Here is a 56,737-nt window from a genome sequence, read left to right as displayed (position 1 = left end):
GTGCTGCTCCGGCCGATCGGCGGCCCTGACGTCATGCGACGCCAACTCGCCCGCCTGTTGGAGTTCACCGGCCATCGCTGGATGCACATCCAGGTGCTGCCGAACTCGGCGGGTGAACACGCCAGTCTGGCTGGCTCGTTCAATCTTCTGCGCTTCGACGACGACCCGGACATCGTCTACACAGAGGACCTGATCTCTGGCCACATGACCGCCAACCCCGACACTGTCAGGGAGGCGGCGCTCCGTTACGCTCGCTTGCAGGCCGCGGCCCTCTCCGTGGAGGATTCGGCGGCACTGATCACCCGTGTGATGGAGGAGCGCTATGGAGACCGGTCCCAGCCTGCGGAACGCACAGTGGCGTAAGTCCAGCTACAGCGGCAACACCGGCGGTGACTGCGTCGAGTGCACCGTCACCGGCGGCGCGGCGTGGCGTACGTCCTCGTACAGCGGCAGCACCGGCGGTGAATGCGTCGAGGTGGCCGACGGCTGCCCGACCGGCGCCGTCCCTGTGCGTGACAGCAAGAACCCGTCGGGCGCGGTCGTGATCGTCGGCGCGCCCGCCTGGCAGGCGTTCGTCGACGGCCTGCGGTAGTCCGCCGCCGGCCGGGTAACGCCGGCTGAACCAGCGGCCGGGATGCAGTTCCGGGAGTTGTTGCATGTGGGTTCGGCGAGTGATCGAACTGACCGGGTGGGAGCCGCTCGGGATCTCCGTCGACTGGGCGGCGATCGAAGGAGAGCTGGGGGTGCCGCTGCCGGCGGACTACAAGGAGCTCTACGAGGCGTTCGGCGGCGGCGTCTTCAGTGATTCCGTCTACTTTCTGGGTCGCGACGAGGGCGTCTCCTTCGACTTCCTGACACAGTGGCGGGTCTCCCTGTCGGTCGACCAGGACAGCAAGCTCGGAGACGTCTCCGCCGTCGAGCCCTATGCGATCTACTCGCCGGGCGGCAAGGGGCTCGTTGAGTGGGGCTCCACCGAATGGGCCGACGAGTACTTCTGGCTGATCGATGCCGAGCGGCCGGGCGAGTACCCCGTCCTCGCGCGGGCCCATGGCGTCGGCGGATGGCACCGGTACGACATGTCCACCGCGGAGTTCCTCTACCGCGTCCTTGCCGATGCCGACTTTCCACCTTTCGGGATCGCGCAGTACGCGCTCGACCCGACCTTCGAACCCGGCTCCGGCGACGGTGAGTGACGGCTGCTCTGAAGTAGAGGAAATACGAAGATCCCCGCTGTGGTGCGGTCCTGGACAGCTCCGCCACAGCGGGTTCTTCACCATGAGCACCGCCGGGCCGGACCCCGGCGTGGGTCGGCCGACCGGGCTGGTCAGCTTCCGGCGCAGTAGGCCATCAGCGTGTCGTGGTTGACCTTGTACTGGTCGTAGATCGCCGAGTTGTCGATCTTCAGCAGCGCCTCATCGTTGGCCCGCAGCGCGGAGTAGGTGTAGTTGTGGCTTCCGGTCCACACCAGCTTGCGGTTGGCGACCCCGTCGTACGTTCCCTGGATCAGCAGGTACTTGGAGTGCAGCCCGATCTTGTAGGTGCCGTCGGGGCTGTTCTCGTAGCACTCCACGCGCTTGGTCAGCTTGCCGTAGACGGTGTTCGTCACGGCCGTGCTCATGGAACCGGGCGCGCCATCGGCCGCCAGGTACACCGAGCACCCCGAGTTGACCAGGCTGACCAGCTTCTTGGCGACCTCGTCACGGCTGAAGAGGTTCATGGCCACCCGGATCTGGGTGCCTCCGGAGCAACTGACGTTGTCCAGGATCAGTTTGACGGTGTCGGTGCTCGCGTCGTTGTCCCATGACGTGCCGGACGCCTCGTGGCGGGGGAAGAAGTAGGCCTTGTACGGGCCGGTGGAGCTGGTCGGCGTCGTGTAGTAGTTGTCGGAGCCCGACGAGGAGGACCCGTAGGAGAGCAGGTCGGAGAAGTACGACTGGTAGATGCCGTACAGGCCGGAATCCACGATCGTGGCGGCATTGTTGAAGTAGTCGGTGCGCTGCGAGCCCGTCATGTTGGACGAGGTCTGCACCACCACGTTGCTGGCTCCGCCCACGTTGGAGAACAACCAGAACTTGTTGTGGTTGATCGCCGGGTCGCCGGCGGTGAGCTCCCGGTTTCCGATGCAGCCGCGTCCGCTGGGGCAGGCCATCACCCACGACGGCTGGGTGCGGTCGGTGCCGAGGCCATTGGCCAGTGTCGTGTACTCGCCTCCGGTCATGGTGACGGTGGTGTGGTCCACGATCAGACGGACGTTGACGCCTCGCTGCTTCGCGTTGACCAGCGCCTGGGAGGCCGTGCCGTCGGTGAACGTGTAGACCGAGGCGGTGATCGACTCCCCGGCCGGGGTGGCGTCGATCAGGCTGACGATGTAATCGCGGATCCGGTTCTGGTCGGCAGTGGTGCCTGACGGGTCGTTGAAGACGGCCGAGGTGGTGACCGTCACGGCGGCGTGGGCCGGGCTGGAGGAAATCAGAACGGTTGCGGGGAGGAGGGCAGCCGCCAGGACTTCCCTCCAGATCTTCGTCAGTCGACGCACAACGATCCCTTCACATGGTCGAGGGTGCCTGATGGCTGGCGGGCGTGAGCATAAGTCAGGAACGCTACGTTGTAAGTACCTTCACGCCCAACCGTTGCCGTGAGGGCAGGCGATGCGCTCCAGGGGATGGCCTGCTCGATGCGTCAGAACGCACTCACAGCAGTCGGGCCCGCGCAGCCTCACATCCGGGATCTCAGCACGTCGACCTCACAGCCCGGTGCGAAGGGGTCAAAGCCGTGCTCGACCAGCCAGCGAACCCCCAGCAGGCTTCGCAACGACCACCAGGCGTGGATCACGTCGAGGTCGACATCGGTGCCATAACCGGCGATGACGTCGTCGAGGTGCTCCTCGTGTCCGAGCGTCAAGGTGGCGAGGTCGAACAGGGCATCACCCCGGCCCGCCTCGGACCAGTCGATGATGCCCGTGACCTCGTCGCCGTCGACGAAGACGTGATCGATCTGCAGGTCGCCGTGCGTGAACGCCGGAATCCACGGCCGGAGCGCGGCCTCGGCGACCTGGCGGTTGCGGGTGACCAGGTCGGCGGGCAGGACGCCGTTCGTCACCAGCAACTCGCACTCGCCGTCGAGTTCCGCCACCAACTCGTCGGGACTCCGGCGGCGCCGACCGGCCCAGGGCGGCAACGGCGCTTCGTGCAGCTTCCGGATGGCGGCGCCCGCCGCGGCCCACGCCGCCGGTGACCCGGTCGACGGCCCGCCGAGGCGCCCGAGCGTCGTCCCCGGGAGCGCGGCGACCGCGAGCACGGGCGGCTTGCGCCACAGGACCTTCGGGGTCGGGACCGGCGCGAGGGACATCGCCTCGACCTCGACGTCGATGCGCGCCTGATCGGCGTCCACCTTCAGGAACACATCGCCGACGCGCAGGGTCGCGCGCTCGGAATGGGCGACGACGACTTTGACCTCATCCATGGGCGACCAGTATCCCGGGGATGATCGCCGACGTCGCCGGGTTTACCGCGTGCGATGACGCGGCTGACCGCGGCCCGCTACCCGGCGGCCTCGTGCACGACACCGACCTCTGACCAGGTCAAGCCCACCACTTTTGGCAGGAGTCCTCAGCACGTTCACGCCCACCCGTTGCGCGTCGGCGAGCTCATCGGCCGGGCGGACCTGCCCGGCAAGAAACGGCCCGACCCCGTTGACGGGCTGGTCGCCCTCACCGCGCTTCAGATCGGCGCGGCGATGGTCGCCACCTCCGACCCGGCAGTCATCCAGGCGTACCTGGACCAGCTACCCAGGGCCGATGCCGTGTTCACCGTGCGGGTCTGAGGGGCCTGCAAGGCCTGCTTGAGGACGGCGTGTTCGACCGGTCCACCAGCAACGTCGTGGTCTACGGCTGGAGCAGCAGGTCCCGTTGGTACCACGTGCCCTGCTTACCGCCGAGGTCGTTCGGGCCCGCCGGGCCGATGGGGACGAACCCGGCCTTGGTCAGCACCCTCTGGGACGCGGCGTTCTCGTGGGCGGTGGCGGCCCGCAAGGTGCGCAGACCGTGCCGTGACGCCGCCAGCCGGCACAGCTCCAGGACGGTCGCGGTCGCAACGCCGCGGCCGGCGACGTGCTGGGCGACCCGGTAGCCGAGTCCGGCAGTGCCGTCCTCCAGGTCGTACAGGTTAAACCTGCCGAGTACCGAGCCGTCCTCGGCGACGAGCACGTGGAAGACGCAGATGCCGGCCTCCTGCTCGGCCAGCAAGGCGTCGTACCGCTCGGTGAACCGGTCGAAGAAGTCGTCGCCGCGATCGGGGACCGAGGCAGCGAAATAAGCGCGGTTCGCCAGCTCGAAGGCCAGGACCGCCGGGGCATGACCGGCATGCAGCCGCTTCAGCTCGGGCATCGTGCGACTCTATCCAGGGGTGTCGGCCGGGGCACCCTCTTTTCAGATCAGTTCGACCACGAGTCGCACCGCCTCGGCGTCAGCGCGCGGACATCTCCCACAGCAGCAGCTCCGCCGCGCTCACCCCCACCACCTCCAGGCCCTCCGCGTCCGTGATCCGCGCCGAGTCGCCCGCCCCCAGCGTCTGCCCCGCCAGTCGTACGTCACCCCGGACCACGTGTACGTAGACGTATGCCGCGTCCGGCACCACGGTCCGCTCCCCCGCCGCCAGGTGCCGGACGTGCAGCGTCGCCCCGGCGGCCGGCAGCGCGTACGGGGTGGGGCCGGCTGTGCCGGGGACGTGGTGGTACGACGGGTCGCCGCCCGACTCCAGGGGTGCCAGCCACATCTGGACGAAGGTCAGGGGGGCGGAGCCGTCGTTGCGTTCCACGTGGCGGACGCCCGCCGCCGCGCTCAGGTGCTGGATGCCGCCGGGGCGGACCCGCGTCTCGTGCCTGGTGGAGTCGCGGTGGGTCAGTTCGCCCTCGACCACCCAAGTGACGATCTCGGTGTGGCTGTGGGCGTGCTCGTCGAAGCCGGCGCCGGGGGCGAGGCGCTCCTCGTTGCAGGCGAGCAGCGCGCCGAAGCGCAGGTTGTCGGGGTCGTAGTGCGGGCCGAAGGAGAAGGCGTGGCGGGAGTCGATCCCGGCCTCCAGGTCCCCTCCGGGGTAGCGGTCAGCGGCGCGCCGTACGTCGATCACGGGGCCCACCGTAGACCTCCCCGGAGCCCAGCCGTGACCCGGCTACGCATGCTCCCGTCCCGATAAGGCAGTCTTGTCCCCGTGCCCGAACCCGAATCCCACCATCCCGGACCCGTCGGCCATGGCGCCCATCCGCACGACGCGACCCTGAAGCGGCTGGAGCGGTCCTCCGGCCGGCTCGCCGCGCAGGCGATCGCGCGGATGGACGAGACGCTGCCGTGGTACCGGGCCATGCCCCCGGAGAACCGTTCCTGGATCGGGCTCGTGGCCCAGGCGGGTATCGCCGCGTTCACCGAGTGGTTCCGGTACCCGGACGCGCCGCAGGCGATCTCCACCGATGTCTTCGGGACCGCACCGCGTGAGCTGACCCGGGCCATCACGTTGCGGCAGACCGTGGAGATGGTGCGGACCACCATCGAGGTCATGGAGTCCGCCATCGACGAGGTGGCCGCCCCGGGTGACGAGAGCGTGCTGCGCGAGGCGCTGCTGGTGTACGCCCGTGAGATCGCCTTCGCCACCGCGCAGGTGTACGCCCAGGCCGCCGAGGCACGCGGTGCCTGGGACGCGCGGCTGGAGTCGCTGGTCGTCAACGCCGTACTGAGCGGGGAGGCCGACGAGGGGGCCGTCAGCCGGGCCGCCGCCCTCGGGTGGAACTCGCCCGAGCATGTGTGTGTCGTGCTCGGGACCGCCCCCGACGGGGACAGCGAGCTGACCGTGGAGGCGATTCGGCGGGCCGCGCGGCACGCCAAGTTGCAGGTGCTCACCGGTGTGCTCGGGGACCGGCTGGTCGTGATCGCCGGGGGCAGTTCCAATCCGCTCGCCGTCGCCAGGTCGCTGATCGGGCCGTTCGCCGCGGGTCCGGTGGTCGCCGGGCCCGTCGTACCCGATCTGCTGGCCGCCACCCGGTCCGCGCAGGCCGCCGCCGCGGGGCTGAAGGCGTGCACGGCGTGGCAGGACGCGCCGCGGCCGGTCCTGGCGGACGATCTCCTGCCGGAGCGCGCCATCGCGGGCGATCCGAGTGCCCGTGAGCAGTTGGTGGAGGAGATCTACAGACCGCTGGAGGAGGCCGGCTCCGCGCTGCTGGAGACGCTCAGTGTCTATCTGGAGCAGGCGAGCAGCCTCGAGGGCGCGGCCCGGATGCTCTTCGTTCACCCGAACACCGTGCGCTACCGGCTCCGACGTGTGACTGACGTCACCGGTTGGTCACCCTCGGATGTAAGATCCGCGTTCACGCTGCGGATCGCGCTGATCCTGGGGCGTCTGGCCGATGGAGACCTTCACGTCTAGGTTTTTGTCGGGGGCCCACAAAAGCCCTTCGTGTTCTTCGTCCTTGTCCCCACGGGCGGCCGTGCCCGTCCACAAGAGAGAGTGTGAGAGTGCTCGTACTCGTCGCTCCCGGCCAGGGCGCCCAGACGCCCGGCTTCCTGACCCCCTGGCTCGACCTGCCCGGTGCCGCGGACCGCGTCGCCGCCTGGTCGGACGCCATCGGACTGGACCTGGTCCACTACGGCACCCAGGCCGACGCCGACGCCATCCGTGACACCGCGGTGGCCCAGCCGCTGCTGGTCGCCGCCGGGATCCTGTCCGCCACGGCACTCGGTGCGTACTCGTTCGCCGCTGACGCGGCCGGCTCCGAGATCGTGCCGGGCGCGGTCGCGGGCCACAGCGTCGGTGAGATCACCGCCGCCGCTCTGGCGGGCGTCCTGGACGACACCGCCGCACTGAGCCTGGTACGCAAGCGGGGTCTGGCCATGGCCGACGCCGCCGCGATCACCGAGACCGGCATGTCGGCGCTGCTCGGCGGCGACCCGGAGGTCTCCGTCGCGCACCTGGAGAAGCTGGGTCTGACCCCGGCGAACATCAACGGCGCGGGCCAGGTCGTCGCCGCCGGCACGCTGGAGCAGCTGGCCGCGCTGAACGAGGACAAGCCCGAGGGCGTTCGCAAGGTCGTCGCGCTGAAGGTCGCCGGCGCCTTCCACACCCACCACATGGCTCCCGCCGTCGAGACGCTGGCCAAGGCCGCCGCGGAGCTGGTGCCCGCCGACCCCAAGGTCACCTACGTCTCCAACAGGGACGGCCAGGCCGTCGCCGGCGGCCCGGAGGTGCTGGAGCGGCTGGTCGGCCAGGTTGCCAACCCGGTGCGCTGGGACCTGTGCATGGAGACGTTCAAGGCCCTGGGCGTCACCGCGCTGGTCGAGATCTGCCCGGGCGGCACGCTGACGGGCCTGGCCAAGCGTGCCCTGCCCGGCGTCAAGACGCTCGCTCTGAAGACCCCCGACGACCTCGACGCGGCCCGCGAGCTCATCTCCGAGCACGCCGGTGCCTGACGCCCAAGGAGCCGTACCGAACATGGCGAAGATCAAGCCCAGCAAGGGTGCCCCGTACGCGCGCATCCTCGGTGTCGGCGGCTACCGGCCGACCCGGGTGGTGCCCAACGAGGTGATCCTGGAGAAGATCGACTCGTCCGACGAGTGGATCCGTTCGCGTTCCGGCATCGAGACCCGGCACTGGGCGGGCCCGGAGGAGACGGTGGCCGCGATGGCCATCGAGGCCTCCGGCAAGGCGATCGCCGACGCGGGCATCGATGCCGAGCGGATCGGCGCGGTGGTCGTCTCGACCGTCTCGCACTTCACCCAGACCCCGGCCGTCGCCACCGTGATCGCCGACAAGCTGGGCACGGACAAGGCCGCCGCCTTCGACATCTCGGCGGGCTGCGCGGGCTTCGGCTACGGCCTGACGCTCGCCAAGGGCATGGTGGTGGAAGGTTCCGCCGAGTACGTGCTCGTCATCGGGGTGGAGCGGCTGAGCGACCTGACCGACCTGGAGGACCGCAGCACGGCCTTCCTGTTCGGTGACGGTGCCGGCGCGGTCGTGGTCGGCCCCTCCGCGGAGCCGGCGATCGGCCCGACCGTGTGGGGCTCGGAGGGCGACAAGGCCGAGACCATCAAGCAGACCGTGACCTGGGACCGCTTCCGTCTCGGCGATCTTTCCGAGCTGCCCGTCGACCGCGAGGGCAACATCAAGTTCCCTGCGCTCACGCAGGAGGGCCAGGCGGTATTCCGCTGGGCCGTGTTCGAGATGGCGAAGGTCGCCCAGCAGGCGCTGGACGCGGCCGGAATCACCGCGAACGATCTGGACGTCTTCATCCCGCACCAGGCCAATGTGCGGATCATCGACTCGATGGTGAAGACTCTGAAGCTGCCGGAGCACGTCACGGTTGCCCGTGACATCCGCACCACCGGCAACACCTCGGCCGCCTCGATCCCGCTCGCGATGGAGCGGCTCCTGGCGACCGGCGAGGCGAAGAGCGGCGACACCGCGCTCGTCATCGGATTCGGGGCGGGTCTCGTCTACGCCGCCACGGTCGTTACCCTCCCCTAGGCACTCCGTGCCGGATCTCGCATCCGGTATGGGTCAAACTGCCATAAACCGTCTGGAATATCTAAGAAGGAGCGCCTGACATGGCCGCCACTCAGGAAGAGATCGTCGCCGGTCTCGCCGAGATCGTCAACGAGATCGCCGGGATCCCCACCGAGGACGTCCAGCTGGACAAGTCCTTCACCGACGACCTGGACGTCGACTCGCTGTCCATGGTCGAGGTCGTCGTTGCCGCCGAAGAGCGCTTCGACGTGAAGATCCCGGACGAGGACGTCAAGAACCTCAAGACGGTCGGCGACGCGACCGACTACATCCTCAAGAACCAGGGCTGAGTCACCCCTGAGCCCTAGGCCCTAGGCCTTCAGGCCGCGAGGCCGCGAGGTCGAAAGGCCATCAGGCTGCAAGGCCCCGCCACCCGGCGGTGGCGCCGTAGAATCCCGCATCCGTTGGAGAAAGAATTCCCGTGAGCCCGACCAATCGCACCGTGGTCGTCACCGGTATCGGCGCAACCACACCGCTGGGTGGCGACGCAGCTTCGTTCTGGGAGGCCCTCGTCGCCGGCAAGTCCGGCGTCCGCCTCCTGGAGCAGGAATGGGCGGCGGAGATGCCCGTCCGCATCGCCGCGCAGATCGCCGTCGAGCCGGGCGAGATCATCCCCCGGCCGCAGGCCCGCAAGCTGGACCGGTCCGCGCAGTTCGCGCTGATCGCCGCCCGGGAGGCCTGGAAGGACGCCGGTTTCACCGCCAAGGCCGGTGAGGACTCGTCCGTGAACCCGGACCGTCTGGGTACGGTCATCGCCTCCGGCATCGGCGGCGTGACCACGCTCCTGGAGCAGTACGACATCCTCAAGGAGAAGGGTGTACGCCGCGTCTCCCCGCACACCGTGCCGATGCTGATGCCCAACTCGCCGGCGGCCAACGTCGGCATCGAGCTGGGTGCCCGCGCCGGTGTGCACACTCCGGTCTCCGCCTGCGCCTCGGGCGCGGAGGCGATCGGATACGCCATCGAGATGATCCGCACGGGCCGCGCCGACGTCGTCGTCGCCGGTGGCGCCGAGGCGGCCATCCACGCGCTGCCCATGGCCGCGTTCGGCAACATGATGGCGATGTCGAAGAACAACGACGACCCGCAGGGCGCCTCGCGTCCCTACGACGCCGGCCGTGACGGCTTCGTGCTCGGCGAGGGCGCCGGTGTGATCGTCCTGGAGTCCGAGGAGCACGCGAAGGCCCGCGGCGCCCGGATCTACGTGGAGGCGGTCGGCCAGGGCATCTCCGCGGACAGCCACCACATCACGCAGCCGGAGCCCTCCGGCAACGGCATCGCGCACGCGCTGCAGAACCTGCTGGACAACACCGACCTGAAGCCGGCCGAGGTCGTGCACGTGAACGCGCACGCCACCTCGACGCCGCAGGGCGACGTGGCCGAGATCAAGGCGCTTCGGAAGGTGTTCGGCGACGACGTCGACCACATGGCGATCTCGGCGACCAAGTCGATGACGGGGCACCTGCTGGGTGGTGCCGGTGGTGTGGAGACGGTCGCGTCGATCCTCGCGCTCGTGCACCGGACGGCTCCGCCGACCATCAACGTCGAGAACCTCGACCCCGAGGTCAACGCGGACATCGTGTGCGGCGAGGCCCGGACGCTGCCCGAGGGCCGTATCGCCGTGCTGAACGACTCGTTCGGGTTCGGCGGGCACAACGTGGTGCTGGCGTTCCGCACCATCTGAGAACGTAGGAGGAGGGCCCCCACCGCCGGTGGGGGCCCTCTCTCGTCTTCGTCCTGAAGGTCCTTCACACCACCTGGTGCAGCCAGCGGACGGGGGCGCCTTCGCCCGCGTACCTGAAAGGCTCCAGTTCGTCGTCCCACGGCTTGCCCAGGAGCTTGGCGAGTTCGGCCTCCAGGTCGCTCTCGCCCCGCCGGCTGCGCTGCAGGGCCGCCCGGAGGCGGTCCTCGGGGATGAGGATGTCGCCGTGGATGCCGGTGACGGCGTGGAAGATGCCGAGGTCGGGGGTGCAGCTGTAGCGCTCGCCCTCGGCGGTGGAGCAGGGCTCTGCGGTGACCTCGAAGCGGAGCAGGTGCCAACCACGCAACGCGGAGGCGAGCTTGGAGGCGGTGCCGGCCTCGGCCTGCCAGGAGAACTCCGAGCGCCAGGTGCCGGGGGCCGCGGGCTGCCGGATCCAGTCGAGGCTGACGCGTGTGCCGAGCACCCCGGCGACGGCCCACTCGACGTGCGGGCACAGCGCGCGCGGCGCGGAGTGCACGTACAGAACTCCACGTGTCGTCACCGGAACCTCCGGGCAGAGCGGGACATCTTGCAGACTGGCAGGGCGGCAGTGGCGCGACGGCCGCGTTGATGGCGAGGCTACCTTGCGGGAGCGCGAGGAGTGTGACGTACCGTCGGTCCCGCTGCGAGGAAACCGCCGCCATTCACCCAGGGGGACGCTTGTACGGGGGTGCGCCGTTCCAGCGAGCCCGGCCGGGAACTCCCGGACGTTGTTATGGGAGGAGCACCGTACCGTCGGACGAGGGGATCAGCAGGGATGCGGAAGCGAAGTCACCGTGCACGGGCAGTCCTCGCCGTCGTGACGGCCGCCCTGCTCGGCGCCGCCGGGTGCGAGGCCGGGGGCGGTGCGGCCGCGCCCAAGGGGACCAGGGCCCGCGCCGCCCAGGCCGCCCCGGTGTGGAACCGCAGCCCGCACTCGATCGCCGCGATCGGCGACTCGATCACGCGCGGCTTCGACGCGTGCATGGTCCTCTCCGACTGCCCGGAGGTCTCCTGGGCGACGGGCAGCGACGCCAGGGTCGACAGCCTGGCGGTACGGCTGCTGGGCGTGACGGGGGCGGCGCAGCGCAGCTGGAACTACGCGGCGACCGGCGCCCGGATGTCCGACCTGCCGGAGCAGATGGCCCAGGCGGTGGCCCGCGGCCCGGAGTTGGTCACCGTCATGGTCGGCGCGAACGACGCCTGCCGTTCCTCGGCGTCCGCGATGACCTCGGTGGCCGACTTCCGCGCGGACTTCGAGGAGGCCCTCGGCACGCTGCGCGAAGCGCTGCCGAAGACGCAGGTGTACGTGTCGAGCGTGCCGAACCTGAAGCGGCTGTGGTCCGAGGGCCGGACGAATCAGCTCGGCAAGCAGGTGTGGAAGCTCGGCATCTGCCCGTCGATGCTGGAGAACGCGGACGATCTGACGAGCGCGGCCACCCTGCGCCGGGCCCAGGTGCAGCAGCGGGTGGTGGAGTACAACAAGGTGCTGCGGGAGGTCTGCGCCAAGGACCGCCGCTGCCGTTTCGACGGCAACGCGGTCTACGACTACCGCTTCGGCACCGGCCAGCTCAGCCACTGGGACTGGTTCCACCCCAGCAAGGACGGCCAGGCACGGCTCGCCGCGATCGCGTACCGGACGATCACTGCGCGTGAGCCGGTGGCCTAGGGGTGGCCTGGACCGGTCGCCTAGGGTTTCCCACATGAGGGAACTTTTCGGAACACTTTCCGACGGCACCGAGGTCCACCGCTGGACACTGGATCGTGCTGGGACACGGGCGGAGATCCTGACGTACGGCGGGATCGTGCGGTCCGTGGAGGTCCCGGACCGTCAGGGCCGCCCGGCCAACGTGGTGCTGGGGTTCGCCGGCCTGGACGGCTATCTCGCGCACCCGGGGCCGTACGTCGGCGCCCTGGTCGGCCGGTACGCCAACCGGATCGCGGGCGCCCGCTTCCCTCTGGACGGGCTGGTGCACGCCCTGGAGCCGAACTGCGGGCCCCACTCGCTGCACGGCGGCGGGCGCGGCTTCGACAAGCGGGTGTGGCACGCGGAGCCGGTCGCGCACGGGGTGCGGCTGAGCCGGGTGAGCCCGCACGGCGAGGAGGGCTTCCCGGGCCGCGTCGAGATCTCGGCGACGTACACGCTGGAGGCGTCCGGCGCGCTGCGCATCGCGTACGAGGCGCGGACGGACGCGCCGACCGTGCTGAACCTCACCAACCACAGCTACTTCAACCTGGCCGGCCACGACACGGGTGACGCGGGCGGCCACGAACTGCGGCTGACCGCCTCCCGGTTCACGCCGGTCGACGACCAGCTGATCCCCACGGGGGTGCTGGAGGACGTCACCGGTTCCCGGTTCGACTTCCGTACGGCCCGCAAGGTCGGCTCGGGCTACGATCACAACTTCGTCCTCGACAAGGGCCTGACGCAGGCCCCGGAGGAGGTCGCCGAGCTGCACGACCCGGCCTCCGGACGCACCCTGACGGTCGCGACGACCGAGCCGGGCCTCCAGCTCTACACGGCGGACCATCTCTGCGCGCCCTTCGCGCCGGGCGGCGGCATCGCCCTGGAGACCCAGCACTTCCCGGACTCCCCCAACCGCCCGGAGTTCCCGAGCACGGTGCTGCGGCCGGGGCAGGTCCACCGCTCGCAGACGGTGTACGGCTTCTCGGTGCGCTGAGGCCCTAGCCGGCCTCGCCGCGCATCCTCTTGGCCGCCCGGCCCAGCAGGGCCATCGCGCCGCCGCAGACGAGCAGGGTCGCGCCGCCGGCCACGACCGGACCGGGTGCGCCGCCCTTGATGCCCTCGCCGGTCACCGTCGTCGCCAGCACGAAGATGATCGAGTACAGGCTGCGGCCGACCTTCGCGCCGGCCGGGATCACCCGGAGCAGCTGCGGGATGGTGGTCGCAGCGGCCAGGGCCATGCCGAAGGGCAGGGCCGCGGCCAGCATCAGTCCGCCGAAGCCGAAGGAGTTGCCGTACGCGCCCCACCCGGCGCCCTTGTCGAGCAGGTAGCCGGTCGCCGCGAGGGACAGCAGGACGAGCAGGCCGTTGAGGTAGGCGGCCAGCGTGGCCGCCTTGCGGGCGCCGGGCAGATGGGCGGCCGGGGAGCGCCAGGCATCCTGGGTGATGAGCCGGAGCTGCTGCTTGAGGGCCTGCATCCGCGTCAGGGACAGCACGCCGAAGACCACCAGGGCCAGTCCTGCGGCGGCTGCCGCGAAGCCGAGGGGCGCGTGGGTGATGCCGTAGTGGGCACCGCCGAAGGCGAGCGGGATACCGAGCACGAAGCCGTAGGCCATCGGCTTGGCCTTCGCCTGGATCTTCAGCACCAGCTCGCGCTGGGCGGGCGTGAGATTCGGGTCCAGCCGCATCCCGCCCTCGCCGACATGCTGGACGGGCGCGGGCGGCTGGGGCGCCGGGGGCTGGTACGGCTGCGGGTGGCCGCCCGCCTGGGGTGGCGGGTAGGGCTGGTATCCCTGCTGGGGCTGGTATCCCTGCTGAGGTGGATACGGCTGCTGCGGGGGCTGATATCCCTGCTGGGGCGGATACGGCTGCTGCGGGGGCTGGTACCCCTGCTGGGGCGGATACGGCTGCTGCTGCGGGGGGTACGGCTGCTGTCCGTACGGGTCGTACGGACTGTACGGTCCTGGTGACGGCTGCCCGCCGTAAGGCCCCGGCTGCTGTTGCTGGTGTCCTGGATACATGCCGTCTCTCCCCCGTGCCGTTCCCGGTACGTCCGGTGTTCGCGGGGCGGGAGTCTGCCATACCCGGGCCGGGCCGGTGGGCCCCGGTCCGCACAAGGTCGGGTCACGGACCGGGGCAGAGCCTCACCGGCGAGCGGGCACGGCCGCCACGATCTCGATCTCCACCTGGCAGTCCGGCGGGACCAGCCGGGGTACTTCGGTGGTCATGCTGGTCGGCGGGGTGCCGGTGAGGTACTCGCGTCGTACGGCGACGTACTCAGCGATCTTCGTGACGTCGGTGAGGTAGGTGCGGATGTTGATGACGTCCGCGAGGGTCGCGCCGTGCGCTTTGAGCAGGGCGGCGATGTTCTCGAAGATGCCGCGGGTCTGCTCGGCCAGGGTGGCACCGTCCGCGGTCTGCCCGGAGAGGAACAACATGGCGCTGCCGTCGGCGTGTTCGACGCGTGCGACCTGCGAGTAGAAGTCGTTGTGGGGCTGGGGAGCGGAGGCGGGATTGCCGATGGTGATCTGCATGCGGTCGACGCTAGAACTGGCAGACGGATGCGACAAGCGAATGTCTAGCATGGCTGCCATGCGCATCCCGCATGACGAAAGTTCCTGTGCCATACCGGAGTTGTCCACGGTGTGGCTGCGGGCGTTCCTGGAGGTCGCACGCGCCGGGTCGTTCACGGTGGCGGCGCGGGCGCTGGGCTGGACCCAGTCGGCGGTGTCCCGGCAGGTGGCGTCACTGGAGTCGGCGCTGGGCGGCGGTCCGTTGTTCGACCGGCTGCCCCGCGGGGTGCGGCTGACGGAGGCGGGCCGGGCGCTGGTTCCGTACGCGGAAGCGGTCACGCGGTCGCTGCGCGGTGCGGGGCGCGAGCTGGCGGCACTGCGCGAGGTGGCCAGCGAGCGGCTGCGGTTCGGGGCGTTCGCCACCGCGGACGCGGCGCTCGTCCCGCAGGCCCTGGCCGCCCTGCGGGCCCGGCATCCGGCCGTCCGGGTGGAGCGCGAGGAAGGGCTCACTGCCGATCTGCTGGACCGGCTGACCGCCGGCCGGCTGGACCTGACGGTCGTCTCCACGACGGGCCGGGCCGCACCGAACGCCCACGATCTGCACCACCTGCTGGACGAGCCCCTGTACGTCGCCGTCCCCGCCGGTCATCCGCTGGCCCGCGCGGGCGGGGTGCGGCTCGCCCAACTCGCCGACGCCGACTGGATCTCCGGCAGCGACCGCCCCGAGGGAACCCTGCTGGAGGCGGCCGTACGTCATGGTTTCCGACCGCGGGTGGCACATGTGGTCGGCGAGTGGACGGCCAAGCAGGGTTACGTGGCCGCCGGGCTCGGAGTCGCCCTGGTGCCGGGACTGGCCGCCTCCTCGGTACGCCCGGACGTGGTGCTGCTTGCGCTGCGGGACGAGGAGGCACCGCTGCGGACGGTGTACGCGGCGACCGCACGCGGGCGGTCGGTGTCCCCGGCGGTGCGGGCGTTCCTGGCGGTGCTGCGGGAGGAGGCGGCGCGGCTCGGGTGCGCTATGGCGCAGGCCGCGTTCCGGGGGTGACCTGGTCGTCGTCCTCGGCGCTGTCGTCGTCGGCGCTCTCCTCGCCCAGCAGCTCGCGGGCCAGCAGCGTGGCGCCCGCGACCGCACCCGGCATCAGGAACACCGCGACGAAGGGCACCAGGAAGGCCAGGCCGAGGGGCGTGCCGAAGCCCCAGGCCAGGGTCTTGCGGGAGCGGAGCAGGGCGAGGCGGGCGCGCAGGTCGATCCCGCGGCGCTGGAGGGCGACGGAGGTGAGTTCCTCGGTGAGGAAGAAGCCGGTGACGAAGAACCCGATCACCGGGACGACGGTCTGCCCGACGAGGGGCAGGAAGCCGAGGGCGAAGAGGAGGACGCCCCAGAGCGCGGCGCGGACCAGGACGCGCAGGCTGTCGCGGGCCGAGACCCACAGCTCGCGCAGGAGCGGCAGGCCGGAGCTGGGCGCCGTGCCGTCGGGCGATGCTTCGGCGTCGATCTTCTCCGAGAGGCTCTCGTAGAAGGGCTGACCTATCAGCAGGGTGACGGCGGTGAAGGTGAGGACGGCCAGCAGGAGGCCGAGCGCGAAGAGGACCGCCGTGAGGAAACCGCGGAACAGGCCCTGCCAGGGGCTGGACCAGTGGTCCGCGAACGGCGTCGCCCAGGCGACCGCGTCATCGCCCCAGACGGCGAGCGCGACCAGCGCCGCCGCGTAGAGCACCGTCGCGATCAGTCCGGGCAGCAGCGCGAGGCCGTACTGCCGCCTGTGCCGGGCCATCCAGTGCTGGCCCTTGAGGAGATGACGGAACCCCACCCCGAGATCGCGCATGGCGCAGACTTTACCTGGCGGAGTGTGCCGCCCGGCCCGGCGTCAGGCGTCGTCGACCATGCGGCGCAGCAGGTCCCGCAGCGAGCGGCGTTCCTCTTCGGAGAGGCCGGCCAGGGGGGCGCGGGCGAAGCGGAGGCCCTCGCGCAGGGCACGGGCGGTGCGCATGCCCTCTTCGGTGGGGACGGCCAGCTTCACGCGGCGGTCGGCGGGGTCGGGACGGCGTTCCACCAGGCCCCGGGACTCCAGGCGGTCGACGATCCCGGTCACGTTGGACGGCTCGCACTTCAGCTTCTGCGCCAGCTTGCGCATGGGCAGTGGGTCGAGCGAGAGCAGGCTGAGCAGCTTGGCCTGGGCACCGGTCAGCGCGTGTCCGGCGGCGGCCTCCTCGTAGTCCGCGTGGTAGCGGGCGACCACCTCGGCGATCAGCTCGACGACCTCGACGGTCAGTTCGTCCGGGCGGGTGCTGTGCGGTGTGGCCATGCGCCGAGAATACCGCATTTACTTGACAGCTGAAATATTCAGAGGCAGGGTTATTTCAGGTCATGAATCATTGGAAAAATGAAGTACTGACGTACTCACCAGGAAGGCCAGGTAAGCACCCATGCCCGAGTCCCCCGCCCTCCCCGCCGTCAGCCGCGAGTGGCACCTGCTGAGCCGCCCCGTCGGCTGGCCGAAGCCTGACGACTTCGCCCTGGTCGAGGCGCCGATGCCGACCCCGGGGGACGGTCAGGTACTGGTGCGGAACACGTATCTCTCCGTGGACCCGTACATGCGCGGCAGGATGTCGGCGGCCAAGTCGTACATCGCCCCCTTCGAGCTGGGCAAGGCCATGCAGGGCGGTGCGGTCGGCGAGGTCGTCGCCTCCCGCGCCGAGGGCCTCGAGGTCGGCGACCACGTTCTGCACTTCTCCGGCTGGCGCGAGTACGCGGTCGTGGACGCGCAGCACGCCGTCAAGGTGGACCCCGGCGTCGCACCGCTGCCGGCCTACCTCGGCGTCCTCGGCATGACCGGCCTGACCGCCTACGCCGGCCTGCTGCGCACCGCCTCCCTCAAGGAGGGCGACGTCGTGTTCGTGTCCGGTGCCGCGGGTGCCGTGGGCAGCCAGGTCGGGCAGATCGCCCGGCTGAAGGGCGCCTCCCGGGTCATCGGCTCGGCCGGGTCCGACGAGAAGGTCAAGCTGCTGGTGGAGGAGTACGGCTTCGACGCCGCCTTCAACTACAAGAGCGGCCCGGTGGCGGAGCAGCTGCGCGCGGCGGCGCCCGACGGTGTCGACGTGTACTTCGACAACGTCGGCGGGGACCACCTGGAGGCCGCGATCGGAGAGCTGAACGAGGGCGGCCGGATCGCCATCTGCGGCATGATCTCCGTCTACAACAACACCGAGCCCACCCCCGGCCCGAAGAACCTCGCCCGACTGATCCAGACCCGCGGCCGGATCGAGGGCTTGCTGGTCAGCGACCACTACGACCTCCAGCCGCAGTTCGTCCAGGAGGTCGCCCCCTGGATCGCCTCGGGCGCGCTGAAGTACCGCGAGACCGTGGTCGAGGGCATCGAGAACAACCTGGAGGCGTTTCTCGGGGTCCTGCGCGGCGACAACACCGGGAAGATGATCGTCAAGCTGTGAGGCTTCGGTAAGGCTCCCCATGATTTCCGGCATGCGGTAACTTCTTTCCGAATTCCGTCGTCGATCGTGGGCGCGAGTCGCGGCGGACCGAGGAGGAAGACACCGCATGCCCATCACGCAGTCCGAGGTCCTGTACACCGCCGTCGCCACCGCCGAGAACGGCCGCGACGGCCGGGTCGCCACCGACGACGGCAGGCTCGACGTCGTCGTCAACCCGCCCCAGGAGCTGGGCGGCAGCGGCGCCGGCACCAACCCGGAGCAGCTGTTCGCCGCCGGGTACAGCGCCTGCTTCCAGGGCGCGCTCGGCGTCGTCGCCCGGCAGGAGGGCGTCGACGTCTCCGGCTCGACCGTCACCGCGAAGGTCGGCATCGGCAAGAACGACGACGGTTTCGGGCTCATCGTGGAGATCTCCGCGAACATCCCGAACACCGACACGCTCACCGCACGCGAGCTGCTCGAGAAGGCCCATCAGGTGTGCCCGTACTCGAGGGCGACGCGGGGCGGCATCACCGTGACGCTGGCCTGAGCCCGGCCGTTGATCCCGACGGAGGCCGCACCCTTGGACACGGGGTGCGGCCTTCCGTACGCGGGGCGCGGCCTTCTCGAACGGGTCAGGCGTTGAGCGCCGCCGTCTGCACCGCCGCCGCCAGCCGGTTGTTCTCCGGGGCCGCGCCACCCGGGAAGGCGAAGCGGCGGCGGACGTAGCCGTAGGCGACGCCGCTGCGCGGGTCCGCGAAGGACTGGACGCCGTTCACACCGCTGTGGCCGATCGCGCCGGCGCCGAGGAACGGGTGCCAGGTGTCGGCGGTGATCTGGAAGCCGAGCCCGTACGACTTGTGGCCGCGGGCCACCAGGTCGTATCCGACGGAGTGGTACTGGCCGAACTCCGCGACCGTGTCCTCCTTCAGCAGCGGCGCCTTGCCGTCCCGCTCGCTGATCATCACCGCGTACATGCCCGCGAGACCGCGCGCCGAGCCGACGCCGCCCACCGAGGCCGGGCCCTGCGCGCGGACCAGCCGCTCGTTGGCCAGTGTCTCCAGGTCGGTCGGCTCCGCTCCGTGCCGGTTGAAGGCGATCGCGGCCAGGGAGTTCGGGGCGGCCGGAATCGCGTCGAGCACGGCCTGCTGCTCGGGGGTCGGCAACGCCGGCCGCACCGAGCGGAAACGGGGTTCCTGGGCGGCCGGCAGGCCCAGGTGGAAGTCCAGACCGTAGGGGGCGCGGACTCTCTCCTCGTACAGCTCCTGGATCGTCCGGCCCGTCGCCCGGCGGACGACTTCGCCGGTCAGCGCGCCGATGACCAGCGCGTGGCAGCCGAAGGCCGTACCCGGGCGCCAGAACGGCCGCTGATCGGCGAGACGTTCGGCAACGGCCCGGTCGTCGGCCAGCTCCGCCAAGGTGAACCCGGTGTCGGCGCCGACCAGTCCGGCCCGGTGCGCGAGCAGCTCCCGCAAGGTCAGCTCGCCCTTGTCCTCGGCGCCGAACTCCGGCCAGTAGTAGGTGACTTTCCGGTCCACGTCCAGCGTGCCGTCCTGCACCAGCAAGGCCACGACCAGATGTGCCGCACCGTTGGTGGCCGAGTACACGCCGTACAGCGCGTCCCCGTCCACGCCGTCCCCCGCCCAGAGGTCGACGACCCGGTGGCCGTGGACATAGGCGCACAACTGGCCCTCGTAATCGTCCCGCTCGGCCGCGACGACGGCGGCGAACTCCTCGCGCACCGCCTCGAATCCCTCGGCGACCGTGCCCTGGACGGTGTTCACCTGTGTCATCCGCTCTCCTCGACTGTGCAGCTGCTCGGCGCTCCCCCACGCGCAACGCCCTTTCCGCTGGCGGACGTTCCCGGGATCGGTACGGCGAGGGGGATCCCTCCGGCTCAACCGCCCGAACGCCGGGTTGGTGTCGCATGTGCCCCGGATGGCCGATGGGTCGAACCCCTGAAGTGACCGGCACCGGCCTTCAGGCGCACCACCACAGGAAGCGGGTGCAGGTCTTCGTGGGTGACGGTGTCGGCGTCGGGGCGGAGGTGGTGGACTGCGTGGTCGGGGCGGTCGTCGGCCCGGCCGACGGCTGCGCGGTCGGCCCCGTGGTGGCCCCACCGGCCCCGCTGGAGCCCGTGGTGGCCGACTGACCGGCCTGGTGCGCCGCCGTGGCGGACGGGGACGCAGAAGCGCTGTCCGTCGGGGATCCGGTGGCGGACGGGGACGCCGAGGCGCCCGCGGAGGCCGCTGCGCCCGCGCCGGGCACGTCGCCGGGGGTGTCGTCGAGCGTGCCGGCGGTGGCGTCCGGGGCCGGGGAGGACGCGCCGCCGTCCGCCGAGGTGTGCCCGGACGTCGCCGGCTTGCTGCCGGAGAAGGGGGCGTCCGTGCCGAGTTCGGCGACGCCGAGGCCGCCCGCCGCCAGCACCAGGCCCGCTGCGATCAGCATCGTTCGGCGACGGCGGCGCCGGTGCGCGGCGGCCTTGCGGTCGCGCCGGCCGACGTCGGCGCCGCCCTGCCCCCGGCGGGCGGCCCGGCCCCCTGGCACGGGACCGGCGCGCCGCCCCGGATCCGGCTGCTGCTCCGCCTCCGCGCCCTCCGGCTCGCCGCGCTCGACCGCCCCCGGCCCGGGACTGTGCGGATCCTGCGGAACGGCGTGTTCGGCGTATTCGCCGCGTTCACCGTCGCCGTCGTGGCCGTCATGGCCGTCATGGCCGTCATGGTGGTCGTGGTGGTCGTGACCGTCATGTCCGTCGTGCCACGCGTGACTCCCGTACTCCGGCACCTCGCCCGCACCCGCACCCGCGTACGCGCGCACGGCGGCGGCGGGTACGTCCGCCGCTGCGGCGAGGGCGTGTGCCGGCGTGCCGCATCCCGGGCAGGCCAGGGCGCCGTTGAGGTGCCTGCGGCACGGGTGGCAGTAGTCCATGACGCCGGAAGACTAGATTCCCCACGGGTGACGTTCCTAGGCGCCGTTGTGAATGTTTCGTGCGAGGGCAAAGAGTTCCCGGAAGGCTTGCCGAAACCGTTACCGGTTCGCCCCATTGACACCCCCACCGCACCGTCCTTACTGTCACGCCAACATTTCGAACGTGTGACGAAATCTCGAACAGCTGAAGGGCAACTGCCGTGCGCATCACCGGAATCAGCACCCACGTGGTCGGCACGCCATGGCGCAACCTGACGTACGTCCAGGTCCACACCGACGAGGGGATCACGGGAGTCGGCGAGACCCGGATGCTCGGTCACACCGACGCACTGCTCGGCTACCTGCGGGAGGCCGAGGCCAACCACGTTCTCGGCTCGGACCCCTTCGCCACCGAGGACCTGGTCCGCCGGATGAAGTACGGCGACTACGGCCGCGCCGGCGAGATCGTCATGTCCGGCATCGCGGTCGTGGAGATGGCGTGCTGGGACATCAAGGGCAAGGCCCTCGGCGTGCCGGTGTGGCAGCTGCTCGGCGGGAAGGTGACCGACCGGGTCAAGGCGTACGCCAACGGCTGGTACACGACCGAGCGGACCCCGGAGGCGTACCACAAGGCCGCCCAGCAGGTCGTGGAGCGCGGGTACAAGGCACTGAAGATCGACCCGTTCGGCACCGGGCACTACGAACTGGACCACGAGCAGAGCCGGTACGCCGTCTCGCTCGTCGAGGCCGTACGGGACGCCGTCGGGCCCGGCACCGAGCTGATGCTGGAGATGCACGGCCGCTTCTCCCCCGCCACGGCGGTACGGCTGGCGAGGGAACTCGCGCCCTTCGAGCCGGCCTGGCTCGAGGAGCCGGTGCCGCCGGAGAACCTGAAGGCGCTGGAGAAGGTCGCCGCCGGGGTGGACATCCCGGTCGCGACCGGTGAGCGCATCCACGACCGGATCGAGTTCCGTGAACTGTTCGAGAACCAGGCGGCGGACATCATCCAGCCCGACGTCGGCCACATCGGCGGCATCTGGGAGACCCGGAAGCTGGCCGCCACCGCCGAGACCCACTACATGTTGGTCGCCCCGCACAACGTGGGCGGTTCGGTGCTGACCGCCGCCTCGCTCCAAGTGGGCTTCACCACCCCGAACTTCAAGATCCTGGAGCACTTCAACGACTTCGCCGACGCGGGGATCAAGAAGGTGGTCAAGGGAGCGCCGGAAGTGGTCGACGGCTACTTCCACCTGTCGGACGCACCCGGACTCGGCGTCGAACTGGACGTCGACGCGGCGGCCGAGTTCCCGCAGCAACAGGCCCGGTTCGACCTGTGGGCCGAGGGCTGGGAGCAGCGCAAGCCGAAGGGGACGAAGTGAGCGACGCCGTCGTCATCGAGGCACCCGGCGCGCACCGGCTGGCCGGGCACACCCCGGCGGAACCCGGCCCCGGCGAGGCGCTGGTCCGTGTGCACGCCGTCGGTGTCTGCGGCAGTGACCGCGAGGTCTACCAGGGCAACAGGCCCGAGGGATACGTCCGTTACCCGCTCACCCCGGGCCACGAGTGGTCCGGCACGGTGCGGGCGGTCGGCGCCGGGGTACCCGAGGGCCTGGTCGGCCGCAAGGTGGTCGGCGAGGGATTCCGCAACTGCCAGGTCTGCGACCGCTGTCACGCGGGCGAGACCACGCTGTGCACGGCCGGCTACGAGGAGACCGGCTTCACCCGGCCCGGCGCGATGGCCCCCACGCTCACCCTGCCCGCCCGGCTGCTGCACCCGCTGCGGGACGACGCCGACCTGACCGCCGCCGCCCTGCTGGAGCCGGCCGCATGCGTCGCCGCCGCCGCGCTGAAGGGCGACGCCCGGCCGGGCGAGCGGGTCGCGGTGGTCGGCACCGGCACCCTCGGGATGTTCGCCGTGCAGTTCCTGAAGGCGGTCTCCCCGGCGGAGCTGCTGGTCGTCGGCACCCGTCACGACCGCGAGGAGCTGTCCCGGCGGTTCGGCGCCACCGGCTTTCGCACGAAGGACCAGCAGCTGCCCGGAGACTTCGACGTCGTGATCGAGACCGCGGGGTCCGCGTCCGCCGCACGCACCGCCGCGTCGCTGCTCAGGCGCGGCGGACGCCTGGTCCTGACCGGCATCCCGGCACCGGGCGCGGAGGGGCTGGACCCGACCGACCTGGTCGTGCGGCAGCTGGAGGTGCGCACCGTCTTCGGGGCGCCGCCCGCCGCCTGGGCGCACACGGTGCGGATGTTCGGAGCCGGGCTGCTGGATCCGCTGCCGCTCGTCACGCACGAGCTGCCGCTCGCCGAGTTCTCGCGGGCCATGGAGCTGGTGGGGGCCGGTGACCCCGCGGTGGGCAAGGTACTGCTCCACCCGTAGCGGCCCTGCTGCATCGGGACTGCCCCACCGGTGCCCCCACGGCCTTTCTCGTACCCGACGACTCGAACCGTGTCCGGAATATCGAACGTACGCTTCGCACGCAAAGGACAGCTCGTGACCGACGCTTCCGCCCCGGCAGCCCGCAGGCCCGGCGAGCAGGTGCTCGCCGCACTCGGCCTGGGCGCACCCGCCCTCGACCCCGCCGACGCCTCCGCACACAGTTTCCCGGGCGGTGGCCGCTGGCGCACCGAGATCCCCTCGTGCGAGGGTCCCGAGGCGCTGGCGGTCGTCCTGAAGGAGGCCTCGCGCCTCGATGTGCCGATCCACCGGATCAGCCAGGGCAGCGGGGTGTGGATGCTCACCGACGCCGAGATCACCGAGATGGTCGAGGCGACCGCCGAACGCGGCATCGAACTCTGCCTGTTCACCGGCCCCCGCGGCACCTGGGACATCGGCGGATCGGTGCGCTCCGACTCACGGGGGGCCGGGCTGCGCGCCCGGGGCCACGACGCCGTGGCCGGCTGCGCCGAAGACGCCGTACGGGCCACGGAGTTGGGCGTCAAGTGCCTACTGGTCGCCGATGAGGGCGTGCTGTGGACCCTGCACCGGGCGCGCGAGGCGGGGATCATCCCGGCCGACACCACACTCAAGGTCTCGGCGCTGATCGGCCCGGTCAACCCGGCCTCGTACGCCGTCTACGAGCGGCTCGGCGCCGACTCGGTCAACGTACCGAGCGACCTGACGCTCGACCACCTCACCGAGATCCGCCGGGTGTCCGGCGCCCCCCTGGACATGTACATCGAGGCCCCCGACGACCTCGGCGGCTACGTGCGGATGTACGAGGTCGCCGAGCTGATCCGGCGCGGCGCACCGCTCTACCTGAAGTTCGGCCTGTCCAGGGCCCCCGGCATCTACCCGTGGGGCACCCATCTGCGGGACGTGACCCTGGACACCGCCCGGGAGCGGGTACGGCGCGGCCGGCTCGCCCTGGACCTGCTCGCCCGGCACGGCGCGGACGGCGGCATGGCGCCGCTCGGCTCCCGGCTGCCCGGCCCGCTCAACCGTTTCCCCGCCACCGCGTGACCTCTCAACGACGAGAAGAACAAGGACTGATCAGCATGCGCAACCGCAGAGCCGCACTCGCCGCCGTGGCCGCAGCCGCCTCGCTCGCCCTGACCCTGACCGCCTGCGGCCAGGACAGCGAGGGCGGCAGCAAGCAGAAGGCGGGCAGCACGAAGGGGGGCACGATCGGCATCGCGATGCCGACCAAGTCCTCCGAACGCTGGATCAACGACGGCAAGAACGTCGTCAAGGACCTTCAGGCCAAGGGCTACAGGACCAGGCTGGTCTACGGCGAGGACGACCCGGACACCCAGGTCTCGCAGATAGAGAACCTGATCACACAGGGCGTCAAGGGCCTGATCGTCGCGGCGATCGACAACAAGTCCCTGAACAACGTGCTCCAGGAGGCCGCCGACGCGAACATCCCGGTCATCTCCTACGACCGGCTGATCCTGGGCACGAAGAACGTCGACTACTACGCGTCCTTCGACAACGAGAAGGTCGGCCGGCTCCAGGGCACGTACATCGTCCACAGGCTGGGCCTGGACAGCGGCCGCACGGGCCCGTTCAACATCGAGCTGTTCGCCGGGTCCAACGACGACAACAACACCCGGTACTTCTTCGACGGTGCGATGAGCGTCCTGAAGCCGTACCTGGACAAGAAGCAGCTGGTGGTCCGCTCCGGTCAGACCGGACTCGGCAAGGTGACCACCCTGCGATGGGACGGCGCGACCGCGCAGAAGCGCATGGACGACATCCTGACCTCCTCCTACAAGTCGCAGAAGGTCGACGCGGTCCTCTCCCCCTACGACGGCATCTCCATCGGCATCCTCTCCTCGCTCAAGTCGGACGGCTACGGCTCCGGCAGCAAGCCGCTGCCGGTCATCACCGGCCAGGACGCCGAGCTGGCCTCGGTGAAGTCGATCATCGCCGGTGAGCAGACGGAGACCGTCTACAAGGACACCCGCAAGCTGGCCGAGGTCGCCGCGAGCATGGTCGACGACGTCCTCAACGGCAGGAAGCCGCAGGTCAACGACACCAAGTCGTACGACAACGGCACCAAGGTGGTGCCCTCCTACCTGCTCCAGCCGGTCAGCGTCGACAAGACCAACTACCGGCAGGTGCTGGTGGACGGCGGCTACTACACCGCGGCCGAGCTCAAGTAACCCGCCCCGACTCCCAACGGATTGGAAGGCACGACCATGGCGGGACCCGTCCTGGAAATGCGCTCGATCGTCAAGACCTTTCCCGGTGTCAAGGCGCTGTCGGATGTCACCCTGACCGTCCGGCAGGGCGAGGTCCACGCCATCTGCGGGGAGAACGGCGCCGGGAAGTCCACCCTGATGAAGGTGCTCTCCGGCGTCCACCCTCACGGCAGCTACGAGGGGGACATCCTCTTCGAGGGGGAGGTCTGCCGGTTCCGGGACATCCGGGCGAGCGAGCAGCGCGGCATCGTCATCATCCACCAGGAGCTGGCGCTGGTGCCGTATCTCTCCATCGCGGAGAACATCTTCCTCGGCAACGAGCACGCCAGGCGCGGGCTCATCGACTGGAACGACACCCTCGGACACGCCACACGACTGCTGCGCCGGGTCGGACTGGACGAGCACCCGGAGACCCGCGTCGCCGACATCGGCGTGGGAAAACAGCAGCTCGTGGAGATCGCCAAGGCGCTGTCCAAGCAGGTGAAGCTGCTGATCCTGGACGAGCCGACGGCGGCTTTGAACGACGAGGACAGCAGCAAGCTCCTCGATCTGATCCTGGAGCTGAAGACCCAGGGCATCACCTCGATCATCATCTCCCACAAGCTCAACGAGATCCGCCGGGTCGCCGACTCGGTGACGATCGTCCGGGACGGCCGGTCCGTCGAGACGCTCGACGTGAAGGCGCCGGAGACGACCGAGGAACGGATCATCGCCGGCATGGTCGGCCGGGACCTCGACAGCCGCTTCCCGGAGCGCACCCCGCACCGTCCGGAGGCGGGCGCGGCCCCTGCGCTGCAGATCCGGGGCTGGACCGTGTTCCACCCGATCGACCAGCAGCGCAAGGTCGTGGACGACGTGTCGATCGAGGTCCGCCGCGGGGAGATCGTCGGCATCGCGGGCCTGATGGGCGCGGGCCGCACCGAACTCGCGATGAGCGTCTTCGGCCGCACCTACGGCCGGTACGCGGGCGGCACGGTCTACAAGGACGGCCGGGAGATCCGTACGAAGACCGTCGCCGAGGCGGTCGGGCACGGCATCGCCTATGTCACCGAGGACCGCAAGCACTACGGCCTGAACCTGATCGACACCGTCAACCGCAACATCTCGCTGACCGCGCTGGACAAGGTCGCCAGGCGCGGTGTGGTGGACGAGCACGAGGAACGGCGGATCGCCGAGGGCTTCCGGAAGTCCATGAACATCAAGACGCCGACCGTGTTCGAGCCGGTGGGCAAGCTGTCCGGCGGCAACCAGCAGAAGGTCGTCCTCAGCAAGTGGATCTTCGCCGGCCCGGACGTGCTGATCCTGGACGAACCGACCCGCGGTATCGACGTGGGTGCCAAGTACGAGATCTACACGGTCGTCGACCAGCTCGCCGCCCAGGGCAAGGCAGTGGTCTTCATCTCCTCCGAGCTGCCCGAACTGCTCGGCATGTGCGACCGCATCTACACGATGGCCGCCGGGCGGCTGACCGGTGAGGTGCCGCGGGCCGAGGCCACGCAGGCGGTGCTGATGCGCCACATGACCCAGGACAAACAGGACGAAGAGGTAAAGCGATGAGCACGGATGTGACCGCCACGAGCCCGGCACCCGCGCCACCGGGCAGGAGCGCAGCCGCCGGCGAGGGCCTGCTCGGGCTGATGCTGGACGGCCTGCGCCGCAACATGCGCCAGTACGGCATGCTGATCGCGCTCGGCCTGATCGTCGTACTCTTCGCGATCTGGACCGACGGTGACCTGCTCCTGCCGCGCAACGTCTCCAACCTGGTGCTGCAGAACAGCTACATCCTGATCCTCGCGATCGGCATGATGCTGGTGATCATCGCCGGGCACATCGACCTGTCGGTCGGCTCGCTCACGGCGTTCGTGGGCGCCTTCGCGGCCGTACTGACCGTCCAGCACGGCATCGGCTGGCCGCTCGCGCTGGTGCTGTGCCTGCTGGTGGGCGCGGCGGCGGGCGCGACCCAGGGCTTCCTCATCGCCTACCTGGGCATACCGTCCTTCATCGTCACCCTCGCCGGAATGCTGCTCTTCCGCGGCCTGACCGAGATCCTGCTCAAGGGGCAGACCCTGGGCCCCTTCCCCGACGGCCTGCAGAAGATGGGCAACGGCTTCCTGCCCGAAGTCGGCCCGGACACCAACTACCACAACCTCACCCTGCTGCTGGGCCTCGTCCTGATCGCGGCGGTGGCCCGGCAGGAGCTCCGCGACCGCCGCCGCCAGCAGGAGTTCGCGCTGGAAGTGCTGCCCGGCCGTCTCTTCCTGCTCAAGCTGGTCGCGCTGGTGGCCGCGATCTGCGTCCTGACCCTCCTGCTCGCCAGCTACAAGGGCGCCCCGATCGTCCTGATCATCCTCGGCGCGCTGGTGGCCGGATACGGCTACGTCATGCGCAACGCGGTCTTCGGCCGCCACATCTACGCGATCGGCGGCAACCTGCCGGCGGCCAAGCTGTCCGGCGTGAAGGACAAGAAGGTCACCTTCCTCGTCTTCCTGAACATGGGCGTGCTCGCGGCCCTGGCGGGTCTGGTGGTCGCCGCCCGGCTGAACGCGGCCTCACCGAAGGCGGGCGTCAACTTCGAACTGGAGGCGATCGCCTCCTCGTTCATCGGCGGCGCTTCCATGAGCGGCGGTGTCGGCACCGTCCTCGGCGCGATCATCGGCGGTCTCGTCCTCGGCGTGCTGAACAACGGCATGAACCTCCTCAGCGTCGGCACCGACTGGCAGCAGGTCATCAAGGGCCTGGCCCTGCTGGTGGCGGTCGGGTTCGACGTGTGGAACAAGCGCAAGTCCGGTTCGTGAGCCCTCTCTCCCGGGTACGGCGGCGGTGAACCGGCCGATCACCGGGACGAGCGACGCCCCGGCCGCCCCCGCTCACCCTTCAGGGGGCGGCCGGAAGTGGAGCAGTTCTGCCCCGTGTTCGTCGCGGCAGGGCTGATGGACCTCGTGCGACCGGGGTGGCGAGCCGTCGGCGCAGCCGATGCGTTTCCTCTGCCGTCGCCGGGCCGTCACCCTGCCGTACGCCAGTTCCGGCACCGCCCGTACCGCGTAATCCGCCCACGCCGAGATCCTCATGCGTCCCCAGCGGGGCGTTCCGCCATGGACAATGGCCGGACCCGCGCCCCGTAAGATCGCCCGGGAGGATCCACCTTGGCGCTCAGCAGACGTACTTTCAGTGCCCTCGCGGGCTCGACCGCGCTCGGTCTCGCCCTCGGCGGCAGCAACTGCTCCAGGGCGTCCTCGGCGTACGCGGCGCGCAGTGCGCCGACCGGTCCGGCGCCCTCGCCGCCCGGCGTCGACGGTCAGCGGCACACGGTCGGGTACGACCGCTACTCCCTGCTGGTCGACGGCAAGCGGCTCGTGGTGTGGTCGGGCGAGATGCATCCCTTCCGGCTGCCGAGTCCGTCCCTGTGGCGGGACGTGCTCCAGAAGATGCGCGCGCACGGCTACAACGCCGTCAGCATCTACGTGGCCTGGAACTACCATTCCCCCGCGCCGGGGACGTACGACTTCACGGGCGTCCGCGATCTCGATCTGTTCCTGCGCATGGCCGCCGAGACAGGGCTGTACGTCATCCTGCGGCCCGGCCCGTACATCAACGCCGAGGTCGACGGGGGCGGCTTCCCCGGCTGGCTGACGGTGACGAAGGGCTCGGCACGGACCGCCGACCCGACCTACCTGTCGTACGCCGACGAGTGGCTCACACAGGTCAACCGGATCGCGCGCCGGCATCTGTTCACGCACGGCACCGGCACGATCCTGCTGTACCAGATCGAGAACGAGTACGACTCCCACGTCGACGAGGCCACCGGGCGCACGTACATGTCCCACCTGTACCGGAAGGTGCGGGCGGACGGGATCGATGTGCCCCTCTTCCACAACGACAAGGGGCGGAACGGGTACTGGATCCCCGGGTCCTTCGACACCGGCGGGGACTCGGGCGGCTGGTTGTACGGGTTCGACGGGTATCCGTCGCCTGCCCACACCCCGCCGGACTGGGGGCACTTCGGGGCGGGCGGGGCCACGGGCGGGGCCACCGCGTCACCGGGCACGCCCGGGTTCGTACCGGAGTTCGGGGGCGGCTGGTTCGATCCGTGGGGCGGCGCCTGGTTCAGCGGCAAGGGGTACGCGGAGTCGCGGCGCACCCGGGATGCCGCGTACGAGCGGCGGTTCTATCTGACCAACCTCGCCAACGGCATCACCCTGCACAACGTGTACATGACCTTCGGCGGGACCTCGTGGGGCTGGCTGCCCGCGCCGGTCGTCTACACCTCGTACGACTACGGCGCCGCGATCGACGAGGCGCGCAACGTCGGCGAGAAGATCCAGCCCATGCACCAGCTCGGGCATCTGCTGCAACGCGTGCCCGACTTCGCCAAGCTGGACCGGGCGGCGGACGTGAAGGCCGAGGGGCTGAGGGTCTACCACCTCACCAACCCCGACACCGGTGCCCATGTGTACGTCGCCCGCAACGACGGCACCGGGCCCGTCACCGCCGCACTGCCGACCGACGCCGGGGACCTGCGGATCACCGTGCCCGCCAAGGACGCCAGGCTGCTGACCACCGGGCTGGCCCTCGGCCGCCGGAAGCTGAAGTGGTCCACCGCGCAGCCCATGCTGTGCCTGACCGCCGGACGGCAGGACATCGCGGTGTTCACCGGCCGCCGGGGCGACATGGTCCAGCTCGTGCTGGACTGCCCCGCCGAGCCGAACGTGACGCGGCTGGACCCGGAGGCCGCCTGGGTCTACGACCGCGGCGAACTGCATGTCAGCGTGCCCCTCGGGCAGGGCGGTCTCACCCGGGTGCTGGTGCGCAGGGGCGGCAGCGACACCCCACTGCTGCTGCTCTTCGCCGACGACGCGACGTCCGCGCGGCTGTTCCCCTACGACACCCCGTCCGGGACCCTGCTGGTGTACGGCCCGGCGCTGCTGCGCCATGCCGAGCTGCGCGGCTCCAAAGCCCACTTGACCGGTGACGTCATCGGTGAGACCGCCGTGGAGGTGTGGGGGCCGCGCGGCATCAGGCGCGTCGCGTGGAACGGGCGGGCCCTGCCCACCCGGGTCACCGCCTCCGACAGCCTGATGACCACCGCCATGCTGCCCGGCGTTGCCGAGGTGCGGCTGCCCGAGCTGGGCGGCTGGCGGATGCGTACGGAGAACCCGGAGGCGGGGCCCGGCTTCGACGACTCCCGGTGGAAACGCGCCGACAAGTCGTCCTCGTACAGCACCACGCCCGTCCCCGCCGGGCAGCCGGTGCTGTTCGCCGACGACTACGGTTTCCACTACGGGGACGTCTGGTACCGGGGCACCTTCGACGACACCCGCGGCGTCGAGGAGGTCTCGCTCGCCTACAGCAGCGGCACCCAGGGCCTGCTGATGGCATGGCTGGACGGAGAGCCGCTGGGCACACACCGGCTGCCCGTACCGGACGTGGACACCACCATCCGCAAGGGCACCTGGGCTCAGACAGCGGTGTTCCCGGTGCGCGGGGCGCTGCGCTCCCCCGGCCGGCATGTGCTGTCGGTGCTGGTGCGGCGCATGCAGCACGACGAGGACGGCAAGGCGCTCGACACCCACAAGGCGGCCCGCGGACTGACCGCCGTCACCTTCAAGGGAGCTTCCCCGAAGGTCCGTTGGCGCATCCAGGGCGCGTGCGCCCCGGACCCCGTACGCGGCCCGCTGAACAACGGCGGCCTGTACGGTGAGCGGCAGGGCTGGCATCTGCCCGGCTTCCACGACCACGGCTGGGAGCCGGTCGTCTTCCCCCGGACCGAGCGGCGCCAGGGGGTGACCTGGTACCGGACGAGGTTCCGGCTGTCGGTGCCCCGCGACATCGACGCCTCGGTGGGACTGACCCTTCAGGACGACCCCTACCGCGCCTACCGGGCGCAGATCTTCCTCAACGGCTGGAACCTGGGCCAGTACATCAACAACGTGGGCCCGCAGCACACCTTCGTCCTGCCGAACGGCATCCTGCGCACCCGGGGCACCAACACCCTGGCGCTGGCGGTCCTGTCGGAGTTCACCACGCTGTCGGGTCCCGGGTCCGTGCGCCTGACGCTGCTCGGCAGCACGAGCGGCGGAGTGCCGGTCAAGCCCGTCTGACCACGCGTTGGTGATCAGCCCGGTGCGATCAGGTTCCAGGGCAGGGGCTCCCGTACGGCCGTCAGGGCGGCGCCTGACAGGGCGGCCCCGACGGTGTGCGGGGGGTGACCGCAGGGGCAGAAGCTTGCTGTTTCCCCTTGAACGAACACTGACCGGAACGCATGACGCAGGCACATCACGGCGCGTACCCTCGGACGAGCCGCCGCCTCGGTGGCACGGAGGGGGACAGATGGGGTTCGCGGGAGCACGGGACCGGGCGGTACGACCGACCGCGCGGCTGTTGTGCCCCCAGCGCCGTGCCATGCACTCGCTGGCCGCCCGTCTCGCCGCGGCGATCCGTGCCCGCCCACAAGCACCGCACGGGGTAAGGGAGTTGTGCCGGGCTCTGTGCGAGGAGATGAGCGCCGTGCGGGCCGGACGACCGGTGGATCTGCGGTTCGAGAGCTTCCCGGACGAGATCGAGGTCACCGGGCTGTGCGTGGAATTCGCCGACTTCGACCTGGTCATCGTGGAGGAGCGGGCCGAGGCTGTGCAGCAACTGGTCATCCTGGGCCATGAGTTGTGGCATCTGCACGCACGCCACCAGCACCAGCACCCGGCCCGGGAGACCGCGGCCCGTGCGTTCGCCGACACGCCCGGCTGGCGGGACATGGCGCTGACGGTGGCCGCCCGCAACGGCTCCCGCGAGAGCGACGAGGCCGAGGCCGACGACTTCGGCCACCGGCTGGCCGCCCTGTTCCGGTCCCACCTCGCCGCCACCACCGACGCCCCCCTGAACCCGGTACAGCGGTCGCTCGGCTACCGAGGGCGGCGAGGAGCCGCACGGTGACCTCCCTGGCACTCGACGTCCCACGGCTCCTCGACCACTGCTACATCTCCTTCTGGATCCCCACGGCGGTCCTCACCACCGCCCTGCTGGTCAAGCTGCCCACGATCATCCGGCTGTGGCGGGACCCGCTGCTGCGCGCCGTCGGCGGTCTGCTGGTACTCGCCTGCGCGGTCTTCGTGTTCTGCACGCCCTCCACGATCGCCGCGGTCAACCGGCTGACCGGCGTGCCCAACATCGCCGCCCCCTGGTGCTATTCGCTGGTCACCGCGATGTCGGCGTCCTGTCTGCTGCTGATCCTCACCTGGCGCAGCGGTCTGTCCGACGGCTCGGCAGCCACCCGGCGGGCGATGCGCCGGGTCGTCATGGCGTACGCCGCGGTGATCGTCGCCCTGTGGGTGCTGTTCCTGCTCGCCGACGCGCCCGTGGAGCGGGTGCGGGACCTCGACACCTACTACGCCACCACGCCGTTCATGCGCGAGGAGATCCTGCTCTACGTCGTCGCGCACAACGTGGCCTGTGTGATCAGCTCCCGGCTCGTGTGGAACTGGGTGCGCACCGAGGGCCTGGACGCCTGGCTGCGCTGGGGACTGAAGCTGCTGGGTGCCGGGTTCGTACTGAACCTGATCTTCGACGCGTCGAAGCTGACCGCCGTCCTGGCGCGCTGGTGCGGGCGGGACCTGGACTGGCTGAGCACGGACCTCGCGCCGCCGGTCGCCGCGCTGTGCGCCATCCTGGTCGCGGTCGGCTTCATGCTGCCGCACCTCGGCCAGTACCTGCAGGAGCGCTGGCGGCTCCGGCTCGCCCACCGCGAACTGCGGCCCCTGTACCGGTTGATGCGGACCGTGAACGGCGACGGCGTGCCGTTCGTGCTGCGGTCCACGCCCGAACTGCGGCTGACCCGGCGCGAGACGTTCATCCGGGACGCACTGCTGCAACTGACCCGGCACATCGACACCGACCTCGGCAGCCGCTCGTACGACACCGCGCTCGGCCTCGGTCATCCGCCGCAGCGGGCGCGGGCGCTGGCGGCGGCGGTGACCGTCGTCGACGCCGTCGGGCACAGGGCGCGGGTGCCGGAACCGCCCGAGCCGACGGCCGGCCCCGACACCACGAGCCTGCTGCAGGAGATCGGGGCGATCTCCCGGGCCCTGCGCAGCCCCCACGACATCGAGACGATCCGCGCCCGGACGACCGCCGGGGCCGCGCCCCTCGCGACGGAGCACGTCGCCGTACCCGACTGACGACGACGGCGGCCGGAGACGGTCGCCGGCCTCCCCCGCCGGCCGCGCCCTAACCCGCGAACGCCGGTTGCGGCAGGCCCTGTCCCGCGTCCGGGATCACCAGGAGCGAGCCGGACAGGGGGTGCGGGGCCGTCGGCAGGCCCACGCGGGCGGTGGTGATGTACAGGTCCCGCAGAGCGGGGCCGCCGAAGGCGCAGGCGGTGGTGCGCGCGGTGGGCAGTTCGACGACCCGGTCCAGGGTGCCGGCCGGCGTGTAGCGGCGTACCGCTCCGCCGTCCCACAGGGCCACCCAGACGCAGCCGTCCGCGTCGACCGTGAGGCCGTCCGGGAAGCCGGCGCCCTCCTCGATCTCGACCAGGGTGCGGCGGTTGCGGATGCCGCCGGCGTCGTGATCGAAGACGTCCACCCGGCGGGTCGGACTGTCGGCGTAGTACATCAGCCGGCCGTCCGGGCTCCAGCCGGTGCCGTTGCTCACCGTGACGTCGGGCAGCACCGTGCGCGTCGACCCGTCACCGGTCAGGCGGGTCAGCGTGCCGCCGCCCGGCGCCTCGTCGTAGCGCATGGTGCCCGCCCAGAGGGAGCCGTCGGGGGCCACCGCCGCGTCGTTGCCCCGACGGCCGGGCGCCGGCTGGTGGTGCAGCCAGCGGAAGGCGCCGTCGGGGTCCACCAGGCCCACGCCGTCCCGCAGGTTGAGCACCAGGCCGCCGCCCGCCCGGGGCTTTGCCGCGCCCACGTGCTGCTCCGTCGTACGCACCGAACGGTGGTCGCGGGAGGGGTCGTAGGTGTGGACGCGCATGCCGAGGATGTCCAGCCAGAGCAGGCTGCCCGTCGCCGGGTCCCAGGTCGGGCCCTCGCCGAGCAGCGCCTCCGCCCGGACGGCGACGTCGTACGCCCTCGTGCCGCGGTGGGCCGTCATCCCGCGCTCCGGTGGCCCAGCCGTTGCGACAGCTCGCTCGCGCCCTGGGAGGCGAGCTGCTCCAGCTCGCCCCGGCGTTCGTCGCTCCAGCGGATCATGGGGACGGAGATGGACAGCGCGGCGACCACCTGGCCGCTGCGGTCGCGCACCGGGGCCGCCACGCAGGAGACGTCCGGGTTGGACTCACGGCTCTCCACCGCGATGCCCCGCTGCCGGATCTCCGCCAGGGCCTCGCGCAACTCGACGGGGTCCGTGATGCTGTTCGGGGTCATCGCGGTCAGCTCGGCGCCGTCCGGGATCCGCGCGGCCAGCTCCTGCTCCGGCAGCGAGGCCAGGAGCATCTTGCCGACCGAGGTGCAGTGCGCGGGCAGCCGGCGTCCGGCGGCGGACACCATGCGGACCGCGTGCGTGGAGTCGACCTTGGCGATGTAGATGACGTCGGTGCCCTCCAGGATGGCCACGTGCACCGTCTCGTCGCAGGTCTCGGCGACCGAGCGGGCCACCTGCTGGCCCTCGGCGGCGAGGTCGAGCTGCTCGGCGTAGCGGCTGCCGAGCTGGTACGGGCGCACGCCGAGCCGGTAGCGTCCGGGCTGGCCGGGCACCGGCGCGATGTACGAGCGCGCGGCGAGCGTGGTGACCAGCTCGTGCACGGTCGTGCGCGGCAGTTGCAGCCTGCGCACGATGTCGGGGGCGGAGAGCGTCCCGTCCCCGTCGAGGAACAGCTCCAGAATGTCCAGAGCCCGGGTCACGGCAGGCACGAGGCGTCCCACGTCCGGCCCCCTCCCTTGAGTCCACGTCTGTTCGAAATTTCAACAGATGATCGGCATGGCGAACACAGGCTAGTCAGGGAGGGGTTGCGCGGGCAATGGGCAGCGGCGGGGCAGGGCACCATGACTCTCATGCATCTCGACTTCCAGCTGGTGCTGCTGCGCCGCATGGCCGACCACAATCCCGGCCTCGTCGAGGACGCGCGCCGTGAACTGGGTGCCTCGACCGGCGACCTGCGCGAGGCCAACAAGCGCTGGCAGGCGCTGGTCCGCTCGCCCCGGTCCCGGTCCCGGTCCGCCGCCGCACTCCCCCATCGCGCCGTCCTCGGCGAGCCGGAGTCCGTCGTCCCGCGCCGCCTCGGCGACGTCGACTGCGAGGCCTGGCGCTGGGCACTGCCCCTCTGGCCCGACCTGCGCTTCGAGGTGCTGGTCTGCCCCGACGGCACGGTCTGGAACGAGTGGCTGGTGCGCGCTCCGGGCGCCCCGGCGCCGAGGCTGGAGACCCTGGAGGACCTCACCCCCTGGTCCTGCACGGTCGACGAGGCCGCCCGCGCCTTCGCCCCCGCCCGCCCGCTGGAGGGCACGGCCCCCACCCGGTGGGGGCTGGCGTTCACCGCCCCCGACCGGGAGGGCGTACGGCACGAGGTGGTGGCGGAGTTCACCTGGGGACTGCTGCAGCGGACGGCCCTGCGGAGCTGACGGGGCGGACGGCCCTACTGGCCGTCGAAGGCCGTCGCCCGGCTCTGCTTCTCCCACGCGGTGACCTCCTCGCGGACCTGGTCGAGGTGGGCCAGCACGGCGCTCACCCCGTCGTCGCCGAGCGGCAGCCGCAGCGGGGTGCGCTCCGCCTCCAGCGCGGCCAGGATGACGGCGGCCGCCTTGGCCGGGTCGCCGGGCTGGCTGCCGTGGCCGCCGGCCACGAAACCGCGCGTCTCGCCGACCTTCGCGTACACCCCGCTGTCCGCGCTGACCCCGGCCCGGCCGGTGCCGAACAGTGAGGTCCGGAACGCGCCCGGCTCCACGATCAGCACCTTGATGCCGTACTCCGCGACCTCGTCCGCGAGGGCCTCGGACAGACCCTCCAGCGCGAACTTCGTGGCGCTGTAGGCTCCGAAGCCGGCGAAGGACATCTGGCCGCCCATGCTGCTCATCTGCACGATCGCGCCCGAGCGCCGCTCACGCATGTGCGGCAGCACCGCGCGCACCAGCGCCGCCGGGCCGAAGAAGTGCAGGTCGAACAGGTCGCGCAGCTCCTGGTCGGCGGTCTCCTCGACGGCGCCGACGTGGGTCCGGCCCGCGTTGTTGACCAGCACGTCGATCCGCCCGTACCGGGCCACGACGTCCCGTACGGCCGCGTCGACGGCGGCCAGGTCGGTGACGTCCAGGCGCAGCGCCTCCACCTGGTCGGGATGCGCGGCCACCAGGTCGTCCAGCGCCTCCGGGCCGCGGGCCGCACCGATCACCACGTCACCGGCGGCGACGGCCGCCTCACTGATCGCCCGCCCGAAGCCGCTGCTCGCACCGGTCACCAGCCATACCTTGTTCACGGCAACTCCCCGTAGGTCTCCATGTCGTACTCGTCTTTCCGACACGGCCCAGCCTGCTCCCGGATGCCGTTGCCCGTCCAAGACCCATGGTGATAACCAACGGCTATGACAGCCGACGTCCATGCCCGGGACCTGCGTTACTTCGTCGCGGTCGCGCAGGAGCTGCACTTCACGCGCGCCGCCGAGCGGCTGTATGTGTCACAGCCCGCGCTGAGCAAGCAGATCCGGACCCTGGAACGGCAGTTGGGGACGGAGCTGTTCCGCAGGAACCGGCACCAGGTGGCACTGACGGCGGCGGGCGAGGCGCTGCTGCCGCACGCCCGGCAGGTGCTCGCCGCCTGGGAGGCCGGGGCGGCGGCGGTGGAAGCGGCCAAGGCGGCCCAGCGCAGCACGCTCGCGGTGGGCATGAGCACCAGTCCGGGCCGGGGCGGTCTGCTGCCCGCGATCCGCTCCCGCTTCACCGCCGCGCACCCGGGGACGAGCGTCCGGCTGCGCCAGGTCAGCTGGGATGACCCGACGGCCGGCCTGGCCGACGGCGGCACGGACGTGGCCTTCGTGTGGCTGCCGCTGCCCGGGCAGGAGCGCTACGACTGTACGGTCGTCGTCACGGAAGCGCGCCTGGTCGCCCTCCCCGACACGCATCCGCTCGCCGCACGCACCGAGATCGACTTCGCCGACCTGCTCGACGAGCCGTTCCTCGCGCTGCCGAGGAGCGCGGGCCCGCTGCGCGACCACTGGCTCGCCCTGGACGCCCGCGCGGGCCGCCCGCCGCGCATCGGCGCGGAGATCGCCGGGGCGGAGGAGACGTACGAGGCGCTGGTCGCGGGCCTCGGCGTCTGTCTGGTGGCCGAGGGCAACGCCCCGCTGATCACCCGCGGCGGCGTCACCACCCGCCCGGTCCGGGGCCTCGGCCCGAGCTGTTACGCACTGGCCTGGCGCCGCGAGGACGGGTACCGCCCCCTGGTACGGGCGTACGCGCAGGCCTGCCGGGACACGGTCGGCACCTGACCACACTGGTGAACCGGTCGGGTTGACCTTCACCTTCGGTGAAGCCCCAGCCTCGACGGCGGACGACGAGGAACGCGAGGTGGGCGTGAAGCTGCTGACGATCGGGGCCTTCGCCAGGGCGAGCCGGCTGTCACCGAAGGCTCTGCGGCTCTACGACGAGCTGGAGTTGCTGCGCGCCCCCCGGTCGAGAAGGCCGTGACCGGACTGACCGCTCCGGTCCCGGACCTCCGGCTGCACGAGGCCCGTGCCGACGACCGCTGCCTGCTGTGCTCCGACAGGCTGACGGGGGTGGTGCCGGACGAGCGCATCCGCGAGCTGCTCGGCGCGGGCCGCGTCCCGGACCTCACCGTCCGGACTTTGATCGAGGCGACGAACACGGCAGGCGGTCCGGACAACGTCAGCTGCGTGGTGGCCGATGTCGTGCGGAGGGCCGCCTGAGCACGGTCGTGGGAACGAGGCTCCTGGTGTAGGAAGGTGCTGTCGTCCCTCGACAGCTCACCGACAGTCAAGGAGTGTGCCGCGTGTCCTCCCTCTTCCCGGCTTTGTTCCCGGCTTCGTCGGACGGGCCCGGCGACCGGGTCGCCCTGCGGTTCGGCGAACGGTCGTTGACGTACGGCGGGCTCGCCGGGGCGGCCGGTGCGGTCGCCGCCCGCGTGCGGGGCGCGGGCCGGGTCGCCGTGTGGGCCACGACGGAGCTGGAGACCGCCGTCGCCGTGACGGGCGCGCTGCTCGCCGGGGTGGCGGCGGTGCCGCTGAACCCGAAGTCGGGCGAGAAGGAACTCGCGCACATCCTCTCCGACAGCGCGCCGGGGCTGGTGCTGGCCGCGCCGGAGGCCGAACTTCCCTCTGCCCTCGGTGACCTCGAGCGCGTCGACGTCGGTGTCGGTGCCGGTGCCGACGGGGGCTGCGCGGGTCTCCGGGAGGAACACGCCTCCCCCGGTGACCCCGCCCTGATCGTCTACACCTCCGGCACCACCGGCCCGCCGAAGGGTGCCGTCATCCCGCGCCGGGCCCTCGCCTCGACCCTGGACGCGCTCGCCGACGCCTGGCAGTGGACGGCGGACGACGTACTCGTGCACGGGCTGCCGCTGTTCCATGTGCACGGGCTCGTCCTGGGCATCCTCGGTCCGCTGCGGCGCGGAGGCTCCGTCCGACATCTGGGGCGGTTCGGTACCGAGGGTGTCGTCCGTGAGCTGAACGAGGGCGCGACCATGCTGTTCGGGGTGCCGACCATGTACCACCGCATCGCCGAGGCCCTCCCGGCCGACCCCGGACTGGCCAAGGCCCTGGCGGGGGCCCGGCTGCTGGTCTCCGGGTCGGCCGCGCTGCCGGTGCACGACCACGAGCGGATCGCCGCGGCGACCGGGCGGCGGGTGATCGAGCGGTACGGCATGACCGAGACGCTGATGAACACCAGCGTGCGGGCCGACGGGGAGGCGCGTGCGGGGACGGTGGGTGTGCCGCTGCCGGGTGTCGAGCTGCGGCTGGTGGAGGAGGACGGGTCCGCGATCACCGCGTACGACGGGGAGACCGTCGGTGAGATCCAGGTGCGCGGCCCGAACCTGTTCACCGGGTATCTGAACCGGCCCGACGCCACGGCCGCCGCCTTCACCGCCGACGGATTCTTCCGCACCGGCGACATGGCGGTGCGGGAGCCCGACGGGTACGTCCGGATCGTCGGGCGCAAGGCCACCGATCTGATCAAGAGCGGCGGGTACAAGATCGGGGCCGGGGAGATCGAGAACGCCCTGCTGGAGCACCCGGGCGTGCGGGAGGCCGCGGTCACCGGGGAGCCGGACGCCGACCTGGGTGAGCGGATCGTGGCCTGGATCGTGCCGGTCGATCCTCAGTCTCCGCCCGCCGACGAGGAGTTGGCCGATCATGTCGCCCGGCGGCTCGCCCCGCACAAGCGTCCCCGCGTCGTCCGCCACCTGGACGCCCTGCCCCGCAACGACATGGGGAAGATCATGAAGAGGGCGCTGTCCGGTGCCTGAGCGGCTGTCGGCGCGGACGATGCTGGCGCTCGTCACCGACGAAGGGTCCTTCGACGAACTGCCGGGCGGGGAAGAGACGCCGGCGCCCGACGGGCCGCTCGGCTGGCACGGTTACGGCGCCTCGCGCGCCCGTGCCGTCGAACGCACCGGCGAGGAGGAGTCCGTCGTCTGCGGTACTGCGCGGGTCGACGGCACCGCGGCCCTGATGATCGCGTTCGAGTTCGGGTTCCTCGGCGGCTCCCTGGGCGAGCGCACCGGCGACCGGCTGGAGGCGGCCCACGCGTATGCCCGCGCGCACCGGCTGCCGGTCGTGCCGCTGATCGCCACCGGCGGCAGCCGGATGCAGGAGGGGATGCTGGCGCTGACCCAGCTCCAGCGCGTGGCCCGGCAGTCGGTGCTCACCCGGGAGGCAGGGCTGGCGCAGCTCGCGGTCCTGCGGGACCCCACGACGGGCGGTGGCTGGGCCACCCTGGGCGCGGGCGCGGACGTCGTCCTTGCCCTGCCCGGCGCCCAGGTGGGTTTCGCCGGCTCCCGGGTCCGACCGCCGGACGCCGACCCGGCCGCGTACACGGCGGAGGCCCAGCTGGCGGCGGGCGCCGCGGACGCCGTGGTGCCGCTGGAGGAGCTGAAGCAGACGCTGGGGCTGTGGCTGCGGCTGCTGACCACGCCCGCGCGCGAGGCACCCCCGCCGCCGCGGGCGCTGGGCGGCAGCGGGCTGCCCGGCACCGGCTGGGACGCCGTCCGGCGTGCCCGCTCCCCCGAACGCCCGCGGGCCGGCGCCTACCTGGACGCCTACTTCACCGAGCGGGTGGCCCTCCGCGGTGACCGCTGCGGCGGCACCGACGCGGGCGTCCTCTGCGGTTTCGGGCTGCATGACGGCCGTACCGTCGCGTACGCGGCGCAGACCGGGACGGCGACGCGGCCCGCCGGGTACCGCACCGCGGCCCGGCTGATCCGGCTCGCGGACCGGCTCGACATCCCGGTGCTGACCCTGGTGGACACGCCGGGCGCGGCCAACGACGCGGAGGCGGAGCGGCAGGGAGCCGGGGCGGCGATCGCGGAGGTGTTCGCCGCGGTGGCCGGTGCCCGTATCCCGCTCACCACGCTGGTGATCGGCGAGGGCGGTTCTGGCGGGGCGCTCGCGCTGGCCGCGCCCAACAACACCTGGGTCACGCCGGACAGTTACTTCTCGGTGATCGCCCCGGAGCCGGCGGCGGCCATCCTCAAGCGCCCGCCGGAACAGGTCGAGGCGACGGCGGGGCAGCTGCGGATCCGGCCGCAGGACCTGGTGGAACTGGGGGTGGTGCGCGGGATCGTCGAGCCCGTGGACCACCCCCGTTCCTGATCCGCTACCTCACGCCCGCCGCCCGGATGATCTCCTGGGTCACCCTGCCGCCCCTGTCGTCGCGGGCCGAGGCCCGCAGGGAGACGTGGGCGGCGCCGCGCGGCACGGTCAGCGTGCCGCGCCAGGAGGCCCGGCCGACGGCCGTGAGGGCGACGGGGTGCCAGGTCGTGCCGTCGTCGTACGACACCTCCAGGCTGCCGCCGCCGAGCGTGCCGGTGCCGGACGCGTCCGCCACGTAGGAGGCGCCGAGCCCGACCGGGATCCGCTGTCCGCCGCGCACGGTCCCGGCGAGATCGGTGCCGAGGTCGAAGGCGAGGTTGATCAGCGGGAGGTACGTCCAGTGGTCCTCCGGTGTGGCGGCCGAGCGGAACGTCCACTCGGTGTGGCCGCGCGTGGCGAGCTTCCAGTGCGCGGCGTCGAGGGCGGTGTCGGTGACCACCTCGTAGGTGTGCTCGTCGGCGGGCGCGTCCCAGACGTAGGCGGCGGAGCCGGTGTGGACCCCGTCGACCAGGGTGCCGTCCAGGTAGACGGCGGTGGTCTGGCTCATGCCGCTGTCCTCGCTCCACACGTCGCCGGAGCCGGTGTGGTCGGGCCCGGAGTCGCCCCAGCCGGGGGTGTTCAACTGGATCTGGTTCCCGGCGCGTTGCTGGCCCCAGCCTAGGCCGGTGCCGAGCCACGGATGCCACACCGGCCGGAACCAGTTCAGCGTGGACCGTGTTCCGCCGGTGTAGCGCACCGGTCCGCCGCGTTCCTCCAGCGTGCCGTTGCCGGCCGTGACCGACTCCTGCCAGAGCAGACCGCGGCCGGCGGACACGTAGTCGGTGCGCTCGGCGGGCAGGTCGACGGGCTCCTGGAAGCCGAGGCCGATCGGGAAGGTGTCGGTGATCGAGTAGCGGAACTCGCTGCCGTTCGCCGCCCCGGGGTCGTGGAACCTGACGTGGACCGCGGCCAGCTCGTCCGCCTCGGGCGCACAGGTGAGGTCGCGGTCGGGGATCGCGCCCCGGTGACCTGCGGACAGGTCGTACACGTACGGGGAGTTGCGGGTGCCGGTCATCTCGACCGCCTTCATGGCCCGCAGTCGGGCCGCGTCCGACGCGTTCACCGTGGCGATCTGCAGCGGCCGGTCGGCGTTGTCGTCCGTGCCCCACCAGGCCATCAGCCGGCCGGGCGCGTCGTCGGTCACGAACAGCGCCCTGGCACCCGCGTCCTGGGCGGCCTGGGCGAGTGCGGCCGGGTCGGCGCCGTCGGAGAGGTGCGCGAGCACCGCCTTGCCGGACACCCCGGTCAAGGGGCCGTCCCCGGCGTCCACCAGCGGCAGCGTCGTACGCCCCTGAAGCAGCGTGCCGCCCGGCTGGAGGGTCGCGTCATCGATCCCCTCGACCTCCAGCAGCGGCTTGGCCAGCCGCCACACGGTCCGGAACTCGAAGCTGCCCTGGGTGACCTTGTCGGTGGGCGCGGCGAAGACGCTGTCGTAGGTCAGCGGCACCTGGACCGCGCCGAACAGGTCGGCGCCGCCCGCCTTGCGGTCGTACTCCATGACGAGCTGGCGGGTCTCGGTGCGCCGGGCCACGGCCGTCTTGATCTCGCGCAACTTCCTTGCGTCCAGGGTGACTTCACGGTCCCGGTCGAGGGTGATCCCCGGCGCCGCGAGGAAACCGAGGCCGAGGGAGTCGGTGCCGTGGCTGCCGCGCACGTCGAGGAAGGAGGTCACGGCGTACGTGCCGGGCTCGAGGCGGAGCCTGAGCGTGCCGGAGTCGCCGACGTGCGCGGGCTGGGCCTCCTCGCCCTCCGCAAGACGCTGCACGGCGAGGTCGGCCGCGACGGGGGCTCCCGCGCGGTCCTTGACGTGGACGGTGAGGGTGTACCGTTCCTCCTCCTTGACCAGCCCGAACACGGTGTGCGCAACCGTGTTCCCGGCCGCGTCCACCGCGACGATCTGCCCGCTGGTCTCGCCGACCGGCGCCTTGGACACGTCCCCGGTGACCGTGGTGGACGCGGTGCCGTGCGCGGGGACGGTGAGGGCGGTGTCGGCGAGGGTGGCGACGCCGTCCGGAGCGCCCCGCACCGACAGCTTCAACTGCACGGAAGTGTCGGAGGAGTTGCTGTAGGTGAGGGTGCGGGTGACCGGCTTGTCGGCGGCGTACGGCCAGGGGTAGAAGCCGAGGTCGGCGCTGCCGGTGGCGGTGAGCCGGGTGTGCACGGCGTCCGGGACGCTCACCCGGCCGGCACCCAGCAGGTAGGCGGACGCGTCCAGTTGCTTCGAGCTGGACATCAGCGCGTCCTTCAGGCGGGCGCCGCTCCAGTCGGGGTGCTCCTCGGCGAGCAGGGCGGCGACTCCGGCGACGTGCGGGGTCGCCATGGAGGTACCGCTCATGGACGTGTAGTAGCCGCTGCCGGGGACGAGCTGGGAGCGAGCGGCGAGGATGCCGACGCCGGGGGCGCTGAGGTCGGGCTTCAGCGCGTTGTCGCCGTAGCGGGGCCCGGCGCTGGTGAAGTAGGCGGCCTGGTCGGCGGAGTCCACCGCGCCGACGGTGAGGGCCGCGTCGGCGGCGCCGGGCGAGCCGACGGAGGACGTGGCGCCGGTGTTGCCCGCGGCGACGACGAAGAGCGCGCCGGTCTCCTTGGACAGGGAGTTCACGGCCTGGGCCATGGGATCGGTGCCGTCGCTGGGCTCGGTCGTCCCCAGGCTCATCGACACGATCCTGGCGTGCACGTCCCGCGCCGCCCACTCCATACCGGCGATGATCTGCGACTCGCTGCCCGCACCCTGGTCGCCGAGCACCTTGCCGACGGCCAGCGCGGCGCCGGGTGCGACGCCTTTCTCCGTGCCGTCGGAGGCGGCGCCGCTGCCGCCGACCGTGGAGGTGACGTGGGTGCCGTGCCCGTTGCGGTCGGCGACCTCCTGCCCGTCGACGAAGCTCTTGGTGACGGTGACCCGGTCCGTGAGGTCGGGGTGGCTCAGGTCGGCGCCGGTGTCGAGGACGGCGACGGTCACCCCTTTTCCGGTGAGCCCCGCGTCCCAGCCCGCCTGCGTGCCTATCTGGGCGTTGCTCTCGGCCATGTCGGCCTTGACCCGCCCGTCCAGCCACACCTTGTGGATGCCGGCTCCGTGGGTGAAGGAGTGCCAGAAGGACCGCCCCCGGTCGGCCTCGACGGCGGCTCCGCGCAGGCTGGGCAGGCTCCGGGTGCGCTCGGCCCCGGCGGGGGCGGCGGCGCGGGCGCCCTTCCCGTAGGTCACGATCAGCGGCAGCGCGTCGGTCCGGGCGTCGGTGAATCCCTGCCGGATCAGCCCGCTCACGTCGAACAGCCGCCGGTCCAGGGCGCCGGACCGCAGATACGGCAGCGCCTCGTCCGGTACGACGGTGATGTCACCGTCGCTGCGCAGGGTCCTCACGGCGCCGAAGGCCCCGCGGGGACGCCGCACGGTGACCGTCTTCCTGCCGTGCCCGAGGTCGGTGACGGTCACTTTGTCACCGGTGACGAGGGTGACGGTGGTGGCGGCGGTGGCAGATCCCGGAGCGGGGACGCCCGGAGCGGGGACGCCCGGAGCGGGGACGCCCGGAGGTGGGGCGCCCGGAGCGGCGGCCACCGGGATGCTCGGCAACAGGGCGATCACCAGCCCCGCCGACAGCAGAGCCGCCCCACGTCTGACTGGTCCTGTGGTCATCCACGCCTCTTCTCGTGTCGAGCGCGTCACGTGCCGGGAGAGTGCCATGTGCCCTGTGTTTCCAAGGCGTTGAGTGGTGCTGGCGGGAAAGTACCCTGACAGGTTTGCGCCAACTCTTCGTACGGTCACGGGAATTACCGCAGACGCACCGGGGGGCGTCCGTGACAATCACGTCATGAACAAGCTGGTGGAGTTCGAGACCGAGGACGGCGCGGTCGTCGTCGTGGAGACGGCTGACCCGGCGACCGGAACCCGGCTCGTCGCGCGCGGCGAGGGCGGCGAGGGACCGGTCACGCAGACCGCCCGCACCTTCGAGGGCGCGCTGGCCGGGGTGCGCTCCGCCGCCCAGGCCGCGCTGCGGGTCTTCCGGGACGGCGCCCTGCGCCCCGACTCGGTGGAGCTGGAATTCGGGGTGAAGCTGTCCGCGGAGGCCGGCGCGATCATCGCCAAGGGCGCGGCGGAGGGGCAGCTGGTGGTCCGGCTCGGCTGGTCCGCCGAGCGGGCGGCGCAGCCCCCGGCGACGGCACCGCGGACGGCGGCGGCGCCCGACCCGCTGACGGCAGCGCCGCACCCGCTACCGCTGCCGGTGCCGGAACCGATGACGGGCCCGGAGTCCACCACCGACGCGTGAGCCACGCCGAAAACCGCCCGTTCAGCCGCACCCCGCCCGGCCCCCTCCAGAAGGCGCCCGCCCCACGGCGCCCCGCAGGATGCCAGTGAGCCCGCCAACAGGGCGGTCGCTCAAGGCCTGCGCACTCGGGAGGATCCGCCGTGACCGTCAGCCTGGAGCAGTTGCGCCGCTGCCATTTCGCCGTCGACCTGGGGGCGGCCCGCACCCGGGTGTACGTGAAGGGCGCAGGTCTGGTCGTCGACCAGCCCTCGGCCGCGGCGGTGAACACACGTACGGGTTCGCTCATCGCGGTGGGTGAGTTCGCGGAGAAGATGACGGGGCGGACACCGCACTACATCCGGGTCGTACGGCCCGTGTCCGGCGGCACGGTGGTCGACATCGAGATGGCCCAGCGCATGCTGCGGCATCTGCTCGGTGACCAGATGCGCCGCACGCTGCGCCGCAAGCCCCGGCTGCGCGCGGCGGCCTGCACGCCGCACGACGCCGATCCGCTGGCGCAGCGGGCGACGATCGAGACGCTGGTCGGGCTGGGGGTGCGCCGGGTGGAGCTGGTGGACACGCTGATCGCCGCCGCCGTGGGGTGCGGGCTGCCCGTCGAGCAGCCCGAGGCCACCATGATCATGGTGTGCGGGGCGGCGGCCACGCAGGTCGCGGTGCTGTCGCTGGGGTCGATCGTCACCGCCCAGCGGATCCCGGTGGGCGGTGAGGTGGTCGACCACGCGATCGTGCAGTATCTGCGGCACGAGCACGAGCTGATACTGCCGAGCCAGTCGGTACGGCCACTGCAGCTCGCCCTGTCCGAGAACGGGCTCACCCCCCACGGGCCGGTTTCGACGGAGATCCACGGGCGGGACGTGGCCACCGGACTGGCCCGCAGTGTGCAGGTCGACACCGCCGCCGTGCGCGACGCCATCCAGACCCCGCTGACGGCCGTGCTCGACGGCATCGGCCAGGTGCTGCGGAACTGCCCGCCCGATCTGGTGGCCGACCTCGCGGACCGCGGGATCATGATGGTCGGCGGCTCGGCGCTGCTGCCCGGGTTCGACCAGATGCTCCGGGAGGCGACCGGGATGCCGGTGCGCATCGCCGAACGGCCGGACATCTGCGCGGCCCAGGGCATCGGCGCCATGCTGGAGGGCAAGATCGAACCGCTGGTGCTGAACCCGCTGGCGGACTGACCGCCGTGTCCCCGCCCGGACACACCCCGCCGACGGCACGTCGAGGCGGCCGGAGCCGGGCGAGCGCGACGGCGGACGCGGCGAGGTGACCGCGCGCGAATCCCGGCGATGCCGGCCACTACGCCGGGCTCCGACTGCTGCGAAGGCTCCGAAGGCTCCGAAGGCAATGGCCGCCCCCGGAGCCGAGGCCGTTGCTTCAGGACGGGCAGCCGGAGTCGGCGAGCACGTAGTAGCCGGGTGAGGTCTCTTCGAGGGTGTGCGTTTCGTAGAGGTTGTAGAGGCCCATGTCCTGGCCGGAGCCGTTGGCGTAGGCGTGGCCGAGACTCTGGTGGGCGCGGCCCGCGGCGACCTGGTCGTAGTTGTCGTCCGTGAAGCACTGCGGCCGGTAGCCGGTGGTGGTGGCCGGGACCGCCGGCGACCGGGTGCCGATCGCGCCCCCTGAATCCACCGCGGCGACCGTGTAGCTGTACTGCGTACCGGAGTTCAGGCCCGTGTCGGTGTACGAGGTGCCGGTGGCCGAGCCGACCTCGGTGCCGCCGCGGTACACGTGGTACGACGCCGCGCCGCTCACCGCGGACCAGGACAGCGACACGGTGGTGTCGGTCGTGCCGGTGACCGTCAGCCCGGTGGGTGCCGGGAGGCTGCCCGTGCCGCCCCCGCCCGGGGCGTCCAGACCCCAGAACTTCGCGGTCCAGTACGACGAGCAGATGTAGGTGAGGTAGTACGTGCCCGTGCTGCCGCACTGGTCGGTGCCGGAGCCGGGGTCGACCGCGAGGCCGTGCGCCATCCCGGAGACGGTGAAGGTCTCCACCGCGGGCCTGCCGTCCGCGTCGTTGTAGACGGCCTGGGTGGTGCCGCCGGTCAGGGTGGTGGTGGACGACGGGGTCTGGCCGATGCCCCACACGTTCGTCCACTGGTCCCGTTCCTCGGTGGCGTTGGCCGGGTCGACCGTGCTGTCGCCGGTGCCCTGCCAGATCGCGACGCGCGGCCAGGGCCCGCCCCAGCCGCCGGAGGCGCGGCGGACCGCGTCGCCCCACTGCTGCGGTGTCTTGTTCACCGCGCTGTTCTGACAGGTCAGTCCGCTGGGAAGGTCGGTCGCGCAGCCCGCCGGGATGCCGGAGTCGATCGCGCCGCCCGCGAACACGTCGGGATAGTCGGCGAGCATGACCGAGGTCATCGCGCCGCCGGCCGACAGCCCGGTGACGTAGACGCGCCTGCGGTCGCTGCCGTAGTGGGACTCGGCGTAGTCCACCATCTGCTTGACGGACAGCGCCTCACCCTGGTCACGGGTGTAGTCGGCGGACTGGAACCAGTTGAAGCATGAATTGGCGTTGTTGGAACTGGTGGTCTGCGGGAAGACCAGCGCGAAGCCGTACATGTCGGCGTACTTGGGCCAGCCGGAGTGGCTGTAGTAGTCACTCGCGCTCTGCGTGCAGCCGTGCAGGGCGATGACGAGGGGCGCGCCGGAGGGCAGGTTGCCGGGGGTGTACGCGAACATCTGCAGGTTGCCGGGGTTGGAGCCGAAGCCCGTGATCTGCTGCAGGCTCGCGGCATGTGCCGGGGACGGGGAGAGTCCCAGAACTGCGGCGACCAGGGACAGGACCAGCGCCGCCGTGCGGGCGGGACGCGGCCAGGTGAGGCGCCACGAGCGGCGCGGTGTGCGTGGGGGGGATGTGGGGTTCATCGTGCCACCTGGATCGGATGTGGGTGTGTGGCCTGGGAGTACGGGGACGTTACGTCCGGCCCTCCCCGGCGGTAATGGAGAGGCACCCCACCTCGCGGCGGCACGGCCTGTGCGTTCGCACCGTTGTGGCCGGGGCCGGGCGGTCGGCCGGCCAGGGCGCTGAGCGGGCCCCGTGCGCCGGACGCCGGTGCGCCCGGCCCCGGGGGCCGCGTGATCCGTCCTGCGACGCGCAGGGCTCCGCCTGACCGTCGAGCCCGTCTCCGGCAAGTCGTACTACAACGGTGATCTGTGGTCGACCGCCGAGCCCAGCGGCAACACCTGCCTCAACTGGGGCAAGCCCACCGGCCAGTACAGCGCCGAGGGCTACACCCTCTACAACTGCCAGTGGCCCTCGCCCACCGACAAGCTGTTCCCCGCATCGCTCTACCACCAGTGCCGGCTGGGCAACTGGGAGGGCGAGGACTCCCGCTCCTGCTGGATCCACGAGGACCTGGCCGACTCGACGTCCCCGCTTCCGGCAAGAGCAACCTGCGGGTCTACGTCCTCGACCTGGATGGCGCCAACGCGGCGCCCGGCAAGATCGGCACCGACGGGCCGTACCTGAAGTAGCGACCCGGTTCCACCGGAGGTGTCTCCAGCGGGGTACTCGCCTGGGATGCGCCTTCCGCCTTCCTACCCCCTTGCAATACCGAACCACTCGGTTTAGTTTTTGGCTGTCGAACGGAGTACGGCGTCGGCATCCACTCCCCGAAAGGACCCCGTCCTCATGCGTTACGCAGTCCTCGGCACCGGCATCGTCGGCCGGACCATCGCCGGCAAGCTCGCCGCCCTCGGCCACGAGGTCGTCGTCGGCACCCGGGACCCGCAGGCCACCCTCGCCCGCACCGAACCCGACGCCTACGGCAACCCGCCGATCGCCGAGTGGCTGGCGCAGCACACGCGGGTGCGCCTGCTGTGCTTCGCGGACGCCGCGGCCTTCGGCGCGGCCGTGGTGAACACCACCGCCGGAGCCGTCTCGCTCCAGGCCCTGGAGGCCGCGGGCGCCGACAACCTGGCGGGCAAGGTCCTGCTGGACATCGCCAACCCCCTGGACTTCTCCCAGGGCATGCCGCCCTCGCTGAACCCGGTCGGCACCGACAGCCTCGGCGAGCAGATCCAGCGCGCCTTCCCCGCGACGAAGGTCGTCAAGACGCTCAACACCATGAACGCGGCGGTCATGGTGGATCCGTCCCGGGTGGCCGGTGAGCACAACGTCTTCGTCTGCGGCGACGACACCGACGCCAAAAAGCTCGTCACCGAACTCCTCGCGGAGTTCGGCTGGCCCCGGCAGAGCGTGATCGACCTCGGCGACATCACCGGCGCACGCGGCACCGAGATGCTGCTGCCGGTCTGGCTGCGTCTGTGGGGCGTGCTCGGCCACACCGACTTCAACTTCCAGATCCAGGGCGCCCGCCCCGGCGCCTGACCCGAGCCGGGCGGCCGGGCGCCGGGGCATCCCCCGAACCCTGGCGTACGGCCGCCCGTCCCCGCACGCCCCGCTACGGCGACGACGCGCCCACTCGCTACGACGGCCCCTCTTATCCTGACCAGGTGAGTGAACAGGTGAGTGGAACGGAAACCAGAGCCGCGGGACGGCCGCGCTCGGCCGAGAAGGACACCGCCATCCTGCAGGCCGCCCTGGAACTGCTGGCCTCCCAGGGCTACACACGCATGAGCCTCAGTCAGGTCGCCGCCGCGGCGCAGGTCAGCAAGTCCACCATCCACCTGCGCTGGAAGACCAAGGCCGACCTCCTCACCGCCGCCCTCGCGGCCGTCCGCATGGCCGACGCCCCGCCCCCCGGCAAGGACCTCCGCACCAACCTGGTGCACATCCTCGAGGACTTCGCCGCCACCGTCGAGCGGGTCAACGGCATGGCACTCATCGGCACCTGCCTCGCCGAGGAGGCGCACACCCCGGAGCTCCTCGCCCTCCTGCGCGAACGCACCGTGCTCCCCCGCCGGGCCCTCCTGCGAGAGGCCCTGGAACAGGCCCAGCGGACCGGCAGGATCCGCGCGGACGCCGATCTCGAGGCGGCCGTGTCGGCACTGCTCGGCCCGTTCTACGCCGACCACATGGCCGGGCGGGGCGGCCATCCCGAGTGGGCCGAACAGGCCGTGGACCTGGTCCTGGCCGCAATCGGCACCCGCGACTGAGGGTGTGAGGCGCCCAGGACCCCCGCGGCGCGGACGGGTCCTTGAGCCGGCCGGCTCAAGGCCGGTCAGGCACGGGCACTCCTGACTCGCCCAGGCGAGGGGGCCGCCGCCGCTCCGGCGTGACGGTCCTGCTGTTCGGCGAGGCCGCCGAGCGCGATCCGGGCCACCCGCGTTCCAGCGAGGCCGGCGCCGGACACGGCACTGCCCCCGCAACCTCTCCCACACCGTCGACGACGGCCGGGCGGTCGCCATCGAGTACGGCGCGCCCACGGACACCGTACGATCCGCACGGTCATCGCACCTGGTCCGATGTCCGCATAATCCCGCGTTATGGCAATGCATTATGCAAACACCGCTCTCCGGAATAAGCCCCAGGTGACAGCAGAACCGAAAGTGACCAGCCAGTCACTTACGCATCGGGGCAAAATTTTCCGGCTCCCGACACTTGACCAGACAAGTTAGGTCATCGCTAAGCTTCGCTGAGCGCTTGGAGTATCCGTTCAACTCCTATGCTCACTTGGCTGTCTGACCAACAGCCAGGTACTCACAGTCAGGCGTCGACCAGGCCAGATTGTTCGTCTTGGGGGAATGAGCAGCGGTATGAAGATGCACACCATGGTTGCTTCGGCCAGCCGACGGCTGCCCGCGATGCCCGCAATGCCCGTGTGACGCCTGTGACCACCTGAAGACCCCTTCAGCGGCGGCATTCACCGGCCGCCCCTTTCAGGCAATCGGTCGCAAACGCCCGGCAGCAGATTCTGCCTTCCCCCGGCACGCCGGTCCGGCTGCTCATTTCGAACGAAAAGGAATCGGTGCATGCAGTTTTCTCTCCCCTCCCATTGGCGGAGGGCGTTCGCCATAGCGGTTGCGTCCCTATTGTCCCTGGGGGCTGTGCTCGGCAGCGCCGGCCCGGCCCTCGCGGACTCCACCGGTACCGTCTGGGGAGGCCAGGGCAACTACTCGTCCATCAACGAGCGCGACCGCCCGTACCTGTCTGCGACCGTCGTGGGAACGGCCGCCATCGGCAGCAAAGTGAACATGAAGTGCCGGACTACAGGAGACACCGTCGAGAACAACTCGCGATGGATCTGGTCAGGCTCCTTCTACCTTGCCGACGCCTTCATCGTGGAGAACACCGACGGCCTGCCCGTGTGCGGCTCGCAGGCCTGGCTCAACATCTCCATGCAGAAGCAGGTCCAGGACCAGTGGTGCTGGGACGCCTCGGGGCTGACCATCGCGTACTACTGGGGCTACACCCAGTACAACCAGTACGACTTCTGCCGGCTCGCGAACAAGTACAGCGGGATCAGCTGCAACGACCAGCCGGCCACCCTCGACGACATGGCCGGAGGCCTGTGGGAGATGGGCTTCCGCAACACCGGCTACGACCTGTACCGCAATGCCTCGTTCAGTGAGACGTCCAACGAGATAGCGCACAACCGCCCGTTCGCGGTACGCATCGGCTGGACGTCGGGCGGCGGGCACATGAACGTGATCTACGGGTACGACGGGGCGACCAACATGATCGCCGTCGGTGACCCGTGGCCCTCCACCCAGACCTACACGTGGTGGAACTACAACTCCTATGTAGGCAACAACTCCTTCAACTGGACACACTCCCGCATCGGGATCTACGGCTGAGGAAGGCGTGAGGACGCATGCGTAACCACACCCGCACACCCCTGCGGCGCGCAGCCCGCCTGGCCGCCCTGGCCCTTGGTGCGTCGGCACTCCTCGCCGCCGTGTCCCCCCAGGCACAGGCTGACGACGGCCGCGACATCCCGGACTACCAGGGGGCGCAACACGTACTCGACTCCGGGCAGGTCCACAGAACGGTTTCCAGGTTCCTCGGCTTCATAGATCACCCGGGGGACGACGGCGGCACCATGGGCAGGCCCATGACCGCCGACTCCCCGGGCGGCAAGCAGCAGTTCAGCGTCAACAGTCCCGTCCCGCTGTACGAACTCGCGCCCGAGTTCGTCACGGGGAAGGCGCGCCCGACGTCCGCCGACGCCGTGCGCCTGTCCTACCTGGCTGCCCAGGTGACCAGCAAGGACGGTCATCACGCCGCGGTCCTGCTCGGCCGCCGGTCACCGTCCGGGCCCTGGGGGCTGGCCGGCATACGTGACGGGAACGAGGACATCACCTTCGCCAAGCGGGCCACGAACGGTTCCACGGTGTTCAGCGAGCCTCAGATCCACGCCTGGTACCGGCTTGTGAACAACACGGTCGAACCGCTCAACCACGAAGCGCGAACTGGCTTCGGCGGCCGTCACAGCATGCCGCTCGCCGAGTACCAGAAGCTCGTGCACCACCGTTACGCCGACAAAATGCCGGGATCGGCCTACGACCGCAAGGGCTTGGCGGGCGGATACGGCCTCGCCTCCGCCCAGCCGACGACCCACCCGGCCGGGGACGACACGTCGATGCTCCTCGGCGGTTCCGGTGCCGCCCTGGCGCTCGCCGGCGGCACGCTGATCCTGCGCAGACACCGCCGGCACGCACCCCGCAGCTGACCCGCCGACACGCTCACCCACCCGGCCTGCCGGCGCATTCCCCGAATGCGCCGGCAGGCCGTCGTCCCAGGGTGCCGCCGACGGGACGTGGTCGCAGGCCCGCACTGACGGGGCGGTGGGACTCGAACCCACGGCCGACGGATCATGAGTCCTTCTCTGATCTTCCGAGCAGTCCCCGCCCTTACCTCGATCTTCCCGTAACCGCAGGTCAGGCGCCCTTCGCCGTTCTGGCTCTGGGCCGGCTTGCCTGATCCTTCCGTCCCCCGCGCGTCCCCTGGCTGTCCCGAGCCCGCCGCGGGACCTCGATGCGCAGGCCGAGTTCAGTGAGGGACGCGGACCGGTTCGCGTCCCACGCGGCCGGGCGGCCCCGTCCTCGAATCCCTGACGACGGCGCCTACGGTCCCGCCGGATGCGCCATGCTGGGAGGCTGTACGGCACACCACGTGTTGCCCGGCCTGACGCAAAGCGTCGCCTTTCCCTCAACGAGGTGCACTGATCAGTGAAATCGGGTAAGTCGACCCTGGCAGCGTGGCTGCACCGCCTCGACGCCGAACACCTGGAGCAGGTACTCGCGGTACGGCCGGATGCCGTGTCCCCGCCGGAGCCCCGCTCGGTGAGCGAACTGGCCGAACGCCTGCAACGCCCGGGCTCGGTCGCGCTCACGCTGCCCCGACTCACGCTGCCCGCCCTGCAGGCAGCCGAAGCACTGGCGGCACTGAGCGCACCGGCCTCTCGGGACGTCCTGGCGGACCTGCTGGACGCGACGGAGGAAGAGACCGCACGCGGCCTGGAAGCGGCGCTCCAGACCCTGTCCGCGCATGCGCTGGTCTGGCCGGACAGCGAAGGAGCACTGTGCATGGCCACGCCCCTGCGGCAGGCGTGGGACACACCGCTCGGACTGGACCAGCCGCTGGCGACGCTGTTGAAGGACACGACCTCCGAGGAGTTGCGCCGCATGCTCGCGGCTCTGGGCGTGCGGCCGCCCGGCACCAAACCGCAGCGCCTCGCGTCGCTCGTGGAGCACCACAGCGACCCGGCACGTGTCGCCGCGCTGGTCGCTCGGGCCCCGGCCGACGCCCGGAAACTGCTGGAACGCAGGGCGGATCCCGCGGACCGGCCGCAGGCGTTCGTCCTCTTCGGAGGGGAGTCTGCCCCCGAGGCGGGTGCGCGCTGGGCGCTGGAGCGGGGACTGCTGGTCCAGGGCCGATACGGCTACGGCCCCGTACGGATGCCTGCCGAGGTGACGCTCGCGCTGCGCGGGCCGGGCTGGCACGCCCCGTTCGACCCCACCCCGCCCGTCGCGCTCTTGGCACCCGTCTCCCCGGCGGAGATCGACGGTGAGGCATCCGCCGCGGCCACGGCGTTCGCCGCCCACGCCGCCTCGGTCCTGTCGGTGTGTGCGACGACTCCGCCCGCGCGGCTGAAGTCCGGCGGCGTCGGAACCCGCGAACTGACCAGGATCGGCAAGGCAGCCCGCTGCGAGGAGACCGTCGTACGCCTCACCCTCGAGACGGCGTACAAGGCGGGTCTCATGGCCCGTGACGGTGACCGGGTCGCGACGACGGACGCCTACGACACCTGGGCCGAGTCGCAGCCCGCAGAGCGGCTTCCGGCACTGCTGCACGCCTGGTGGGCACTCGGGCTCACCCCCTCGCAGGCCCGGGACAACGACAACAAGGCGCTGCCCGCCCTGGCCGGGACCCCGTCCTGTGCCGGTTGTCTCCAGGCCCGGAAGGGGCTGCTTACCGCCGCTTCCCGGCTTCCGGCCGGGCAGGGCGCGAAGAACGCGGCCGAACTGGGTCCTCTTGCCCACTGGTCACGGCCACTCGCCGAGGTGCTGCCGCAGGACGCGACGCCGTTCGCCACCGTGATCCGCGAGGCGGAACTGCTCGGTGTCCTCGCCCGCGGCGCCCTGTCCCCGCTCGGCGCCGCTCTGCTGACCGACAGCACCGAGGGACTGGCCGTCGCCTGCCACCGTCTCCTCCCCGCCGCCACCGGTACGGCCCGCTTCGGCGGCGACCTGACCGCCATCGTCACCGGCACACCCGCCGCGCGGCTGGTCACGCTGCTGGACTCGGTCGCCGACCGGGAGACCGGCGGCACGGCCTCAGTGTGGCGGTTCAGCCCGGCGAGCGTTCGCCGCGCCCTGGACGCCGGCCGTAGCCCGGACTCCATCGAGGCCGACCTGGCTGCCGTCGCCGCCAACCCGCTGCCCCAGCCCCTGTCCTACCTGATCATGGACACGGCACGCAGCCACGGCCGGATCCGCATCGCCTCGGCCGCCTGCGTCGTCCACGGCGAGGAACCCGCCCTTCTCGCCGAGATCGCCGCCCACCGCAAACTTTCCAGACTGGGCCTGCGGCACCTCGCCCCGACCGTCCTCGTCAGCCGCACCCCGCTGGAGAGAACCCTCGCGGCACTGCGGACCGAGGGATACGCACCGGTCGCGGAGGCAGCCGACGGAACCGTGCACGTCGAACGACCCCGCAGCCCCCGGGCGACCGCGCCGGTGCCGCCTCCGCGCGAAGCAGTCAACAGGCCCAGCACCCCATTCCGTACGACCGCTGCCCCGAAGCGTGCCGAGCTGACCGCGCTGGCCGCCCGACTCGCGGGCGCCCCACTCGCCCTTCCCGCCCCCGACCCGTACAACGGCGTCCCCTTCGCCACCGACACCGAAGAAATCATCGCCGGACACGCGACCCAGATCCTCCACGCCGATGTCCGTCAACTCGCCTACGCCGTCGACAGTGGGACGGCGGTCACCATCGAGTACGTCGCCACGACAGGCAGCCGCACGATCCGCACCCTCAGCGGACTCGACCTCGATCCTCCGTATCTGTACGCCTGGTGTCATCTACGCGATGCGGAGCGGGTGTTCACCCTGTCGCGGATCCACGGTGTGATGCCCCCGGCGTGACACCCGGGCGGCGGGCCGGGGCGCGCGAGGCGGCCGTACCCATCTCGGAGGGCCGTCACCAGGAGTGTGACCTCCCGCCGTTGGTGGTCCCCTGGGCAACGCCGCGGTCGGCGTGCTGGGCGCGGACTCGGCAGCCGGGCAAGGGGTCACCACGGTCACCGTGAAGGGCGTCGCGCGCCGTGGACCTGTACACGATGGCGACCACCCTGGACAACGTGCCCGGCTCGTACTCGCCGGACGGCACCGGCAGTTCGGGGCTCGGCGCGGCGAAGGCACTGAAGCTGTGGGGGCTCGCGTCCGCGTACACGCATGCGTTCGGCCTCGCAGCCCTGAAGAGCGCACTACAGACAGGCCCGGCGATGCTCGGTATCGTCTGGCTGAACAGCATGTGCCACCCGAAGCCGGACAACACTCTCACGGTCGGCCGCGACTCGGGTCTGGCCGGCGGTCACGAGATCGTGTGCTCGGGCTGGGACGGCAGCAGGTTCCGCCTCGACAACAGCTGGGGCGCCTCGTGGGGCGACAGCGGGTCGTGCCGGGTGGCCGAGGCGGACATGCAGTGGCTGCTGTCTCAGCAGGGCGACGTGACCGTGCCGGCGTTCAGCCGGGCGCCGCGGCCGACTCCCGCTCCGGCGGACCCCGACATGGCGATGGCGCTCGCCGCCCGCACTTGGCTCACCGCGAAGGGGCTGTAATGACCATCAAGGGAATCGACGTCTCCTCCTACCAGCCGGAGAACTACAGCACGGCCGGCCTCGACTTCGTC

Annotated in this window: 55 protein-coding genes, 1 tRNA gene and 1 pseudogene (1 of these 57 cut by a window edge); 40 read left to right on the top strand and 17 right to left on the bottom strand. The window is 71.3% G+C overall.

Features of this window, described 5'->3' with window-relative positions:
• From K7G59_RS30530 to K7G59_RS30520, 3 genes are all read left to right on the top strand, one after another.
• Positions 1-363 carry the 3' portion of a helix-turn-helix transcriptional regulator gene (locus K7G59_RS30530; RefSeq protein ID WP_225839903.1) on the top strand. 486 nt of this gene lie to the left of the window's left edge, so only the last 363 of its 849 coding nucleotides appear in the window; its start codon lies off the left edge, out of view; its stop codon occupies positions 361-363.
• Positions 323-592 (top strand): DUF397 domain-containing protein, encoded by a 270-nt coding sequence (locus tag K7G59_RS30525; RefSeq protein ID WP_225839901.1) that lies wholly within the window; start codon positions 323-325, stop codon positions 590-592. The genes K7G59_RS30530 and K7G59_RS30525 overlap by 41 nt, the downstream gene beginning before the upstream one ends.
• A 64-nt stretch (positions 593-656) precedes the next feature.
• The gene (locus K7G59_RS30520) at positions 657-1,193 is read left to right on the top strand and encodes an SMI1/KNR4 family protein (protein ID WP_225839899.1); all 537 of its coding nucleotides are present in this window, start codon (positions 657-659) and stop codon (positions 1,191-1,193) included.
• A gap of 131 nt (positions 1,194-1,324) precedes the next feature.
• Here the strand turns inward: K7G59_RS30520 and K7G59_RS30515 are convergent, their stop codons facing one another.
• Positions 1,325-2,443, bottom strand: a complete 1,119-nt coding sequence (locus K7G59_RS30515; RefSeq protein WP_225839897.1) for a phospholipase D-like domain-containing protein — start codon at positions 2,441-2,443, stop codon at positions 1,325-1,327.
• Between the two features lie 272 nt (positions 2,444-2,715).
• Positions 2,716-3,462 carry a phosphotransferase family protein gene (locus K7G59_RS30510; protein ID WP_225839896.1) on the bottom strand — a complete coding sequence of 249 codons (747 nt, stop codon included), beginning with the start codon at positions 3,460-3,462 and terminating at the stop codon, positions 2,716-2,718.
• A gap of 168 nt (positions 3,463-3,630) precedes the next feature.
• Here K7G59_RS30510 and K7G59_RS30505 point away from each other — a divergent pair, with 168 nt between their 5' ends.
• Complete coding sequence (locus tag K7G59_RS30505) at positions 3,631-3,822, top strand: hypothetical protein (RefSeq protein WP_225839895.1); 192 nt, start codon at positions 3,631-3,633, stop codon at positions 3,820-3,822.
• Positions 3,823-3,883: 61 nt separating this feature from the next.
• On the opposite strand, the gene K7G59_RS30500 is transcribed toward K7G59_RS30505, so the two are convergent.
• Positions 3,884-4,384, bottom strand: a complete 501-nt coding sequence (locus tag K7G59_RS30500; RefSeq protein WP_225839894.1) for a GNAT family N-acetyltransferase — start codon at positions 4,382-4,384, stop codon at positions 3,884-3,886.
• Positions 4,385-4,463: 79 nt separating this feature from the next.
• Positions 4,464-5,120: a pirin family protein gene (locus tag K7G59_RS30495; RefSeq protein ID WP_225839939.1), complete on the bottom strand. Its 657-nt coding sequence runs from the start codon at positions 5,118-5,120 to the stop codon at positions 4,464-4,466.
• An 84-nt stretch (positions 5,121-5,204) separates the two neighbouring features.
• Here K7G59_RS30495 and fasR point away from each other — a divergent pair, with 84 nt between their 5' ends.
• The 5 genes from fasR (at position 5,205) to fabF (ending at position 10,227) form a co-directional block, all read left to right on the top strand.
• On the top strand, positions 5,205-6,410 hold the full coding sequence (gene fasR / locus K7G59_RS30490; protein WP_225839893.1) for a fatty acid biosynthesis transcriptional regulator FasR: 1,206 nt from the start codon (positions 5,205-5,207) through the stop codon (positions 6,408-6,410).
• 89 nt (positions 6,411-6,499) lie between these two features.
• On the top strand, positions 6,500-7,450 hold the full coding sequence (locus tag K7G59_RS30485) for an ACP S-malonyltransferase (RefSeq protein WP_225839892.1): 951 nt from the start codon (positions 6,500-6,502) through the stop codon (positions 7,448-7,450).
• Between the two features lie 22 nt (positions 7,451-7,472).
• A complete protein-coding gene (locus tag K7G59_RS30480; protein ID WP_225839891.1) occupies positions 7,473-8,504 on the top strand; it encodes a ketoacyl-ACP synthase III in 1,032 nt (343 codons plus the stop codon).
• A gap of 80 nt (positions 8,505-8,584) precedes the next feature.
• Entirely contained in the window at positions 8,585-8,833 is a 249-nt protein-coding gene (locus K7G59_RS30475; RefSeq protein WP_225839890.1) for an acyl carrier protein, read from the top strand.
• Between the two features lie 131 nt (positions 8,834-8,964).
• Entirely contained in the window at positions 8,965-10,227 is a 1,263-nt protein-coding gene (fabF, locus tag K7G59_RS30470; RefSeq protein ID WP_225839889.1) for a beta-ketoacyl-ACP synthase II, read from the top strand.
• 64 nt (positions 10,228-10,291) lie between these two features.
• On the opposite strand, the gene K7G59_RS30465 is transcribed toward fabF, so the two are convergent.
• Positions 10,292-10,786 (bottom strand): DUF3145 domain-containing protein, encoded by a 495-nt coding sequence (locus tag K7G59_RS30465; protein WP_225839887.1) that lies wholly within the window; start codon positions 10,784-10,786, stop codon positions 10,292-10,294.
• Between the two features lie 255 nt (positions 10,787-11,041).
• Between K7G59_RS30465 and K7G59_RS30460 the strand changes: the two genes are divergently transcribed.
• Both K7G59_RS30460 and K7G59_RS30455 read left to right on the top strand, forming a co-directional pair.
• Positions 11,042-11,932, top strand: a complete 891-nt coding sequence (locus tag K7G59_RS30460; protein WP_225839885.1) for an SGNH/GDSL hydrolase family protein — start codon at positions 11,042-11,044, stop codon at positions 11,930-11,932.
• A gap of 34 nt (positions 11,933-11,966) precedes the next feature.
• The gene (locus K7G59_RS30455) at positions 11,967-12,944 is read left to right on the top strand and encodes an aldose epimerase family protein (protein WP_225839884.1); all 978 of its coding nucleotides are present in this window, start codon (positions 11,967-11,969) and stop codon (positions 12,942-12,944) included.
• A 4-nt stretch (positions 12,945-12,948) separates the two neighbouring features.
• On the opposite strand, the gene K7G59_RS30450 is transcribed toward K7G59_RS30455, so the two are convergent.
• A complete protein-coding gene (locus K7G59_RS30450; RefSeq protein ID WP_225839881.1) occupies positions 12,949-13,635 on the bottom strand; it encodes a hypothetical protein in 687 nt (228 codons plus the stop codon).
• A 15-nt stretch (positions 13,636-13,650) separates the two neighbouring features.
• Here K7G59_RS30450 and K7G59_RS30445 point away from each other — a divergent pair, with 15 nt between their 5' ends.
• Positions 13,651-13,917: a hypothetical protein gene (locus tag K7G59_RS30445; protein ID WP_225839879.1), complete on the top strand. Its 267-nt coding sequence runs from the start codon at positions 13,651-13,653 to the stop codon at positions 13,915-13,917.
• 174 nt (positions 13,918-14,091) lie between these two features.
• Here K7G59_RS30445 and K7G59_RS30440 read toward each other — a convergent pair whose 3' ends face one another.
• Positions 14,092-14,481, bottom strand: coding sequence for a RidA family protein (locus K7G59_RS30440; RefSeq protein ID WP_225839877.1), 390 nt, complete (start codon positions 14,479-14,481; stop codon positions 14,092-14,094).
• Positions 14,482-14,530: 49 nt separating this feature from the next.
• On the opposite strand from K7G59_RS30440, the gene K7G59_RS30435 reads away from it, so the two are divergent.
• A complete protein-coding gene (locus K7G59_RS30435) occupies positions 14,531-15,505 on the top strand; it encodes a LysR family transcriptional regulator (RefSeq protein ID WP_225839875.1) in 975 nt (324 codons plus the stop codon).
• Here the strand turns inward: K7G59_RS30435 and K7G59_RS30430 are convergent.
• Positions 15,477-16,286: an EI24 domain-containing protein gene (locus K7G59_RS30430; RefSeq protein WP_225839874.1), complete on the bottom strand. Its 810-nt coding sequence runs from the start codon at positions 16,284-16,286 to the stop codon at positions 15,477-15,479. The genes K7G59_RS30435 and K7G59_RS30430 overlap by 29 nt on opposite strands.
• Positions 16,287-16,328: 42 nt before the next feature.
• Positions 16,329-16,766 carry a MarR family winged helix-turn-helix transcriptional regulator gene (locus tag K7G59_RS30425; RefSeq protein WP_225839872.1) on the bottom strand — a complete coding sequence of 146 codons (438 nt, stop codon included), beginning with the start codon at positions 16,764-16,766 and terminating at the stop codon, positions 16,329-16,331.
• Positions 16,767-16,887: 121 nt separating this feature from the next.
• Here K7G59_RS30425 and K7G59_RS30420 point away from each other — a divergent pair, with 121 nt between their 5' ends.
• Both K7G59_RS30420 and K7G59_RS30415 read left to right on the top strand, forming a co-directional pair.
• Positions 16,888-17,910 carry an NADP-dependent oxidoreductase gene (locus tag K7G59_RS30420; RefSeq protein ID WP_225839870.1) on the top strand — a complete coding sequence of 341 codons (1,023 nt, stop codon included), beginning with the start codon at positions 16,888-16,890 and terminating at the stop codon, positions 17,908-17,910.
• A 106-nt stretch (positions 17,911-18,016) separates the two neighbouring features.
• On the top strand, positions 18,017-18,436 hold the full coding sequence (locus K7G59_RS30415) for an organic hydroperoxide resistance protein (protein ID WP_225839869.1): 420 nt from the start codon (positions 18,017-18,019) through the stop codon (positions 18,434-18,436).
• Positions 18,437-18,521: 85 nt separating this feature from the next.
• Here K7G59_RS30415 and K7G59_RS30410 read toward each other — a convergent pair whose 3' ends face one another.
• Together K7G59_RS30410 and K7G59_RS30405 are read right to left on the bottom strand one after the other, a co-directional pair.
• Positions 18,522-19,679 carry a serine hydrolase domain-containing protein gene (locus K7G59_RS30410; RefSeq protein WP_225839867.1) on the bottom strand — a complete coding sequence of 386 codons (1,158 nt, stop codon included), beginning with the start codon at positions 19,677-19,679 and terminating at the stop codon, positions 18,522-18,524.
• A 187-nt stretch (positions 19,680-19,866) separates the two neighbouring features.
• On the bottom strand, positions 19,867-20,814 hold the full coding sequence (locus K7G59_RS30405) for a hypothetical protein (protein ID WP_225839864.1): 948 nt from the start codon (positions 20,812-20,814) through the stop codon (positions 19,867-19,869).
• 200 nt (positions 20,815-21,014) lie between these two features.
• On the opposite strand from K7G59_RS30405, the gene K7G59_RS30400 reads away from it, so the two are divergent.
• The 9 genes from K7G59_RS30400 (at position 21,015) to K7G59_RS30360 (ending at position 33,608) form a co-directional block, all read left to right on the top strand.
• The gene (locus tag K7G59_RS30400; protein ID WP_225839861.1) at positions 21,015-22,172 is read left to right on the top strand and encodes a mandelate racemase/muconate lactonizing enzyme family protein; all 1,158 of its coding nucleotides are present in this window, start codon (positions 21,015-21,017) and stop codon (positions 22,170-22,172) included.
• Positions 22,169-23,173, top strand: coding sequence for an alcohol dehydrogenase catalytic domain-containing protein (locus K7G59_RS30395; RefSeq protein ID WP_225839859.1), 1,005 nt, complete (start codon positions 22,169-22,171; stop codon positions 23,171-23,173). The genes K7G59_RS30400 and K7G59_RS30395 overlap by 4 nt, the downstream gene beginning before the upstream one ends.
• Positions 23,174-23,287: 114 nt before the next feature.
• A complete protein-coding gene (locus tag K7G59_RS30390) occupies positions 23,288-24,256 on the top strand; it encodes a hypothetical protein (RefSeq protein WP_225839858.1) in 969 nt (322 codons plus the stop codon).
• A 35-nt stretch (positions 24,257-24,291) separates the two neighbouring features.
• Positions 24,292-25,401, top strand: a complete 1,110-nt coding sequence (chvE, locus tag K7G59_RS30385; protein WP_225839857.1) for a multiple monosaccharide ABC transporter substrate-binding protein — start codon at positions 24,292-24,294, stop codon at positions 25,399-25,401.
• A 36-nt stretch (positions 25,402-25,437) separates the two neighbouring features.
• A complete protein-coding gene (mmsA, locus tag K7G59_RS30380; protein WP_225839856.1) occupies positions 25,438-26,997 on the top strand; it encodes a multiple monosaccharide ABC transporter ATP-binding protein in 1,560 nt (519 codons plus the stop codon).
• Positions 26,994-28,235, top strand: coding sequence for a multiple monosaccharide ABC transporter permease (gene mmsB, locus K7G59_RS30375; RefSeq protein ID WP_225839855.1), 1,242 nt, complete (start codon positions 26,994-26,996; stop codon positions 28,233-28,235). Before mmsA ends, mmsB begins: the two co-directional genes overlap by 4 nt.
• A 348-nt stretch (positions 28,236-28,583) precedes the next feature.
• Complete coding sequence (locus tag K7G59_RS30370) at positions 28,584-31,538, top strand: beta-galactosidase (protein WP_225839854.1); 2,955 nt, start codon at positions 28,584-28,586, stop codon at positions 31,536-31,538.
• 229 nt (positions 31,539-31,767) lie between these two features.
• Positions 31,768-32,367, top strand: coding sequence for a toxin-antitoxin system, toxin component family protein (locus K7G59_RS30365; protein WP_225839853.1), 600 nt, complete (start codon positions 31,768-31,770; stop codon positions 32,365-32,367).
• On the top strand, positions 32,364-33,608 hold the full coding sequence (locus K7G59_RS30360; protein ID WP_225839852.1) for an MAB_1171c family putative transporter: 1,245 nt from the start codon (positions 32,364-32,366) through the stop codon (positions 33,606-33,608). Before K7G59_RS30365 ends, K7G59_RS30360 begins: the two co-directional genes overlap by 4 nt.
• Before the next feature lie 49 nt (positions 33,609-33,657).
• Here K7G59_RS30360 and K7G59_RS30355 read toward each other — a convergent pair whose 3' ends face one another.
• Positions 33,658-34,524 carry an SMP-30/gluconolactonase/LRE family protein gene (locus tag K7G59_RS30355; RefSeq protein ID WP_225839851.1) on the bottom strand — a complete coding sequence of 289 codons (867 nt, stop codon included), beginning with the start codon at positions 34,522-34,524 and terminating at the stop codon, positions 33,658-33,660.
• Entirely contained in the window at positions 34,521-35,294 is a 774-nt protein-coding gene (locus K7G59_RS30350; protein WP_225839849.1) for an IclR family transcriptional regulator, read from the bottom strand. Before K7G59_RS30350 ends, K7G59_RS30355 begins: the two co-directional genes overlap by 4 nt.
• A 129-nt stretch (positions 35,295-35,423) precedes the next feature.
• On the opposite strand from K7G59_RS30350, the gene K7G59_RS30345 reads away from it, so the two are divergent.
• Positions 35,424-35,990 (top strand): hypothetical protein, encoded by a 567-nt coding sequence (locus K7G59_RS30345; protein ID WP_225839847.1) that lies wholly within the window; start codon positions 35,424-35,426, stop codon positions 35,988-35,990.
• A gap of 14 nt (positions 35,991-36,004) precedes the next feature.
• Here the strand turns inward: K7G59_RS30345 and K7G59_RS30340 are convergent, their stop codons facing one another.
• Positions 36,005-36,838, bottom strand: coding sequence for an oxidoreductase (locus K7G59_RS30340; RefSeq protein WP_225839845.1), 834 nt, complete (start codon positions 36,836-36,838; stop codon positions 36,005-36,007).
• A 105-nt stretch (positions 36,839-36,943) separates the two neighbouring features.
• On the opposite strand from K7G59_RS30340, the gene K7G59_RS30335 reads away from it, so the two are divergent.
• The 5 genes from K7G59_RS30335 (at position 36,944) to K7G59_RS30315 (ending at position 41,185) form a co-directional block, all read left to right on the top strand.
• Positions 36,944-37,846: a LysR family transcriptional regulator gene (locus K7G59_RS30335; RefSeq protein ID WP_225839843.1), complete on the top strand. Its 903-nt coding sequence runs from the start codon at positions 36,944-36,946 to the stop codon at positions 37,844-37,846.
• A 22-nt stretch (positions 37,847-37,868) separates the two neighbouring features.
• Positions 37,869-38,045 (top strand): MerR family DNA-binding transcriptional regulator, encoded by a 177-nt coding sequence (locus K7G59_RS30330; protein WP_225839840.1) that lies wholly within the window; start codon positions 37,869-37,871, stop codon positions 38,043-38,045.
• Positions 38,042-38,284, top strand: a complete 243-nt coding sequence (locus K7G59_RS30325; protein WP_374114307.1) for a PP2C family serine/threonine-protein phosphatase — start codon at positions 38,042-38,044, stop codon at positions 38,282-38,284. The genes K7G59_RS30330 and K7G59_RS30325 overlap by 4 nt, the downstream gene beginning before the upstream one ends.
• Before the next feature lie 83 nt (positions 38,285-38,367).
• Positions 38,368-39,840, top strand: a complete 1,473-nt coding sequence (locus tag K7G59_RS30320; RefSeq protein ID WP_225839839.1) for an acyl-CoA synthetase — start codon at positions 38,368-38,370, stop codon at positions 39,838-39,840.
• Positions 39,833-41,185, top strand: a complete 1,353-nt coding sequence (locus tag K7G59_RS30315; protein WP_225839838.1) for a carboxyl transferase domain-containing protein — start codon at positions 39,833-39,835, stop codon at positions 41,183-41,185. Before K7G59_RS30320 ends, K7G59_RS30315 begins: the two co-directional genes overlap by 8 nt.
• A 4-nt stretch (positions 41,186-41,189) precedes the next feature.
• Here the strand turns inward: K7G59_RS30315 and K7G59_RS30310 are convergent, their stop codons facing one another.
• Positions 41,190-44,852: a S8 family serine peptidase gene (locus K7G59_RS30310; protein ID WP_225839837.1), complete on the bottom strand. Its 3,663-nt coding sequence runs from the start codon at positions 44,850-44,852 to the stop codon at positions 41,190-41,192.
• Positions 44,853-45,027: 175 nt separating this feature from the next.
• On the opposite strand from K7G59_RS30310, the gene K7G59_RS30305 reads away from it, so the two are divergent.
• On the top strand, positions 45,028-45,483 hold the full coding sequence (locus K7G59_RS30305; RefSeq protein ID WP_225839836.1) for a CU044_2847 family protein: 456 nt from the start codon (positions 45,028-45,030) through the stop codon (positions 45,481-45,483).
• 140 nt (positions 45,484-45,623) lie between these two features.
• Positions 45,624-46,661, top strand: a complete 1,038-nt coding sequence (locus K7G59_RS30300) for a rod shape-determining protein (RefSeq protein WP_225839835.1) — start codon at positions 45,624-45,626, stop codon at positions 46,659-46,661.
• Positions 46,662-46,857: 196 nt separating this feature from the next.
• Here the strand turns inward: K7G59_RS30300 and K7G59_RS30295 are convergent, their stop codons facing one another.
• On the bottom strand, positions 46,858-48,345 hold the full coding sequence (locus K7G59_RS30295) for a PHB depolymerase family esterase (protein WP_225839834.1): 1,488 nt from the start codon (positions 48,343-48,345) through the stop codon (positions 46,858-46,860).
• Positions 48,346-48,586: 241 nt separating this feature from the next.
• Here K7G59_RS30295 and K7G59_RS30290 point away from each other — a divergent pair.
• The 6 genes and pseudogenes from K7G59_RS30290 to K7G59_RS30265 all read left to right on the top strand — a co-directional run.
• Positions 48,587-48,844 (top strand): annotated as a pseudogene (locus K7G59_RS30290) (hypothetical protein); the annotation flags it as partial.
• Positions 48,778-48,954, top strand: coding sequence for a hypothetical protein (locus K7G59_RS30285; RefSeq protein ID WP_225839833.1), 177 nt, complete (start codon positions 48,778-48,780; stop codon positions 48,952-48,954). The pseudogene K7G59_RS30290 and the gene K7G59_RS30285, both read left to right, overlap by 67 nt.
• A gap of 157 nt (positions 48,955-49,111) precedes the next feature.
• Positions 49,112-49,810: an NADPH-dependent F420 reductase gene (locus K7G59_RS30280; RefSeq protein ID WP_225839832.1), complete on the top strand. Its 699-nt coding sequence runs from the start codon at positions 49,112-49,114 to the stop codon at positions 49,808-49,810.
• Between the two features lie 125 nt (positions 49,811-49,935).
• Complete coding sequence (locus K7G59_RS30275; RefSeq protein WP_225839830.1) at positions 49,936-50,538, top strand: TetR/AcrR family transcriptional regulator; 603 nt, start codon at positions 49,936-49,938, stop codon at positions 50,536-50,538.
• Positions 50,539-51,429: 891 nt separating this feature from the next.
• Positions 51,430-52,179 carry a papain-like cysteine protease family protein gene (locus K7G59_RS30270; protein WP_225839827.1) on the top strand — a complete coding sequence of 250 codons (750 nt, stop codon included), beginning with the start codon at positions 51,430-51,432 and terminating at the stop codon, positions 52,177-52,179.
• Positions 52,180-52,196: 17 nt separating this feature from the next.
• The gene (locus K7G59_RS30265) at positions 52,197-53,054 is read left to right on the top strand and encodes a hypothetical protein (protein ID WP_225839825.1); all 858 of its coding nucleotides are present in this window, start codon (positions 52,197-52,199) and stop codon (positions 53,052-53,054) included.
• A gap of 105 nt (positions 53,055-53,159) precedes the next feature.
• On the opposite strand, the gene K7G59_RS30260 is transcribed toward K7G59_RS30265, so the two are convergent.
• Positions 53,160-53,234, bottom strand: a tRNA-Met gene (locus K7G59_RS30260).
• Between the two features lie 319 nt (positions 53,235-53,553).
• Between K7G59_RS30260 and K7G59_RS30255 the strand changes: the two genes are divergently transcribed.
• A complete protein-coding gene (locus tag K7G59_RS30255) occupies positions 53,554-55,971 on the top strand; it encodes a helicase-associated domain-containing protein (protein WP_225839823.1) in 2,418 nt (805 codons plus the stop codon).
• Positions 55,972-56,150: 179 nt separating this feature from the next.
• Positions 56,151-56,666, top strand: coding sequence for a hypothetical protein (locus K7G59_RS30250; RefSeq protein WP_225839820.1), 516 nt, complete (start codon positions 56,151-56,153; stop codon positions 56,664-56,666).
• Positions 56,667-56,737: the final 71 nt, after the last annotated feature.

The organism is Streptomyces sp. NK08204, assembly GCF_020400585.1.
Lineage (GTDB): Bacteria > Actinomycetota > Actinomycetes > Streptomycetales > Streptomycetaceae > Streptomyces.
Note: the sequence above shows the minus strand (reverse complement) of the source record. Positions and strands in the feature narration are given on the sequence as shown.

Bases quoted from the DNA above. Each gene is read 5' to 3' on its own strand.
- K7G59_RS30525 (WP_225839901.1), top strand. From the start codon at position 323: ATGGAGACCGGTCCCAGCCTGCGGAACGCACAGTGGCGTAAGTCCAGC.
- K7G59_RS30520 (WP_225839899.1), top strand. From the start codon at position 657: ATGTGGGTTCGGCGAGTGATCGAACTGACCGGGTGGGAGCCGCTCGGG.
- K7G59_RS30510 (WP_225839896.1), bottom strand. From the start codon at position 3,462: ATGGATGAGGTCAAAGTCGTCGTCGCCCATTCCGAGCGCGCGACCCTG.
- K7G59_RS30500 (WP_225839894.1), bottom strand. From the start codon at position 4,384: ATGCCCGAGCTGAAGCGGCTGCATGCCGGTCATGCCCCGGCGGTCCTG.
- K7G59_RS30480 (WP_225839891.1), top strand. From the start codon at position 7,473: ATGGCGAAGATCAAGCCCAGCAAGGGTGCCCCGTACGCGCGCATCCTC.
- K7G59_RS30475 (WP_225839890.1), top strand. From the start codon at position 8,585: ATGGCCGCCACTCAGGAAGAGATCGTCGCCGGTCTCGCCGAGATCGTC.
- K7G59_RS30460 (WP_225839885.1), top strand. From the start codon at position 11,042: ATGCGGAAGCGAAGTCACCGTGCACGGGCAGTCCTCGCCGTCGTGACG.
- K7G59_RS30455 (WP_225839884.1), top strand. From the start codon at position 11,967: ATGAGGGAACTTTTCGGAACACTTTCCGACGGCACCGAGGTCCACCGC.
- K7G59_RS30450 (WP_225839881.1), bottom strand. From the start codon at position 13,635: ATGCGGCTGGACCCGAATCTCACGCCCGCCCAGCGCGAGCTGGTGCTG.
- K7G59_RS30445 (WP_225839879.1), top strand. From the start codon at position 13,651: ATGCTGGACGGGCGCGGGCGGCTGGGGCGCCGGGGGCTGGTACGGCTG.
- K7G59_RS30440 (WP_225839877.1), bottom strand. From the start codon at position 14,481: ATGCAGATCACCATCGGCAATCCCGCCTCCGCTCCCCAGCCCCACAAC.
- K7G59_RS30435 (WP_225839875.1), top strand. From the start codon at position 14,531: ATGGCTGCCATGCGCATCCCGCATGACGAAAGTTCCTGTGCCATACCG.
- K7G59_RS30430 (WP_225839874.1), bottom strand. From the start codon at position 16,286: ATGCGCGATCTCGGGGTGGGGTTCCGTCATCTCCTCAAGGGCCAGCAC.
- K7G59_RS30425 (WP_225839872.1), bottom strand. From the start codon at position 16,766: ATGGCCACACCGCACAGCACCCGCCCGGACGAACTGACCGTCGAGGTC.
- K7G59_RS30420 (WP_225839870.1), top strand. From the start codon at position 16,888: ATGCCCGAGTCCCCCGCCCTCCCCGCCGTCAGCCGCGAGTGGCACCTG.
- K7G59_RS30415 (WP_225839869.1), top strand. From the start codon at position 18,017: ATGCCCATCACGCAGTCCGAGGTCCTGTACACCGCCGTCGCCACCGCC.
- K7G59_RS30410 (WP_225839867.1), bottom strand. From the start codon at position 19,679: ATGACACAGGTGAACACCGTCCAGGGCACGGTCGCCGAGGGATTCGAG.
- K7G59_RS30405 (WP_225839864.1), bottom strand. From the start codon at position 20,814: ATGGACTACTGCCACCCGTGCCGCAGGCACCTCAACGGCGCCCTGGCC.
- chvE (WP_225839857.1), top strand. From the start codon at position 24,292: ATGCGCAACCGCAGAGCCGCACTCGCCGCCGTGGCCGCAGCCGCCTCG.
- mmsA (WP_225839856.1), top strand. From the start codon at position 25,438: ATGGCGGGACCCGTCCTGGAAATGCGCTCGATCGTCAAGACCTTTCCC.
- mmsB (WP_225839855.1), top strand. From the start codon at position 26,994: ATGAGCACGGATGTGACCGCCACGAGCCCGGCACCCGCGCCACCGGGC.
- K7G59_RS30365 (WP_225839853.1), top strand. From the start codon at position 31,768: ATGGGGTTCGCGGGAGCACGGGACCGGGCGGTACGACCGACCGCGCGG.
- K7G59_RS30355 (WP_225839851.1), bottom strand. From the start codon at position 34,524: ATGACGGCCCACCGCGGCACGAGGGCGTACGACGTCGCCGTCCGGGCG.
- K7G59_RS30345 (WP_225839847.1), top strand. From the start codon at position 35,424: ATGCATCTCGACTTCCAGCTGGTGCTGCTGCGCCGCATGGCCGACCAC.
- K7G59_RS30335 (WP_225839843.1), top strand. From the start codon at position 36,944: ATGACAGCCGACGTCCATGCCCGGGACCTGCGTTACTTCGTCGCGGTC.
- K7G59_RS30310 (WP_225839837.1), bottom strand. From the start codon at position 44,852: ATGACCACAGGACCAGTCAGACGTGGGGCGGCTCTGCTGTCGGCGGGG.
- K7G59_RS30305 (WP_225839836.1), top strand. From the start codon at position 45,028: ATGAACAAGCTGGTGGAGTTCGAGACCGAGGACGGCGCGGTCGTCGTC.
- K7G59_RS30295 (WP_225839834.1), bottom strand. From the start codon at position 48,345: ATGAACCCCACATCCCCCCCACGCACACCGCGCCGCTCGTGGCGCCTC.
- K7G59_RS30280 (WP_225839832.1), top strand. From the start codon at position 49,112: ATGCGTTACGCAGTCCTCGGCACCGGCATCGTCGGCCGGACCATCGCC.
- K7G59_RS30265 (WP_225839825.1), top strand. From the start codon at position 52,197: ATGCGTAACCACACCCGCACACCCCTGCGGCGCGCAGCCCGCCTGGCC.